Source organism: Thalassoroseus sp. (assembly GCF_984380535.1).
The window spans coordinates 1-57,671 of the sequence record NZ_CFHRBF010000012.1; the positions used below are offsets into that span (position 1 = coordinate 1).

General features: G+C 53.1%; 44 protein-coding genes (1 of these 44 running past the window's edge). 21 read left to right on the plus strand and 23 right to left on the minus strand.

Features of this window, described 5'->3' with window-relative positions:
* The 3 genes from AC5DDB_RS17075 to AC5DDB_RS17085 all read left to right on the plus strand — a co-directional run.
* Positions 1-217 (plus strand): hypothetical protein (locus tag AC5DDB_RS17075; protein WP_491740957.1); only part of this gene is annotated, 217 nt, incomplete at its 5' end.
* Positions 218-1,178: 961 nt separating this feature from the next.
* Positions 1,179-2,090 carry a metallophosphoesterase family protein gene (locus AC5DDB_RS17080; protein ID WP_491740958.1) on the plus strand — a complete coding sequence of 304 codons (912 nt, stop codon included), beginning with the start codon at positions 1,179-1,181 and terminating at the stop codon, positions 2,088-2,090.
* Positions 2,091-2,107: 17 nt separating this feature from the next.
* Positions 2,108-3,634: a sialate O-acetylesterase gene (locus AC5DDB_RS17085; RefSeq protein WP_491740959.1), complete on the plus strand. Its 1,527-nt coding sequence runs from the start codon at positions 2,108-2,110 to the stop codon at positions 3,632-3,634.
* A gap of 189 nt (positions 3,635-3,823) precedes the next feature.
* Here AC5DDB_RS17085 and AC5DDB_RS17090 read toward each other — a convergent pair whose 3' ends face one another.
* The 5 genes from AC5DDB_RS17090 to AC5DDB_RS17110 form a co-directional block, all read right to left on the minus strand.
* The gene (locus tag AC5DDB_RS17090; RefSeq protein ID WP_491740960.1) at positions 3,824-6,076 is read right to left on the minus strand and encodes an alpha/beta fold hydrolase; all 2,253 of its coding nucleotides are present in this window, start codon (positions 6,074-6,076) and stop codon (positions 3,824-3,826) included.
* A 44-nt stretch (positions 6,077-6,120) separates the two neighbouring features.
* On the minus strand, positions 6,121-6,249 hold the full coding sequence (locus AC5DDB_RS17095; RefSeq protein ID WP_491740961.1) for a hypothetical protein: 129 nt from the start codon (positions 6,247-6,249) through the stop codon (positions 6,121-6,123).
* Positions 6,250-6,400: 151 nt separating this feature from the next.
* Positions 6,401-7,165 (minus strand): 3-keto-disaccharide hydrolase, encoded by a 765-nt coding sequence (locus AC5DDB_RS17100; RefSeq protein ID WP_491740962.1) that lies wholly within the window; start codon positions 7,163-7,165, stop codon positions 6,401-6,403.
* Positions 7,166-7,209: 44 nt separating this feature from the next.
* Complete coding sequence (locus tag AC5DDB_RS17105; protein WP_491740963.1) at positions 7,210-9,342, minus strand: alpha-L-fucosidase; 2,133 nt, start codon at positions 9,340-9,342, stop codon at positions 7,210-7,212.
* Positions 9,343-9,354: 12 nt separating this feature from the next.
* A complete protein-coding gene (locus AC5DDB_RS17110; RefSeq protein ID WP_491740964.1) occupies positions 9,355-10,344 on the minus strand; it encodes an alpha/beta hydrolase fold domain-containing protein in 990 nt (329 codons plus the stop codon).
* A 579-nt stretch (positions 10,345-10,923) separates the two neighbouring features.
* On the opposite strand from AC5DDB_RS17110, the gene AC5DDB_RS17115 reads away from it, so the two are divergent.
* The 3 genes from AC5DDB_RS17115 (at position 10,924) to AC5DDB_RS17125 (ending at position 14,048) form a co-directional block, all read left to right on the plus strand.
* Positions 10,924-11,904 (plus strand): DUF1559 domain-containing protein, encoded by a 981-nt coding sequence (locus tag AC5DDB_RS17115; RefSeq protein ID WP_491741160.1) that lies wholly within the window; start codon positions 10,924-10,926, stop codon positions 11,902-11,904.
* Positions 11,905-12,129: 225 nt separating this feature from the next.
* Complete coding sequence (locus AC5DDB_RS17120) at positions 12,130-12,597, plus strand: hypothetical protein (RefSeq protein ID WP_491740965.1); 468 nt, start codon at positions 12,130-12,132, stop codon at positions 12,595-12,597.
* A gap of 98 nt (positions 12,598-12,695) precedes the next feature.
* A complete protein-coding gene (locus tag AC5DDB_RS17125; RefSeq protein WP_491740966.1) occupies positions 12,696-14,048 on the plus strand; it encodes a PhoPQ-activated pathogenicity-related family protein in 1,353 nt (450 codons plus the stop codon).
* Positions 14,049-14,149: 101 nt separating this feature from the next.
* On the opposite strand, the gene AC5DDB_RS17130 is transcribed toward AC5DDB_RS17125, so the two are convergent.
* The 6 genes from AC5DDB_RS17130 to AC5DDB_RS17155 all read right to left on the minus strand — a co-directional run bounded on the left by AC5DDB_RS17130 (position 14,150) and on the right by AC5DDB_RS17155 (position 26,865).
* On the minus strand, positions 14,150-15,214 hold the full coding sequence (locus AC5DDB_RS17130; RefSeq protein WP_491740967.1) for a mandelate racemase/muconate lactonizing enzyme family protein: 1,065 nt from the start codon (positions 15,212-15,214) through the stop codon (positions 14,150-14,152).
* Positions 15,215-15,229: 15 nt separating this feature from the next.
* A complete protein-coding gene (locus AC5DDB_RS17135; RefSeq protein WP_491740968.1) occupies positions 15,230-16,315 on the minus strand; it encodes an N-acetyltransferase DgcN family protein in 1,086 nt (361 codons plus the stop codon).
* Positions 16,312-17,451: a pyridoxal-phosphate dependent enzyme gene (locus AC5DDB_RS17140; protein WP_491740969.1), complete on the minus strand. Its 1,140-nt coding sequence runs from the start codon at positions 17,449-17,451 to the stop codon at positions 16,312-16,314. The genes AC5DDB_RS17135 and AC5DDB_RS17140 overlap by 4 nt, the downstream gene beginning before the upstream one ends.
* Before the next feature lie 429 nt (positions 17,452-17,880).
* Positions 17,881-23,664, minus strand: a complete 5,784-nt coding sequence (locus AC5DDB_RS17145; RefSeq protein ID WP_491740970.1) for a beta strand repeat-containing protein — start codon at positions 23,662-23,664, stop codon at positions 17,881-17,883.
* A 252-nt stretch (positions 23,665-23,916) separates the two neighbouring features.
* The gene (locus AC5DDB_RS17150) at positions 23,917-26,163 is read right to left on the minus strand and encodes a serine/threonine protein kinase (protein WP_491740971.1); all 2,247 of its coding nucleotides are present in this window, start codon (positions 26,161-26,163) and stop codon (positions 23,917-23,919) included.
* Positions 26,164-26,274: 111 nt separating this feature from the next.
* A complete protein-coding gene (locus AC5DDB_RS17155) occupies positions 26,275-26,865 on the minus strand; it encodes an RNA polymerase sigma factor (protein ID WP_491740972.1) in 591 nt (196 codons plus the stop codon).
* 392 nt (positions 26,866-27,257) lie between these two features.
* Between AC5DDB_RS17155 and AC5DDB_RS17160 the strand changes: the two genes are divergently transcribed.
* Both AC5DDB_RS17160 and AC5DDB_RS17165 read left to right on the plus strand, forming a co-directional pair.
* On the plus strand, positions 27,258-28,208 hold the full coding sequence (locus AC5DDB_RS17160; protein ID WP_491740973.1) for an alpha/beta hydrolase: 951 nt from the start codon (positions 27,258-27,260) through the stop codon (positions 28,206-28,208).
* A 253-nt stretch (positions 28,209-28,461) separates the two neighbouring features.
* Positions 28,462-29,271 carry an SDR family NAD(P)-dependent oxidoreductase gene (locus AC5DDB_RS17165; RefSeq protein ID WP_491740974.1) on the plus strand — a complete coding sequence of 270 codons (810 nt, stop codon included), beginning with the start codon at positions 28,462-28,464 and terminating at the stop codon, positions 29,269-29,271.
* Positions 29,272-29,291: 20 nt separating this feature from the next.
* Here AC5DDB_RS17165 and AC5DDB_RS17170 read toward each other — a convergent pair whose 3' ends face one another.
* Positions 29,292-30,413 (minus strand): aminotransferase class V-fold PLP-dependent enzyme, encoded by a 1,122-nt coding sequence (locus AC5DDB_RS17170; protein WP_491740975.1) that lies wholly within the window; start codon positions 30,411-30,413, stop codon positions 29,292-29,294.
* Between the two features lie 723 nt (positions 30,414-31,136).
* Here AC5DDB_RS17170 and AC5DDB_RS17175 point away from each other — a divergent pair.
* The 3 genes from AC5DDB_RS17175 to AC5DDB_RS17185 are packed head-to-tail and all read left to right on the plus strand — an operon-like array spanning position 31,137 to position 34,099.
* Positions 31,137-31,874 carry a methyltransferase domain-containing protein gene (locus AC5DDB_RS17175; RefSeq protein ID WP_491740976.1) on the plus strand — a complete coding sequence of 246 codons (738 nt, stop codon included), beginning with the start codon at positions 31,137-31,139 and terminating at the stop codon, positions 31,872-31,874.
* A complete protein-coding gene (locus AC5DDB_RS17180) occupies positions 31,849-33,105 on the plus strand; it encodes an NAD(P)/FAD-dependent oxidoreductase (protein ID WP_491740977.1) in 1,257 nt (418 codons plus the stop codon). The genes AC5DDB_RS17175 and AC5DDB_RS17180 overlap by 26 nt, the downstream gene beginning before the upstream one ends.
* Positions 33,005-34,099: a type III polyketide synthase gene (locus AC5DDB_RS17185; protein ID WP_491740978.1), complete on the plus strand. Its 1,095-nt coding sequence runs from the start codon at positions 33,005-33,007 to the stop codon at positions 34,097-34,099. Before AC5DDB_RS17180 ends, AC5DDB_RS17185 begins: the two co-directional genes overlap by 101 nt.
* Positions 34,100-34,220: 121 nt before the next feature.
* Here AC5DDB_RS17185 and AC5DDB_RS17190 read toward each other — a convergent pair whose 3' ends face one another.
* The 10 genes from AC5DDB_RS17190 to AC5DDB_RS17235 all read right to left on the minus strand — a co-directional run bounded on the left by AC5DDB_RS17190 (position 34,221) and on the right by AC5DDB_RS17235 (position 43,145).
* The gene (locus tag AC5DDB_RS17190; protein ID WP_491740979.1) at positions 34,221-34,820 is read right to left on the minus strand and encodes a hypothetical protein; all 600 of its coding nucleotides are present in this window, start codon (positions 34,818-34,820) and stop codon (positions 34,221-34,223) included.
* Between the two features lie 135 nt (positions 34,821-34,955).
* Entirely contained in the window at positions 34,956-35,537 is a 582-nt protein-coding gene (locus tag AC5DDB_RS17195) for a hypothetical protein (RefSeq protein WP_491740980.1), read from the minus strand.
* A 52-nt stretch (positions 35,538-35,589) separates the two neighbouring features.
* Positions 35,590-36,312 (minus strand): PilN domain-containing protein, encoded by a 723-nt coding sequence (locus AC5DDB_RS17200; protein ID WP_491740981.1) that lies wholly within the window; start codon positions 36,310-36,312, stop codon positions 35,590-35,592.
* A gap of 111 nt (positions 36,313-36,423) precedes the next feature.
* Entirely contained in the window at positions 36,424-37,419 is a 996-nt protein-coding gene (gene pilM / locus AC5DDB_RS17205; protein ID WP_491740982.1) for a pilus assembly protein PilM, read from the minus strand.
* Positions 37,419-38,660 (minus strand): type II secretion system F family protein, encoded by a 1,242-nt coding sequence (locus AC5DDB_RS17210; RefSeq protein WP_491740983.1) that lies wholly within the window; start codon positions 38,658-38,660, stop codon positions 37,419-37,421. Before AC5DDB_RS17210 ends, pilM begins: the two co-directional genes overlap by 1 nt.
* Positions 38,661-38,678: 18 nt before the next feature.
* Complete coding sequence (locus tag AC5DDB_RS17215) at positions 38,679-40,442, minus strand: GspE/PulE family protein (RefSeq protein WP_491740984.1); 1,764 nt, start codon at positions 40,440-40,442, stop codon at positions 38,679-38,681.
* A complete protein-coding gene (locus AC5DDB_RS17220; RefSeq protein WP_491740985.1) occupies positions 40,439-40,774 on the minus strand; it encodes an STAS domain-containing protein in 336 nt (111 codons plus the stop codon). The genes AC5DDB_RS17215 and AC5DDB_RS17220 overlap by 4 nt, the downstream gene beginning before the upstream one ends.
* Before the next feature lies 1 nt (position 40,775).
* The gene (locus AC5DDB_RS17225) at positions 40,776-42,191 is read right to left on the minus strand and encodes an ATP-binding protein (RefSeq protein ID WP_491740986.1); all 1,416 of its coding nucleotides are present in this window, start codon (positions 42,189-42,191) and stop codon (positions 40,776-40,778) included.
* Positions 42,192-42,242: 51 nt separating this feature from the next.
* The gene (locus AC5DDB_RS17230; protein WP_491740987.1) at positions 42,243-42,665 is read right to left on the minus strand and encodes a response regulator; all 423 of its coding nucleotides are present in this window, start codon (positions 42,663-42,665) and stop codon (positions 42,243-42,245) included.
* Positions 42,666-42,716: 51 nt separating this feature from the next.
* On the minus strand, positions 42,717-43,145 hold the full coding sequence (locus tag AC5DDB_RS17235) for a prepilin-type N-terminal cleavage/methylation domain-containing protein (RefSeq protein ID WP_491740988.1): 429 nt from the start codon (positions 43,143-43,145) through the stop codon (positions 42,717-42,719).
* A gap of 578 nt (positions 43,146-43,723) precedes the next feature.
* On the opposite strand from AC5DDB_RS17235, the gene AC5DDB_RS17240 reads away from it, so the two are divergent.
* The 6 genes from AC5DDB_RS17240 (at position 43,724) to AC5DDB_RS17265 (ending at position 50,098) form a co-directional block, all read left to right on the plus strand.
* The gene (locus AC5DDB_RS17240) at positions 43,724-45,397 is read left to right on the plus strand and encodes an HD-GYP domain-containing protein (protein WP_491740989.1); all 1,674 of its coding nucleotides are present in this window, start codon (positions 43,724-43,726) and stop codon (positions 45,395-45,397) included.
* 153 nt (positions 45,398-45,550) lie between these two features.
* Positions 45,551-46,096: a prepilin-type N-terminal cleavage/methylation domain-containing protein gene (locus AC5DDB_RS17245; protein WP_491740990.1), complete on the plus strand. Its 546-nt coding sequence runs from the start codon at positions 45,551-45,553 to the stop codon at positions 46,094-46,096.
* Positions 46,093-47,031, plus strand: coding sequence for a hypothetical protein (locus tag AC5DDB_RS17250; protein WP_491740991.1), 939 nt, complete (start codon positions 46,093-46,095; stop codon positions 47,029-47,031). The genes AC5DDB_RS17245 and AC5DDB_RS17250 overlap by 4 nt, the downstream gene beginning before the upstream one ends.
* Positions 47,015-47,689, plus strand: coding sequence for a PulJ/GspJ family protein (locus AC5DDB_RS17255; protein WP_491740992.1), 675 nt, complete (start codon positions 47,015-47,017; stop codon positions 47,687-47,689). Before AC5DDB_RS17250 ends, AC5DDB_RS17255 begins: the two co-directional genes overlap by 17 nt.
* Positions 47,673-48,983 (plus strand): hypothetical protein, encoded by a 1,311-nt coding sequence (locus tag AC5DDB_RS17260; protein ID WP_491740993.1) that lies wholly within the window; start codon positions 47,673-47,675, stop codon positions 48,981-48,983. Before AC5DDB_RS17255 ends, AC5DDB_RS17260 begins: the two co-directional genes overlap by 17 nt.
* 371 nt (positions 48,984-49,354) lie before the next feature.
* Complete coding sequence (locus tag AC5DDB_RS17265; RefSeq protein WP_491740994.1) at positions 49,355-50,098, plus strand: hypothetical protein; 744 nt, start codon at positions 49,355-49,357, stop codon at positions 50,096-50,098.
* A gap of 7 nt (positions 50,099-50,105) precedes the next feature.
* Here AC5DDB_RS17265 and AC5DDB_RS17270 read toward each other — a convergent pair whose 3' ends face one another.
* Entirely contained in the window at positions 50,106-52,172 is a 2,067-nt protein-coding gene (locus AC5DDB_RS17270; RefSeq protein ID WP_491740995.1) for a secretin GspD/PilQ domain-containing protein, read from the minus strand.
* 860 nt (positions 52,173-53,032) lie between these two features.
* Here AC5DDB_RS17270 and AC5DDB_RS17275 point away from each other — a divergent pair.
* From AC5DDB_RS17275 to AC5DDB_RS17290, 4 genes are all read left to right on the plus strand, one after another.
* Positions 53,033-54,160, plus strand: a complete 1,128-nt coding sequence (locus AC5DDB_RS17275) for a glycosyltransferase family 4 protein (protein ID WP_491740996.1) — start codon at positions 53,033-53,035, stop codon at positions 54,158-54,160.
* On the plus strand, positions 54,157-55,230 hold the full coding sequence (locus tag AC5DDB_RS17280; protein WP_491740997.1) for a glycosyltransferase: 1,074 nt from the start codon (positions 54,157-54,159) through the stop codon (positions 55,228-55,230). The genes AC5DDB_RS17275 and AC5DDB_RS17280 overlap by 4 nt, the downstream gene beginning before the upstream one ends.
* Before the next feature lie 34 nt (positions 55,231-55,264).
* The gene (locus AC5DDB_RS17285; RefSeq protein ID WP_491740998.1) at positions 55,265-56,149 is read left to right on the plus strand and encodes a glycosyltransferase family 2 protein; all 885 of its coding nucleotides are present in this window, start codon (positions 55,265-55,267) and stop codon (positions 56,147-56,149) included.
* A 248-nt stretch (positions 56,150-56,397) separates the two neighbouring features.
* Positions 56,398-57,671, plus strand: partial view of an MATE family efflux transporter gene (locus AC5DDB_RS17290; protein ID WP_491741161.1) — the 5' portion only. It continues 37 nt past the right edge of the window; 1,274 of the gene's 1,311 nt are visible here — the first part of the coding sequence; its start codon is at positions 56,398-56,400; its stop codon lies off the right edge, out of view.

The window sequence follows — 57,671 nt, forward strand, 5'->3', positions numbered from 1 at the left end:
CAACGAGATCGTACTGGCGGGTCGCAACCTTATCACAAAGCTCGATGAACTCCGCGCGGTCCAACCATTCGCCTCGCCCGGAGCTAGCGAAAACTTCGATTTCGCATGGCTCCGGAATGTTTTGATCAATCCAACTTCGAATCAAATCATCTTGATCGGTTACCGACCGTTCATCCTGTTTTCCCGGACGCGGATCACTTACCCGTGCGGGGATTAGGACGCGTAAAGGGCTGCTTTGGTTTGTGGATTGAACGTCTGACGAATTCGTCATCGAGATACCTCCAGAAGGAGATATCTGCCGCAATGATCGTTCGTCCCATTGGGACAAAACAAATGACAAAGGGCGAGAAAGCAAGACCACAAACGAAAACAGACGGTTGATTGCAAGTCCGAGCTGTGTAACAGCTTGTCGTCATAACCCGCTTGCACGCTGGACCTTACGCAACCCCCTCAGGTGAATCCCCCTCTCTCCGCTTTAGATGTTGATTTCAAAGGCTTTACGTCTAACGTTTCACGGAAAACCGTGAGGCGTTTTTTCGTTGAGACTCTTAGCCGGACAGTGTTTCCTGCGGCCAGCCGTGCAAATATTGTGCGGACAAAATCGCTTCACGTTCTGTCGCCCTGGCGGACGAACGGAGGGCCGACGAAGTGGAAGGGGCGGAAACCGCAACCGCTTTCGGCTGCCCGGTCCAACGTCTACGCCAGAGCAATCAAGGGCTTCCCCGGTTGGATCATGGAAGGCAACACCTGCGGGAAGATCAGGGAACAACACAACCACATTTCTACCCACCGCAACCGCTAATATTCTCCAAACGGAGTTTAATATTCTCCAAACGGAGTTTAATATTCTCCAAACGGAGTTGGCCAGCATCGGTGCCAGGAAGGGAGGCCAATCAGATCGCCGATGCCAAGTATGGTATGACGTATCTCGATCCTGGCGGCGGAGAATACATCTACGATGAGGCGAGCGGCTGCTGAGCCAAGCGTTAATCCAATGCACGCAGTGTGACTCTTGGATTGTTGAATCCGTCGAGACCGATCGCGTTCGGTGTTCTCGTTGTGAATTTGCGGTTAAGGCCAATCCGCCTTGCTGGCCAATCACTTTGAGAATGCGACAGGCATGATGTTATGATAACGGCGCCAATAATCCTGAGACATTCCCACGAAAGTCGTTAATCATGCCAATCCATCTGGCCACGTTGAATCGCAGGCGTTTCCTGCAAGCTGCTGGCGCGAGCGTGTTGTTGTACGGACGCGACGCGAACGCTGCCAAGACTCCGGAAGTCGAGTCCGATCTGGTTTATCTGCTGAACGACACGCATATTGGCGAGAAGCACCCGCCAAATTCACCTGTCCCGAGCCACCTGCGTCAGATCGTCACGGAATTGGTGAATCGACCGACGAAACCGGCGTGTGTGCTTATCAATGGCGATCTGGCCCTCAAGGATGGCCGACCAGGAGACTATCAGCATTTTGGCAAACTGATTCGTCCGCTTCAGGATGCGGGGATCGAGACTCATCTTACGCTCGGCAACCACGATCATCGGGAAGTGTTCTACGAAATCCTGCGCGAGCAACGACCGAAGACCCCGCCTGTTGAGTCACGACATATTGCCGTCGTCGAAACGCAACACGCCAACTTCTTCTTGCTCGATTCTTTGCAAAAGACGATGGTCACACCAGGCACAATTGGGGAATCGCAACTGAAATGGCTGGCTGCTGCCCTCGACAGGCTGAAGACGAAGCCAGCGATTATCATGACGCACCACAATCCGCGTCTTGGCGGTGATCCACTGCACTTTCCCGGCGGGCTGATCGACTCGCAAGAACTCTGGAAAATCATCGGACCACGCAAGTGGGTCAAGGCCTACATTCACGGACACATCCATGACCGCAGTTACGCGGAGCATCAGGGTATTCACATCCTCAACACGCCCGCGACGTCATATGTCGCCGATCCCAAGCAGTCGACGACCGGGTGGACGACGGCGAGACTCACTGCGAACGGCGTTACTCTCACAACTCACACCACCGATCCTCAACATCCATGGAATGGTGAATCCAAGACCCTGAAGTGGCGGTCGACATGATTGGGAGCAATCATTCAATGAACCGAATGACACGCTGTCTCTACCTGATCACCGCGATCGCTTTTCTCGCTGTGGGAGTTCGTGAAGCGTCGGCCGAGCTTCGTTTGGCTGGCATTTTCTCGGACCACATGGTTCTGCAACGGGATCAGCCGATTCAGGTTTGGGGCTGGGCGGACGCGGACAACATAGTGAAAGTCTCGTTCGCTGATCAAAGAGTGGCAGCAGTAGCCAGTGAGAATGGCGTATGGTCCGTCAGCTTCAAGCCCTTGAAAGCCAATGCCGAAGGAAGGCCCTTGCATGTCAAGTGCGGCGACCAGCACATTGTTATCAACGATGTCCTCGTGGGAGAGGTCTGGCATGCGAGCGGTCAGTCAAACATGGCGATGACCGTTGGGGCGATGGCGAAGCAGCTCGATACCGTTGCGATGGATATTGCGGCTGCTGAACTGCCTCAATTGCGATTCTGCCGCATCAATGAACCCGAGAGTCGTGAACCGCTGAAAGATCTGCGGCAGAAAGCAAACTGGAACGTATGCAGTCCGAGAACAGTCTCAGGCTTTTCGGGTGTGGCGTTCTATTTTGCGCGACGACTGCATGCCGAGTTGAACATTCCCATTGGCGTAATCGATTCCTCACGCGGCGGAACTCCGATCGAACCGTTTATTCCGCGGTCCGCTTTTGCTTCCCATCCGACTCTTAAGAAGGAGCTGGAACTCGGTGACCGGGAGTACCTCGAAGGAATCTGGAAGTTACCCGGCGGAGTTCGCGCCCGCGATGCCAACTGGTTACCGGGACGGCTATTCCATTCTCGTCTCGAGCCAATCAGCCGGTTCGCAGTCCGAGGAGCAATCTGGTATCAGGGGGAATCCAACAGTGGCGTGCAAGAAGATCCCCGCGACTACCAGCACAAGATGCGAGCGATGATCAATGGCTGGCGTCAGGCATTTGGGAACGAGAAGTTGCGGGTCTATTTTGTGCAACTTCCTGGCAGCGGTGCTGGGGAAGGCTGGCCTTATCTGCGGGAACAGCAGCGACTCGCCACCGATCTTCCGCATACGGGCATGGTGGTGACTGTGGACCTCGATGGTGCCGGGATTCATCCACCGAACAAAATTGATGTCGGCGAGCGACTGACTAGTTGGGCCTTGGCGAAGGACTATGGTCGGGCAATCCCGTTCAGTGGTCCGATGTTTGAACGACAGGAGGTCCAAGGAGGCAAGGTCATTCTGCACTTCAGGCATGCCGAGAGCGGTTTGATGGTCGCTGAGAAAGACGGCCTTGCGAAACCGTACGAGACTCCGGAAGCAGAACTGGCGTATTCTGAGATCCTGGATTCATCCGGTAACTGGCATCCAGCGAAAGCCAAGATCGATGGCAAGAAAGTTGTCGTCACTTCCGACGAAGTCGCATCACCGATCGCAGTTCGTTATGCCTACACCGTCAATCCGGAGAACTGCAATCTCTATAACCGCGAAGGTCTGCCGGCATCACCGTTCTGTTCGCGACCGGAGCTACTGATCTACGATCCCAAACTTCCCGAATAAGCCAACGTTTGTAGGGAGTAGGGATCACTGTTAGATGCGTTTTTCGTACCTCTCGAGTCCCGGTAGATGACCGCGTTGTGATTCGAGTTTCACTTCAGGATGCAGGCATCCGCTTTGTCGAAATAACCTTTCATTTCGTTTTGATAGGTTATTGTAGCCTGGTCTCCACGATAACGAGGCGAATCACACCTATTTCAATGTGTTCGTGAAAAACGTATCAGCGATTTGCATCGCCTCGTCAAACCAGGCTTGGTTTGTCAGAAACGCATGCGGAGCATCCTTGATCACAGTCAGCTCCGATTGAATGCCCAGCAGTTTCAGACGTGCACGAAACTGATCAGCGTGGGTACTGGGATCGTCGTTTTCACCCGTGATGATCCAGCAGGGCGGGTCCGTCTTATCGACGTGGACCAGCGGAGATGCGAGTCGATAAGTCTCGGGTATTTCTTGCTGTGAACCGCCGAGGAACTGTTGCCAAATCTCCTTTTCGCTTGAGATCTTTCGATTGCGATCGGACAGGAAATCCGTTTGTCCGCCCATCGGGATGACCGCTTGAATGACGCTGCTCACTTCTGCATTGCCGCCATCGCCTTCGAGTTCCTGCACGCCTGCCGACGTTGCCAGCAAAGCAGCCAGGTGACCGCCGGCGGAATGGCCAATCGCGCCGATCCTGTCCGGGGCGATGCCGTACTCCAGGGCATTCGCTCGCAGGAATCTTACGGCGGCCTTGCAGTCGTGAATGTGTGCCGGGAACGGAGCCTCGCCGCTGAGGCGATAGTCAATCGAGGCCGTCACGAAACCTCTCGCGGCCAGGGCCTGTGCGACATTGCGGAAGTGCAGCTTCTGGCCTTTACGCCAACCGCCACCGTGAATGCACACGATGGCTGGCAGAGTTCCCCAATTGTCCTTTGGGCGGTAGATATCCATCTCGAGTGTGCGATCGCCATAGCGGGCGAAGGTCACATCCAGCTTGCTGTGCAGCCGATCAATGATCTCCCCTGGAATCTCGGTTTTGCCATCAGTTCGACGGGGCGTCGCCTGTCCTGCCGCTCGGGCATCAAGCCGCATCTCTTCCTGAAACAGAATCGCCATGCCACGCAATTTGCGAATCACGGCGCCATTGCGGATAAGAGTCGATTCGCCTGGGTCTTTCGACAGGTCGTAAAGTTGAAGACTGGGATTCAAGTAAAGCTTCCAGTTCTGCCAACGCACCGCCGCCAGCGCACCTTGGCTGCCATGATAGAAGAACGCGTCGTTGTACTCCCAGCGTTTGATCAGCGGTTCCCATTCTCCAGGCGGATCCCAGCGACGACGCAAAGGCACTTCCGCATTCAGCGATTTTTTCAGGCCCGGAGCTGGAACAACTGCGGATTCCCCCTTCAGTAAAGGACTGACGTCGCGACCGTCGATGACGCGACCTTCGGGAATCTTGATCCCGGCCAGCGTTGCGAGCGATGGGTACCAGTCCATCGCGCGAATCACCGCCGCTGACTCCAAGCCCGTCTGCAGCCCGATACCTGGTCCCCATGCGATGGCCGGTACACGAATGCCGCCTTCGTACGTCGAGAGCTTACGTCCACGAATTTTCTGTTGCGGCGTACGACCAGGGCCTCGGCCGTTATCGGACGCATAAACAACGATGGTATTGTCTTGGATGTCGAGCCGCTTCAGTGAGTCAAACAGGCGACCAACATTGTGATCGAGTTCCTGGATCGCGTCGCCATATTCTCCCCAATTCGAAGTCCCTCGGAATTCTTCACTGACGCCAAGCGGATTGTGCAACATCGTGTGCGGCAGATAGAGGAAGAACGGCTTCCTCGCGTTCTTCTCCATAAAGGCGATGGCTTCGTCGGTGTAGAGCTTCGTCAATTCCGCCGGGTCGGCGGGACGCTTAACAATCGTGTCATTTCGCATCAAAGGAACACCCTTGTCGCCGAAATACACGACCTCAACCGGGTCCAGATTGTGCAGCAAACCGAAGTAGTGATCGAATCCCTGGTTGCGTGGCAGGAACGGCTCTTGGAATCCTAAATGCCATTTGCCGATGCAGGCAGTGGCGTAGCCGTTCTGTTGGAACAACTCCGCGAGAGTCAGTTCGCTAGGATGAATTCCTGACGCCGAGTCAGCGCGATGCACCCAGATATGATTGCCAACTCGCCTTGGATAACACCCCGTCAACAGTCCAGCCCGCGACGGACTGCAAATGGGAGCAGCCGCGTAGTAATCCGTGAACCGGATCCCCTCATCGGCCATTGCATCAATCCGCGGTGTCTTGACTTCAGTCGCGCCATAGCACCCGAGATCGTAGTAGCCTTGGTCGTCAACGAAGATAAAGACGATATTGGGTTTGGTGGTTGCCAGCGCGTCGGTAGCAACTACAGGAGGTGCGGTGACAAGAACGATGCCCATCACAGATGCGATGCTGGGTTTGAGTGATTGCATATCTACTGTCGATTCCTGTGCTTTCGGCTCAGTTGTTCGTCGGCCTAATAGGCTCGTATCGTGTCGGCCATCGCCTCTTCCTGGTCGTTCGAAATCGACCCCCATGCTGGGAACACTCCACCGGTGATCTCTTTACCTTTGCTATAGACACTGACCGGAAAAGGCTGAGGCACGGGAGTATCGCTGCTCCACGATTCCAAAGGCCAGCCGTGCTCGTCGATCGCTCCGACTGGACGATGAAACAACTTGCCAGCGTCTAGCGTCGAGTAGTAAGCCCAGAACCCGTTCGGACAGTTAAGTGAGTGTCTTGAGTATCGACGATGCCTACTTCTTCTGCTTGTCTTCAGTTGGTTTCTCAAGTATCCAGATGTTTCGAAACTGCACTTTCGAACCGTGCTCCTGCAGGACGATGGGTGAGGTCGGCTCTTCAGGGAACGCGGCGTACTTATTCCGACGTAATGACAGTTTGAAGTCATCATGAATCAGTTTGCCGTTGAGTCGAACCGTGACGCGGGCGGCTCCCTGCTCAGTCATAAACCCGTTCCGACCGATCTTTGCAGCTTGATACTCAAGGTCGACCGTTTGCCAGACTTCCGGACCGAGGGCAGCATTCACATCAGGAACACGAATCTGATAGATCGCACCGCAGTCGCCCATGCCTGGGCTTTTCTTGTCTTCGCTGTTGAGAATCTGCAGTTCATAAAGCGGGCCGAAGAAGACACCGCTGTTGCCGTCGTTTCCCTGGGGACAGCGAAATTCTAAGTGCAGTCGATAACTGCCGAACTTTTGCTTTGTGCATAGAAACTGTTTCCGTCGCTTCCCCTCGAACTCAAAAGCGATCTCCATCGCATCATCATCGACCAGCTTCCACTGAATTTCTTTTTGGTCATTGTTTGGATTGATCCACTGCCACGAGAACGGCGTCCAGGCGTCGAAGTTTGAGCCATCAAACAGAACGACCGCTCCTTTCGGTGGGGCAAGTCCGAGTGTTGATGTAGCGGAATCCTTGGCCATGACAGTTGTCGTTGCGGTCAGAAATGCCACGATCAATAACGCATCAATACGACTCACAACCTTTTGTTCTGACATGCCTCGGTTTCCGCGATAACTTGGAATGGATGTTGTAACCGCTTTCATGGGGAAGGCTCTCCGACTTCAACGGCTAGTTCCTGAAAGGCCGTGTTCTCGGCGATACCGTTTCGGACCACCGGCGAAACCGCCCAGACGATCCAACGAAATTTCCCCAATGACTTCCCATCGTCCGCGCGGAGGGATGCCGCTGTGAATTTTGCCTGAGGCTTACTGACCGTGTCGATAGTGCCGAGCGTAACATACTTCTTCAGATTCCAGCCCGGGTCTTTCTTGGCATCGCTGCCATACAGAACAATTTGTTGAGAGCCGCGAATCCCCTTCCAATTGTGTGACCAACTGGTGATCGCCGAGACAGGACGTACAACGCCCAGGTCCATTTTGTAGATGCCATTGCGAACATCATTCGAGAAGACCGGGCCGATTCCTTCCATGAGTTGCCCATCTGTCAGTAGCGCAATCGGATCATTGTTCGTCCTGCGATTTGCGATCACCGTGTAATCCGATTTTCGCGGAACCAGCCGCCGGAAGCCATTCGCTTCGTCCGTGGTTTCGATCACGACCGATGAACCCAGTAGATTTGATATCGCTCCCGGATCATGACCTTCGAGATCAACTTCTTTCGTCCCGCTGAGTGCCTTCGAAGCGTCCGTCTGGATCACATTGGGAACATGCTGATCACGATTGGTGACAACCTTAAAGACCCATGCGTATTGACTTTTCCCGAGTTTCCGTGGAGGTTGGATGTCGAGTCCGTTGGGGCCGATCGACCAATCCACTGCGGCGTGATACGGGTGGCCCAACAATTGCACGGATTTGATCCCTGACTTCCAGAAGTGAGCCGCGTCTTCGATCGTAAACGGGGACGTCGGTTCCTTGAGTTTGATCGCGTACAGCGTCTTGCCTTTCGTTGTGAACGCGAGATGTTCATTCTTCTGCTCGCTCACTTTCCAGTACCGAGTGCCGTAGATGGCTTCTCCATTGATTTCCAACCACTCCTTCATTGCCATCAGACGTTCCATCTGAGGCTCGGGAATCGTCCCGTCCGACTTCGGCCCGATGTTCACGAGGAAGTTCCCGTTGCGGCTGATGACTTCGATCATCTCGTGAATCACGCTTTCAATACTCTTATAGCGATCACCTTCGAGATAACCGAAGGACGTTCCAAACGTCGTGCAACTCTCCCACTTCGGACCGATCACTTTGAGTTTGAGATTATCTTTTTCGAGACAGCCGACTCCATCCGGCCAATTGCGGTTGCCGCCCTTATTGTTGACATAGACTTTCGCCCCGCGTGCAGCTCCGTCATTCATAAAGTCGGTGATCATGAGGCGACATTGATCATAGAAGTATTGAACTTCCGGCTTCGCCTGACCTGCTAGCACCTGGTTGCCGTCTCGCGTCCAGATCGGGATATCGTCAATCCACAAGAAGTCCGGCTGATACTTCGTCTGAATCTCTTTCCAGCGAGCCACATAGTCGTCGACAAACTCTTTTGACAGTCCAAACGGACCATACAACGATGCCGCTTCCGGCACTCGGCGAATCTCTTCGGCGATATCATCTTGAGGTTCGGCGTCGATGACATAAAGCTTCTTTGCAAAGAAGGTATCATGTCGCTCGCGGTGATACGACGGTGCGAACTTCAGTCCGTGTTTCTTCAAGGCTTTTCCAAGATCGCCGACCAAGTCCCGTTTGGGACCTTTATCCATCGCATTCCACGGCGTGAGATCGGAGTCCCAGTTCGCCCAACCGTCGTGATGTTCCGCAGTCATCACGCAATACTTGAAACCGACGTCCGCGAAAAGTTTCGCCCACGCTTCAGGGTCCCATTTCTCGGCTTTGAACTCAGAGACAATGTCTTTGTAGCCGAACTCCGGCGGGGTCGCTCCCCAGCGTTCTTTCATCCACGGATAGTAGTGCGTGGGATCCGCATAGATCATTTTCGGGACATGCTCGGAATAGCCACGGCCCCCCTTGCGGTAGCCGATAACGCTGTACGGTCCCCAGTGAATAAAGATGCCGACCTTGCCATCATCAAACCACGCGGGGACTGGCATCTTCTGAAGTGATTCCCAGCTGCCATCATACGGCGGTTCTGTCGCTATCGCGGTTTGCGACTGCAAACAGGCTAATGCCAGCAGGATACGTAAGAGCGGTTGGATAATCGGATTCATAACAGCGATCACTTAGTGTTGTAGCGAGTTCTGATCGACGAAGAATTGCACCGTGCGTTCGATGATTGTCTCACGAGGCGGTTCGATATCCGCATCGACTCGACGCCAATTGTGGCCGGAGTTTTTGACGATCATGACTTCGACCGGTGCCCCGACCGCGTCGGCTTTCTTCTTCATGTGATAGGCGTGCTTGACGGGAATGGTCGTATCTTTGTCTCCCTGAATCATCAGCAGTGGCGGGCTGTCTTTGCTGAGATAGTTGATCGGACTGATTTCCCGGTACCGAGTTTGCTTATCCTTGACGCCGGAATCGGATCCCATAATTCGAGCTTCGAACCGGTCACGAAAATTGGCTTGGTCGTCATGGTTGAACAAGTCGATCTTTTCGAAATCGCACGGGCCATACCACGAGACGCCAGCCGCCATGCGGTAGGAGACTTTGGAAAGAGCAGCATCGCCGGGTAATTGATCTGGTGATGCCAACAAAAGCATTTGAGCGATGTGGCCGCCTGCAGAGTCACCCATCACAAACATACGCATTGGGTCGATCCCGAGCGATTCGCTGTTCTTCGCAAGGTAGCGGACGGCGTCTTTACAGTCGATGACGCAATCCCGTATCGCGACGTTGCTGCCCTTCTTCGCTAAACGATAGGAGACTGGCGCCACGGCGAAGCCTTGTTGAATCAATTGCTCGAACACAATCCCAAAGGATCCGCTCGCTGCCTTGTATCGACTGCCGGCCGCCCATCCCCCTCCGTGTGTGAAGACGATCACGGGACACTTTTCGGAGCGATTGGTGGTCGGATAGTACAAGTCCAGCTTCAAGTCTCGTCCGGCGATGCTCTTGTAGGCGATTTCGAGTTTACGCTCGCCCCCGGTTTCCAGGTATTTCGTCTGTTGAGATCGACGTGCGACCTTCTTCTTGGTCCCAGTATCCTGTGCGGTTGCACTGCCGACCGTCAGGTTGGTCGTCAATGCGACAATCAATATTGTGATGGCCATGTTCGATTTCATCAGGGTATCACTCATCGTTATTTACTGACCGCAACATGGACCGGGCGAAAGAAACGAATTCCATCATCATCGCCGGTGATTCGAGCGTCAATCGAACGTCGCAGTTCCATACTGACAACTTTTCAGGAGAATAACAAAACGCAACGCGAGTTCTGCTTTCCTGGAGAACGTCTCAGCATTTCGAAACCTTCGTTGAGACGTCCGGTGACTACCGCGAGAGCGGATCGCGATCATTCAATTGGCCGGGCACATGTCATGCAGGAAGGCGGATCAATGCCTAAGCTTATGGGGCTCAATCGCGTGAAGGATCGATGAAATCCCTCGCGACTATAAAGAATTCGCGAACACGCAGAGGTTTTTCTTGATGAACCACGTACAGATTGGTACTTTCGAAGTGCATTCGCAACCAAACAATCAGTTCTTGAAGGACTTCCGCGGAACGTCATCGTGAAGGCCAATCGCAACATGTTCGGTGGCGATGAAACCATGCGTTCCGCTGAATCTCATTGCAAATTTTGACGTAGTCTCGGAGTAATCATGATGGGTCGCCAAAAGACACCTTGTGGGATGGTCCGTAGAGGATTCACGTTGATTGAGCTCCTGGTGGTGATCGCCATCATTGCCATTCTGATTGCCCTTTTATTGCCTGCTGTCCAGCAAGCACGAGAGGCTGCCCGACGAACCCAATGCAAAAACAATCTCAAGCAACTCGGACTGGCGTTGCATCAATATCATGACACCTATAACAGGTTTCCCTTCCCCTACATGTTGGGGAACGATTTAAACGTTTCGAGTTGGGGCACACAAATTCTTCCCTTTATCGAACAGGGCAATTTGTGGAATCAGTGGGATTCCAAGGTCCCGGCATTCAATGAAGCATCAGCCGCCGGTTTTCCTCCGGCTGCGGTTGCCCAGAACTTGCAAGTCATCGCGACACCGCTTCCCGCTTTCATGTGTCCATCGACGCCCGGCGATGCCGTCCATGACTACTCCCTGCCAGCAAATGCCGGTGGACCTGGTATTCCGCCTTTCGATCTCACTTGGACAGCGGCTCGTTCGGACTACTGTGCATCCAGTGGGGTTCGCGGGACTTTCGCTAGTATTGCGTATGCCGGAAACGCCGGAGGTCAACGGGGTGGTGTCCTCTCGGAACCTAACGAGTGTAACCGATTCGGTGATGTGAAGGATGGCACGTCGAATACCATTCTGCTCGGTGAACGCGTTGGCGGGAATCAAGTCTACCGAGGTAAACAAGTCGACCAAGCTCTCACATCTTCATTCGGACCGTCGCAAGGCGGAGCCTGGGGCGACTTCTTACTTGGCGAACATTGGCCCGAAGGTTCGCTGACCGACGGCAGCCCTGGTGGTGGCCCTTGCATCATCAATTGCACGAACATGCGTAGCACGGGCTTCATGAGTTTTCACCCCGGCGGAGCTCAGTTCCTCATGACTGACGGCTCCGCACGGTTTATCTCTCAAAATGTCGCATCGTCGACATTCGCCGGTCTGATCACCCGAGCCAAGGGAGAAGTCGTCGGAGACTATTAATTTAGGCTGTCACACGTCACTCTTGTTTCAACAGTTTGCGTGAGACAATGAGTTCTGACGACAATTACATGTCTCGGCTCGCGTGAGTGAAAACTTCATTGTCATCAGAAAAATTCTAACGCATCATCGGCGACGGAAGTGCTTGCACAACCATATCTCGGTTGGCTTGAAATTGATCGTTTCGCCTTCGTGGAATGGTTATTATTGAAAGACAAGGACCACAGGATGACGTTACTGGGTGTGAGACTTGAAAGAAGCATAACAAGCCTGGCTGTCGGGACTTGTTTGCTGCTGGGCATCGGTTGTGGAGGCGATGACGAGCCCTATCGCAAACCGACAGCACCGGTGTCGGGGGTTGTCACCATCGACGGGAAGGTGCCCGCGAACCCCGTCAAAATCGCGACACATCCGGTCGGGGGAATGGATCAGGAACACCCTTCCGTTTCTCATTGCATGACCGGTGAAGGTGGTAAGTTCCAAATCTCGACGTACGAGACCGGCGACGGCGTTCCCGAAGGCGAATACCGATTGACCTTTCAGGCCGGTCAAATGAATTTGGTCTCGAGAAGTTATACAGGCGACCTGTTGAACGGTCGCTACTCCGACCCGCAGAAATCCGAGTTCACATTAACCGTTGCCGGCACCGATCCGATCGACTTGGGAACGATCGATCTCAAAACCACGGCAAAATGAGCCAAGCTTTCTTGTGACATCCTCTTTGAAACTGACAATTCCATTTTCCCAAGCATCGACCATAGTTCTATTTTGCAGGAAAGTATTTCGGACTCGATATGCCAGCAAAATCCTTAGCCGTAATCACGATCGTTTTCTTGTGGTGTATTTGTTGCCGGACGGGCGACCTCCTTTCGGAAGATCAGGGCATAGCGACGGCACTCCACACATATGTCAACGCCGAAGACAAGAGCTATCGTTGGAATCTCGTGAAGTCGGAGACACTCGAGAACGGCGGTGGCCAGCTTCACACGTTGAATCTCGTTTCTCAAACTTGGCAAGGTATCGTCTGGAATCATGTCCTCGCGGTGTTTGAACCGGCCGAACTCAAATTCCCCGAGCATGCGATCCTCTTTATCACAGGGGGCCGCACAGGGAGTGAACTGCGTGACGGCGACAGGCTCATCGGTGCTCAGTTGGCGCAACTGACCGGGGCTCGTTGCTTAATGCTGCTACAAGTCCCCAATCAGCCATTATTAGGGGATCACTTTGAAGATGACTTGATCACAGAAACGTTCTTGAAATATCTCGACACCCACGACGCGAGTTGGCCGCTATTGTTTCCCATGGTGAAAAGTGCCGTTCGTGCTCTTGACGCCGCCGCCGAGTTTTCGAAGGAAAGCAGCGGGCATACGTTAAACAAGTTCGTCGTCACAGGAGCTTCAAAACGGGGGTGGACAACCTGGCTCACTGCTGTTGTCGAACCCCGTGTTATTGGCATCGCTCCGATGGTCATCGACACACTGAATTTTTCGCGACAAACCAAGTACCAGATCAAGGTTTGGGGGAAATATAGTGAGCAAATCAAAGACTATACCAGCAAAGGGCTTGTCAAACTGATCGAAGAAGAGCCTCAGAATCCTTTGTTCGGCTGGGTCGACCCCTATACCTATCGCAAGCAGTTAACGCGACCGAAGTTGTTGATCAATGGCACGAACGATCCTTATTGGGTTGTCGATGCACTCAACAATTACTGGGACGATCTTCAAGGCGACAAATGGATTCTTTACATCCCGAATGCCGGGCATGGGCTGAAGGGTGGTCACGAGAAAGTTGTTCGCACAGTTGCGGCCTTCACATTGCACCAGATGACGCAAACTCCGTTGCCGAAACTTAGTTGGGATTTTTCCGAAACCAACGATAGTCTTAACCTTCAGATCCAAAGTTCCTCACCGGCAAAAAACATTGCTTTGTGGACATCAGAATCGGAAGACCGAGACTTTCGAGATGCTCAGTGGTCTCAGGTAACCACGCAACCAGATAAAACTGGCAAGTATCACTTCTCGACAGCGCTTCCGACCAAGGGATATAAGGCGGCCTATGGAGAACTCGAGTTCACGATTCATGGCGTCCCGTATTCCCTCTGCACGCAGATTCTTCGCACCCCCTCCATCGATTCACCTGAAGAATAGCAGCGAGGTTTGTCGAATCCTCATGCCTAAGTGTCTGCATTGTGAACACAGAAGGAACGTCTCGATTCATCGCGACGTCAGCACGCAAACTTGCTGCGAACTTATGGGAGTTGAACGCCGAAACCAGGACGGTCTTGCGGAAAGAGTTGCCCATCTCGGAGTATGATGGCCGAGGCGGCGGGATCACCAATGAGACCGAGGTGGCCATCGAGGTCGGCGTATTTCACATTGGGGCGAGCCAGTGCGAAATGTAGACCAGCCGTGATGGCGAGTGCGGACTCATCCATGCAGCCGACCATAACGTCCAGACGGGCCGCACGAGCAACGGCGTTGACCTGCAAAGCCTCAGAAATCCCACCGACTTTCATCAGTTTGATATTCACCATATTCACAAGTCCGTCACGTGCTAGACGAAATGCGTCTCGTAGCGTCAGCAAACTCTCGTCAGCCATCACAGGCAGCGGTGTTTGCCGAGTCACTTGGCCCAATAAACTCGGCTGGTCGCAAGGCGTTGGTTGCTCGATTAACTCAAGACCGCAAGATCGGGTTTGATGGATGAACTCGATCGTCTCGTCAACGGAGTATCCTTGGTTGGCATCGTAACGCAGCTCGATCTCTGGCCCGACCGCTTCCCGAACTTTGATCAGGCGGGCCGCATCCGAAGACACATCAAGTCCCCCCTTCACCTTCAGACAACGGAATCCCCGCGAAACCCAATCGCGGGCACGTTCCACGGTCTCTCGTTCCGAGAGAATGCCGATGGTCACGCTCGTGGGAATGCTTTCTCGGTAGCCGCCGAGCAGTTGCCAGACAGGCACGCCCGCCGTCTTTCCGAGCAGATCGTACAACGCCATGTCTAACGCGGCCTTGGCCGACGGGTGCAACCGCAACTCATCACGCAATTCTTCCAGAATGCGTACTAGCCACAAGGGGTTTGCATTTTGTAACGCCGGTTCAATGATGTCCTTGAACGTATTCAAGACGCTGTCAGCGGTTTCGTTCGTAACACTCTCGGCCGGGGCGGCGCAGCCGAATCCGACGATCCCGCCGTCCGTCACGAGTTGCACGAACACATTGTCAACGGTATCGATCGACTCGTAAGTGATCGTGTACGGTTCAGTAAGCCGCATCGTCACCGGCCAGGCTTCCACACGAGCGATTTTCATCGAGACTCACCCACTTCAGGTGTTAGAGTTCCGTTGAAATTCGTCCGTCTGCATGATTGCAGCGACTAACTCGTCGATACCGTCGCGGAGGACATCAACGGTGGGCAGTCCCGTCTTCTGTCGAATCTCATCGCAGGCCGGAGCAATTTCTTCAGGAGCGAGACCTTCATGGTTGACGGTGATTGCAACAACAGGTCGGCCCGAAAGCAACTCGATCGCTTCGATCTGCCGCTCCACCGGATGCATCGTGTAGCCCGGGAATCCATCGTACTCTTTCCGGGTCGGTGCATGCTGAAGAACAACCACGTCCGGTCGACCGGCTGCGAGGATTTCGAATCCACCGGGGTAGGCCGGGTTCATCAAGCTGCCTTGGCCTTCAATCACCAGCACATCCGGTTTCTGATCGTTCCAGGCACTCCAGACAGCGTGCTCGATTTCCCCCGCGACGAAATCGTTGATCAGAGAATCCATAATTACGCCGTAACGGGCGCCTTGCATCCAAGCGGTTTGTCCGGTGCCGATGAGTTCGGCTGTCCGTCCCGCTTTCCGAAAACCGTCGACGAGAACCCACGCCGTCGTGCGTTTGCCGATCGCCGAATCGGTCCCCAGCACGGCCACGCGAAACGATGTCACGTCTTCAATCTTACCGCTGAAAAAGTGAAGCGTGTCACGCGACGGCGGCTTACGAATATCGCGAATCGTGACGCCCTGTTGAGTTGCCAGCTCGGCCAACTGCACATCGTCCGACAGGAAATCGTGTAACCCGCTGTCAACATGCAAACCCCGGCGGACGGCTTCCAAGACCGCTCCCTTCGACTCCGGTGGTAATCGCCCGCCGTCTGGGGCTAAGCCGATCACCAGGTGAGTCGGGACGATTCCCTGAGATTCCGCAGTCTCGAAAGCGGCCGATAGGTCCGCGACGATGGGGATCCCATTGGGGCGACCATTGAGCAGTTCGCCGGCATCGTTGCCTGCACAGGTTGAATCAACAACACAGATGACGTGATAGCGTTCGGTTCTGCGAACGAGTCCGTGAGCTGTCTTGCCGTTGGTCGTTTGGAACGCACCTTCACAATAGACGATGGCTTCTTGTCGGGTCATACTTTTCTCCCAGTCAGGACGGCGACATATCGATCACCGGCCAAAGGCTCGTTGCGATGCCGTTCGATCAACGCCAAAAGTCCCGCGGACGAGGCCGGCAATACGCTGAGACCTTCCTGTTCGCGTAGCAGTCGGGCATATAAACGTAGATTTTTGTCAGTGACATACGACGCCTGACCGTTCGTTTTATAAACGGCTTCCAACGCGTGATCGCCATCGATCGAGTGCCAGTTGATCAACGGCTCGTTGACTTCGGTCTGGCGGATTCGATCGGGCGGCAGATCCTCACAGTGGGGACTTCCTTTGAGAAAGGCCTGCACAATCGGGTTCTTGCGAAACGAAGAGCCCGCGATGATCTTCGGCAGCCGAGATGTTTTTCCGCGTCGATACAAACTTAAAAAGCCCCGATAGATGCCCGCCAGTGTCGTCCCGTTTGAGACAGGAACCGCGACCGCCGCCGGTGCATCGCGAAGTTCGTCATAGATTTCATAGGCAATCTCACCATACGCCCGCAGCTGAAGCGCGACATTTGCACCGCCGGGATTGGCGTCGTACAGATCGTCGGAAAGTGCTCGCTGCTGCGAGGCCACGACGGCGGCTTCATAATCGCCCGGCGTGCGAACGATTTCTGCCCCGAACTCACGCATTTCGTCGATGCGTTTGGTGTGATAGTCGGCCGGGATGAAAACGAGACAGCGAAGGCCCGCAAGTGACGCCGCCAACGAGACAGCCGCCCCGTAGTTTCCGCAAGTGGCGACCGTCACCGTGTCGTAGCCCCGGCGGAGAGCGTCCATCGCCTGAGCAAACGCAATACGGTCTTTCTGAGTTCCAGTGGGATTACCTCCCTCGAACTTGAGAAAGATCTGCCGAAGCCCGACATGTCGTTCAATATTGCGGGCTCTGACAAGCTGCGTATCGCCGACTTCCGAATCGACAATGTCCTCAAAGGCTTCTAGCCGAGTTTCCAGTAACTGGCTTTGATCGGCGGCGACGCGACGCTGCTGTTCGATCTCGTGGATCACCGTCTGCTGATCGCCAGAGGCCTCGTCCAGAAGAGAAAAGCGGTTAGACGACGCCGGTCGACTCTCAGACCCCTGCGTCCCCGTCGGTGACGTTTCCGGTAACTCCGAATCCATTCCTGATTCCTACAGTTGCAACGCATCGGTTCCCACGACAGACATCCCTGATCGTCGAGTTGGATGGTGCACTGCGGCACATTCTAGGATCAATGACCACGCGAGAAAAGGATCACAAGGCTCGAATATTTCCTGAACTCGGCCCTCGTCTCACAAAGCTCTTAACCGACAGAGTTCAAAGTGCATGCCGGTGTTGCGAACGGTCTTGCATCCCTCGTGATTGATCGACGCGTTGTAGTCGTCTCGGCTGATCGCCCCAAGAATGCGAAGCGGCCGGGGTTAATGTCGAAGCGAAGTTCGACACACCCCGGCTTGCTCGCCAGACCGAACGAGCACGACTGTTTCTGGCGAAACGACTTCGTGCCTGCTCGGCGACAGATTCGACGGACGCACCCCGATGAGCGCGCCCTTATGATTAACAGAGTTCTATCATGCTTGGGCTTGACGGTTTCGTCCGGTGACAGGGTTCCAGAAGAAGAGTTCGTCGTCGCCGATAGATTGCCCCTCGCCGGCACTCCGCGAAATCAGCACGCTGAAGTCGTTGCCATTAATCTGGCTTGGGTCAACCAAACTCGAAAAGACTTCCGATAGCTGACTGGGATCCACGTTCGTCAAGCCAACGCGGTTTGAACCAGTTAGGGGGTCCCATGCAAAGACGTCGTCCAGACCGTCATTGTTGTAGTCGCCAACCGCCACTCGACTGAAGGCGTTTCCGTTGAGTTGCGTGCCTTCGATCTGATTCGTCTGACTGCCTGCAAAACTGCTATTACTACCCGGCACATCAACCGAGAAACTTACAGTCCGGTTGCGACCGCTGCTGAGGTTGAGGAAGAACAACTCGTCCGGACCACCAGCGACAAATTGACCGACGTCGATCCGTTGGAAATCATTTCCGTTGATCTGGTTGGCGGGAATGACTTCCGTTTGGAATGTGCTTTGTGTCATTCCCATTGTTGCCGGCATTGTGTGAATCATTCGGTTCCGACCGGTGACCGGATTCCAGAAGAATATGTCGGCCGCTCCGCCTTCATCGAAGTTACCAGCAACGAACTGGGTGAAATCATTGCCATTGATTGCGATTGGATTAACGATATCGTTTTCGAAATCCGCTGAGACCATTTGGGTCGTGCCACTGAGTCGTACCAGACGATTGCGACCGGTGACCGGGTTCCAGAAGAAAAGGTCTTCGCCATCGACGTTGTCGAAATCTCCCGAGATGACTTTCGTGAAATCCCCACCGTTGATAAATGACGGCGGGATGGAATTGGTTTGGAATGTGCCGTCCCCGAAGACGATTCGGTTTACACCGGAAACCGGGTCCCAGAAGAACAGGTCATCGGCATCGGCTTCAGGACCGGCTGTGCTGAAGGCGTCAAAGTTACCCGCGTGGAGTTCGGTAAATGTTCCATTGATCAAACTCGCATCGAACGCGGATGGAACGACGGTCGAGATCGGCGCGACTAGGTTTGTGGAATCACTGGCAGAATTGTTGCCCGGAGTGATATCCATGCCGTTGGCACCGTCATCGGTCACGCTAACGGTATTGGTAGTCTGTGCGGTGCCGGAATTCATCGTTTCTACGTTCACGGCGAACAACACTTGTGTCTGGGCGTTCTCGGCGAGATTACCCACGCTGAACGTAAATGTGCCGGAACCCGGAGCGGTTTCGGTCCAGCCTGCCGTACTCGACGCGGCATTGAACTGCACGTTACTTGCGAGGGTTTCCGTCAGCGTTACACCGTTCGCGTTGCTGCCGGCGTTGCTCACAGTGATCGTGTAGACGATCAGTGAACCGAACACATTTGCGGCGTCGCCATCGGTCATCGTCACGCTGAGATCACTTAAAGTTGTGTCCTGCAACTCGACGGCCCCGATGTCGACTGTGGTATCGAAGATGCGTGGGAAACTAGCACCACGTTGATCCGTAGCAAGTGCGGTGCCGCCCGTGCTTCCATCATTCGTTGCCCGGGAATTGTCCCCCGCGTTCACAGCCGGCCCCGGAAGCTGGATCAGGTGGGTTTGTGTTGCTCCACCGTTGTTCTGGAGCGTTGTGTCGATGACGGTACTGACATCGGCGACGACTTGGTTTCCGTTGTTATCGGGTAGCTGGTTATCAGCGTCTTCGCTAACGATATTATTCGAACTGCCGGCTTCCGCAGCTTTCCCTGCCAGATCATCGGCGGTATCGCTGCCTGTCGCTCCGGTCACGTTACCGACGACAAGCGTATTGTACAACGTTGTGGAAGTTCCGTTGTCGTCGAACGTGGCAATCCCACCGCCAGTCCCCATGCTATCGCCATCGCTGTCGGCACGGTTCAGTGCGATCGTGCTGTTGACGACGGTCACCGTTCCATCGGCATTGCGGATGGCTCCACCTTCGCTTCCCGCCGAGTTGCCAGAAAGCGTGGAGTTCGTCACGGTCAACGTACCATCATGGTAAATGGCACCGCCTAGCACGGCGGCTGAATTGCCACTGATGGTCGAACTCAAGATGGTTGTCGTGCCAAAGGAGTCGATCGCACCGCTATCTCTACCAGCAGTGTTGTTCATGATCGTGGTATTCGACACGGTCAGCGTATTTGCCGAATCAATGGCTCCTCCGTCTTGTTGTGCCGTGTTGTTCATCAGCACGGAATCGGTCACGGTCAGTGTTCCGAAGTTGCGGATGGCTCCACCGTCGCCCTCGGCTAAACTTCCAATTGCGTTGCCGTTGACGAAAGTGATACCGGAAATACTCGCGGTCGTGCCCATTGCGACGTCAAAGATGCGGGAGGCGTTGTTGGCGTCGATCGTCAGTTGAGTGGCTCCCAAACCGGTGATTGTCACGTTTTGCGTGATATCAAGCTGCGTTCCGCCGAGTGTGATCGTGCTGTCAGCCAAAGTCTGGGCGAAAGTGATCATGTTGGTATCGGTTTGCAGATTGGCCAATTGAACTGCTTCGCGGAGCGTCAACTGATTGGCGGAAAAATCACCATCGACTTCGTCGCCGATGTTGTCGACCTCGAGATCCACTGGAGGTGCTGCAATGACCGACAACACCACGTCATTGCCGTCACCGCCGTCGTATTGCACGAGGTAATTGACACCGTCGACACCGATGAGGCTTTGGGCGAAGGTACCGGTCACCGCATCAGTACCGTCGTTGTCGATCAGAATGAAGGAGTCGCCGATACTCGGATTGAAGGACATCAACCGTTGCACATCGAGCGCGGCTCCGCCGAGGGTGACCGTGCCCGTGACGGTCACTCGGTCAAATTCGGTAATGGCGGTTGATCCGTCGAGGTCGACCTGAAGGGTAACGTCTGTCGAAAGCGTGAAGTTCCCATTGATGCTGAGTTCACCTGGATCATCGCTACCGGGAGCCACGGTTCCGTTTAGTGTGACAGTGGCACCAGCAAATTGCGGCGTCGACGCGGGACTACTACTCGTTATGATCGCAGAGTCCAAACCGGTGATCGAGACGGCACCATTCGCGGTATCTTCAATCGCGGTGCCATTGGCGACGCGAACGCCATGATTGTCCGTTGTGTCGGCGATTCCGTTTCCACTTTTCCCACTACCGACCACCGTCGTGCCACCGCCAGCGGACCGGATTACCCCATTTGATCCAAGCCGAACGCCATAGTTGAAGGCCTCACCGGCTCCCCCGGTTCCAGTAACGCTGACAGCCCCCATCCCGGTACTATCGATGACGCCATTGTCCACGATAAGTACGCCTACGTTAAAATCATTGCCAGCCAGCCCGTCACTGCCTCCAGTGCCAACGATGCTGATGCGACCATCAACCGCTGTAACTCTAGAACCGGTGTCTTTGACTTGGACCCCGATATTACTGTCGGTCCCACTACCGCCGGTACCGGTGATTGTGATCGTCGCCGCATCGGGACCTGTTCCAGTGGAGCCTACAACTCCCCCATTTTGAACGAGGACACCTTGATTGCTGACTGTAGACCCACCGCCACCATTGCCTGTGATCGTAATATCACCGTCGACAGCATTCACTTGGGAATCAGTCCCTTCAACGAGGACCCCCAAATTGTCTAATGTTGAATCTCCACCGGTGCCCGTGATCGTGATCTTTGCCGCATTGGCCCCCGATTCGGTCGACTGGACGACGGCCTCGGCCGAGACGACGACACCGTGGTTGAATCCCGCAGACCCGTCACCGCCGGTGCCCATGAGCGTAATGTCACCTTCTCTAGATGTGACATTCGAACCGGTACCTTGGATACGGACACCGTTGTTGTCGAATGTCCCATTTCCACCTGTGCCGGTCATCGAGATCGTCGCCGCGTCCGCACCCGTCCCGGTCGACTCCACGCCGCCCCCAGACAGGAGATAGACGCCATGGTTGGTTTCCGCGGACCCGTTGCCGCCGGTGCCTGTGATGTTGATATCCCCCGCAACCGATGTCACTTTCGAATCAGCGATTTGGACGAACACACCAAAATTATTTTCCGTGCCATCGCCACCAGTACCGGTGATGGTGATCGTGGCGGCGTTGGCATCTGTGCCAGTAGACTCCACGACTCCACCAGTCGTGACCTGAACGCCGGTATTTTGACTTGAGGACCCGGTTCCACCGACGCCGGTGATGTTGATATTGCCGTCTACAGATGTGACTTTCGCGTCGGCGTTTGCAATCAGGACACCTCGGTGATCGGCCGTCCCGCCGCCACCAGTGCCGTTGATAAGGATTTGAGCGGCGTCCGTCGCTGTCCCTGTGGATTGCACGAGGCCTGTAATTAAGATGCCTCCATTATTTGTTGCCGATCCGTTTCCGCCGGTGCCGATGATTGCGATGTCACCGTCAACCGACGTGACGATCGTATTGGCTTCTCCAACAGTGACACCGAGATTCCCGAGCGTACCACCTCCGCCAGTCCCCATGATGGTGATCGTGGCCGCGTTCGCGCCAGTACCTGTGGATTCCACCATGGCAGCTGCTCGAACGACCGTACCACTATTGACGTCGCCAGATCCGTTTCCGCCGGTGCCATTGATCGTAACGTTGCCGTCAACTGATGTGACTTTCGTTCCCATATCTCGTATTGTGACACCGGTATTGCCTTGTGACCCATCGCCACCAATGCCAGTGATGCCAATCGTCGCTGCGTCCGCACCCGATCCAGTAGACTCGACCACGCCCCCATCAGAAATGAAAACGCCGTGGTTGAAGATCCCGGAACCATCACCCCCGTTACCGGTAATGCTAATGTTTCCGATGGCTGACGAGATTCTTGTCCCGGAATTCTCGACCAGGACTCCAATGTTGTCCGTGGTTCCGTCTGCTCCGGTTCCGGTAATTGTAATGGTGGCTGCGTTCGCATCGGTACCGGTGGATTCGATGACGCTACCATCGTTCACATAGACGCCGTTGTTCCCGTTAAGCACACCGTTGCCAGTGCCAGTCAGGATGATATCCCCATTGACCGAGCTGATCCGGGAACCGGTGTCGGTAAGTCGCACGCCGTCGTTCCCGGTCATGGTTTGGCCACCCGTGCCTGTGATGATGATCGAACCGGCACCGGCTCCGAGTCCGGTCGATTGAACGACGGAACCGCTCTGAATTCGAACGCCGTCAAAACCTCCAGTGCCCGTACCGGATTGGTTGGCCGTGATCGTCAAGTCGCCGTCTCGAACGCTCAGGTTGCCGTCGTCGAGCAACACGTTCCGGGAAGCGTTCAACGTGATGGTTCCATCCCCTTCCGTAACCAACGTGGCGTCGTTGCCGACCGTAATTGTGGTAGCTGAGATGTCCGCATTGCTGGCGACCAGTCCGATGTCCGCGTTGATGGTAACGGTCTCGACATCCTCCGAATTCAGTCCACCTTCTAAGCTGAACGCACTACCAATGATTGACAACGACTGATTGTTGCTCCCGCCCGAATCCGTCACCTCAATTCGCTGAACGGCTTGTTGAAACAGTGAGGTATCTCCGCTGACATCGCCGGCCACAGTTAATGTGCCTGAACTATTGCTGATCGTCACGAACTCCCCCGATGTACCGTTGGCTGTGAATTCGATCGTGAGCACGAACGTATTCGGGTTGAAAGACGCTGCCGCGAGCAGCACACGGTCTTCGAGCACTTCGGCGACAGTGGGAACGTTGAGACGGCGTCGGCGGGAACGCACTGTCGATTTGCGTTTTGCAGGACGAACAACGTTGAAGCAACGAAGAGCAATCTGTTCCAACCAGTGGCCCATTAGCATGACGGCAACTCTCTTTCAAAAGGCGGATTCAAATGTTCGGCAACGAAAAACCGTCAGGGTGCGAAACGATCGCGACCAGTTCATCGTGCGGGTGCGTCGAGAACGTGAAGACGCCTCCCAAAGAGATATCGCGGGAGTCTCACAGCTTTTTGGGATTTCTTCGAAATACTGAAGCCATCGAGGAATGGCAACTTCCTCGGACGTCGTTCGGGAGAGCGAAGAATCACGCGGAGAAAAGAATTTGGAGGGGAACTAACGGGATTCCGATTGGTGGGGAACGATTTTGCCCGCAAGTAGCCACGTTCCTTTACAATTGATTCGGCATTTCGGAATTTTTTGCGAGAGGGGCATCATGCGTTCGGTCAATTGCGTGGTGTGAATGGAACGCAAAGAGGGCATCTCGGCGAGACTTGGTATAAACGAATCGTGAAAAGTCGAATTATACATGTTGATTTCGCGGAGTGTGGTCATGCCGGTTAAGGCTTCCATCGCATCCGGCTCCAGTCCGCAATTGAACACACCCAGTTGCCATAAGACCGGCAGATTTTCCAAGGGCTTCAAGATTTCGCCACTAATTTTCTGCCCCATTAGACTCAGTCGTTCCAGCTTTTTGAATTGCACGATGGCCGCGATGTCTTCGGGACGAATCACGCCCGTGTCGCCCTGCCACCAGGAGATGTTATCGAGCGGCAATTCGCGTAAAGTCCTCAACCCTGCTGCCGTGACGTGACTTTCGGAAAGCAGAAGAGCCTTGAGTTGCTTGAGTGCCCGCAGTCGCCAAAGATCGGCATCTTCAACCTTCGTGCCATAAAACAGTATGGTGACTAGCTCGAACGGTTCATCTGGTATCGGTGTGTTGGACTTACGATTGATGATTTCGAACCGGACCTTGACTCCCGATTCGATAACAATATCAGCTACGATACGGCCTTCTTTGAAGCTGAACATCCACAATAATGCCGAACGATCGGGATCCGCTTTCGCTGCAATGGCTGGAGGGATGCTATCAGTTTCAGAGTTCCCCATCTGCGGTTCCGCAGGCCTCGTCGGTTCAGACGGCATCGACACGTTCGGTTCAGCCGGTGGCAGACCTGATGGAACTCGTTTCTTGGGATTGTCGAGAGTCGACGTGATCACCGTAACTTCGGTGCCATCAGGGAATTCTTGCCGATCCTCCTTGCCGTCAGGTGTTCGAATCACAAGCACGATTCCGAGCACAAGCAATCCCAGAACGAGTTCCAGAGCGAGCTTTGTTCGGACAGTGTTCCAAAATCTTAGATGACGTCCGAGCGGATCAGGGTCGGTCGATGCGACATCAACTTCTGTCGCATCCAACGCAAGTTCCGCGGTTTCTTGTACCGTCGGAGAATTCAGCAAAGACGCCAAATTGTGTCCCTCGGTAAACGGGACAAGTTGTTCTGCGAGTTCCTCAGCCGTAGGGCGGGACGCAGGAGACATGCTCAACAATTGATCGACAATGTCGGCCAGCCCCTTGGGAATTTCGGCCCTTAATGACTGCACGGGTTGAGGAGTATCGGAAATCTTGGCCTGGAAGAGTTTCCCAAAGCTGTCGTACTCGTCGCGAGAATACGGTGCCTGCCCGGTCAACAGCTTATAGAGAGTTGCCCCCAGCGAGTAGAGGTCTGCCTGGGGTGTAATATCACGACTATCCTTGCACTGTTCTGGAGCCATGTACTCCAAGGTGCCCATGATTTGGCCGGTGTCGGTTAACGCTCCGGTAATTTTGTCACCGGGTGATACAACCATCTGCGAGAGTCCGTAGTCCAGAATCTTGACGGTCGCGGCCAACTCCTTGGAATCAACACTCGGACGAACGAGCATTAAATTGGAGGGTTTGAGATCTCGATGAACCAACCCTTTCTCATGGGCATATTGCACGCCTAAAGCGGTTTGGCGAATAATTTCGCTCGCATTGGCAATACTGATCGGCCCATACTCAGTCGCAATTTCCGAGATGTTTTTGCCGTCGAGATATTCCAAGACGAGGAAATGACGATGGTACACTTCGCCAGCATCAAATGCCCGCACGATATGAGGATGATCTAATAACCCAGCTGTTCGCGTTTCACGTTCAAATCGGGCAATAGCTTGCGGATCACGTAGAAAATTCCGCGAAAGGAGTTTGATCGCCACCAAGCGATCCATCTTCGTGTGTCTCGCCTTATAAGCGACGCCCATCCCCCCTTGTCCAACTCTCTCCAAGAGTTGGTAGTCCCGAACCGCCACAATTCTGTCGCTGCTCGGCTCGTCACGAAGCCCTAGAAGCCATTCTTCGAGTTGCTGATACTCCGATTCCTGATCGAAGCAAAATGTGTGATTGAGAGCGGCCAGCCACGAACTTCCATAACTAGCGAGCAACTCTTGGCAGTCCGGGCAGTCATCGAGATGAGCAGTGACTTCGTCGATACTAGCTTCCGGAAACGTGCCCGCATGCAGTTGTTGCAGTTCTTCCGGACTAGGACAGGGTGCACGGTTCATGAGAAATAGGAGCCCATACGAACCATCGTTCCATGAGAATCAAAACTACGTTCCCTCTAGATATCGCAATCATCTCACAGAATAAATTTCTGCCGAAAGTTCGTACCGCTGTCAAAGCAGGTCGGAAAATTCCTCCCGTAATCGTTTGAGCACCTTATATCGAGCGTTGTAAACGGCTCCAACGGTCATTCCCAACTCGTTCGCGACCTCGGCAGCGCTGACATCGTCGACGGCAACACGCCAAAACGCCTGCCAGGTTTGCGGCTGGAAATCCGTTTGAATCAGTGCCAACGCTCTGCGAGAAACGGCACTTTGGTCGTTTTCGGCCTCGACTTTGCTCCATTCCTGCGGAACATCAATCGGCACCTGGCTAAACATCATATGCGCCGTTGTGCCTCCACGCACCGCAGGACGACGTGCAAGGGTGCCGAAGTGATCATAAACCTTGTGCCGCGTAATGCCCCAAAGCCAACGGTGAAACGGCGAGGACACAGACTCCCGTTGAAAACTTTCGATCCGTTCAGCCACGACCCGGAACACTTCCTGGGTGATGTCCGCGGCATCTTGCGATTGAATGCGGCTGCGACGACACCATTCGTAAATCAATGGCGCAAACAATTTCGCGAATCGTTTCCATTGGTCTGGATCATCCGCCCGTATACCGTCCAGCATACTTAATGACGTTTGGAAGGACTCGGGCATTATTTTGAACCCCTTCGGGTCGAGCAAAGCAATCCAGGCTCGATGCATTGGAACACGTCGAATTGGGCTGTGTCAATCTTGGTTCCATAGTGTGACCTACAGTCAAATAATAACACGAAATGTTCACCACTTTGCAGCACATAACCGGGGGTGACCTTGGTGTTTCCAATGCCATCAAGTCCATGAAAACCTATGGAACCCCCCCTTACCCTCGGCCAACTCACACCACATCGCCTAAGTAGAGGTGTCTACCCTCAAGGGAAAGATACTGACCACAAGCTTCGTGATTGTAAGACAGACTCAATTGGTCGTCGGCACTCCTTAGCTTGGTTTCAAAAGGTCGTCTTCGTTAGTATCCATCGGAGGTTAACCACGAACCACCGGAGATCACCATGCTGTCCAACACCTGTGACATCACGTCAATAAAGCGAATAATTCTGACTTCGTTTGTTTTGCTCTTTATGACACACCCGGCGTTGGCTTGGCAGACGCCTGAGACCAACAACCAACGTCAAGCCAAGCCGAAAAAGCCTCAGCCGTTCCGTTGGGTCAATCCCTTGAAGCAGGAGCTTGCCGGTGTAAAGCATGCCAAGTTTCGCAGTCCCTCGATGAGAATCAATGTTGGATACTGCATCTTTCTACCACCGGGCTACGACGACGACTCGGACCAACGCTACCCCGTGGTTTATTATCTTCATGGTGGACGCCCTGGGAGCGAGACCAAAAGTGTCAAGCTGGCAACGTTCTTGCAGAAGCATATGCAATCCCAAGCGGTTCCGCCGATGATTTACGTATTCGTCAATGGCGGCCCCGTGAGTCATTACAACATGACTGATCGTGAGAATGCGAAGGGCGAAGATGTTTTCGTCAAGGAGCTGATCCCCCACATCGACGCCACTTATCGCACGATCGCCGAACGCGACGGACGCGGAATCGAAGGTTTCTCCCAAGGCGGGCGTGGCACAACGCGAATTATGTTCAAACATCCCCACCTGTTTTGTTCCGCCGCTCCTGGTGGTGCGGGGTACGCTACCGAAAAACGCATCTCTGAGGAGAACGGTCGCGAAAACGCCAATTTGGTGTTCGCCCCTGGCGACAACACTTGGGATCTCGCCCGCAAGTACGCTCAGGCCCCACAACCACCACTGAGGATTCTAATCCATGTGGGGACTAAGGGATTCAACTATAAGAACAACTTGGAGTATATGAAGTTCTTACAGTCCTTGAACATTCCGTTCGAGAAAATCATTGTGCTTGATGCACCACACAGTGCTTTCAAAATCTATGAAGAGCGAGGCTTAGATCTCATGAAATTCCACGCCGCAAACTTCCAGACAAGATGAGTTGATAACCCTAAAGTCTACCAAGAGTACATAATCAAAGACTCCAAACCACAGTTATACAATTGAAAGGTACTCGCCAAACTAAGACGTCAATTCGATGGTGGCAGAATCAGAATGACTTACCTGCATCTCTTGCGAACATAGAGGATCGCTAAACTGTCTAGCTCTTTCACCATCACCGAATCCACGCAAATCACAAACGTCTAGTCTGCTTGAACCTACGACTATTAAACTAGAGAAATTGATATTGCCGATGAATCTGAATCTTTCGAATGATACTGCGGTCATTACAGGCGGAGCTAGCGGAATTGGAAAATCCATCGCGAAGCTGTTTGCCACCAACGGATCATCCGTAGTGTTAGTCGATCGAGATCCTAAGGTCAAAGAGACAGCCATCGAGATCGAAACGGAATTGAACAGTCGAGTCGTTCCATACACTATCGACGTGACAAACTATTCCGAGTTGCAACGAGTCGCTGACTTCACGATTCAGACTTTTGGGAAGTGTGATCATCTGGTCTGTGCAGCGGGGGCAGGCTCCGGCAAATATGGTTTCCCCTTTTGGAACCTAGAACCGAGTGACTGGGAGAAAGTCATTCAAGTCAATCTCATGGGAACGGTCAATGCTGTCCATGCCTTTGTGCCGTCAATGACGGAAGCTAAGCGTGGGACGATCCTAGTACTATCGTCGGTTGCAGGGCAAATCGGTTCTCAAACGGATCCGCCCTATAGTGCTGCGAAAGCTGCAGTCATCAACTTTGCACAATGTGCCGCAAAAGATCTTGCGTCCTACGATATTCGTGTCAACACGATTTGTCCGGGTATGATCAAAACCCCTTTGAACCAGTCTGTTTGGGACGCGTGGAATTCACGCCAGCCTGATTCCGCGAAAAAGTCCTACGAAGACTGGGCTGCAGAGAAAATCAAAGCCAACGTTCCTTTGAATCGTTGGCAGGCCCCAGAAGATGTGGCCGCAATGGCCGTCTTTCTTGCGTCGCCGTTAGCGAAAAATGTTACTGGGCAAACCATCAATGTCGACGGCGGGCAAGTCATGCATTCTTGACGGTTTCACAAACTCGCAGATCAGTCCATTTCTTCAAGGATTGTCTTTAGACTTGCCAGCGTATTCTTCATTTCCCACGCCTGAGTTTGCGGCCCAAAACTAAACCGAACGACGCCATCCGACGCTGTCCCAAGAGCGGAATGTGCTTCCGGTGCACATTGAAACCCCGCCGAAGTTACGATTCCGAGGTCTTTCAATCTGGCTGCGATTTTCGCCGTCGACAGTTTGTCCGAGGTGATCGCTACAGTCGGGACCTTCATATGAACTGGGACGTCACCCACAATGTTGACGCCGGAGAGATCCCTCAGGCCATCCGCAAACTCTTGCGTTAGCTTTCTGGCTTGATTCAATCGATCGGCTTGCCTGGCTTCTTCCAACCATTTAACCGCGGCATCCAATCCGACGAGGGCGGAGATATTGACAGATCCTGTGTCGCAGTAGCCCGGCATTGGGGCACACTTCGACCGCTGTTGGGACTTTGTTATATCACAAGCTGCTGAAGGCGATTTCATTTCCACATCTGCAGAAACATACAAACCGCCAATCCCCCACGGTGCTTGAAGTCCTTTGTGTCCCGCGAAAGTGAACAGATCGACTTTCATGTCTAGCAAGTCCAAGTCTAGCCACCCAGCAACCTGTGCTCCGTCTAACAAAACAAGTACTCCATACTGGTGGGCTAATTCAATAACTTCACTAAAAGGAAGCAATTGGCCCGTCACATTGCAGGCGGCAGTCAAAGCCACCAACCGAACCCGTCCCGCTCGCAACTGAGATTCCAGAATCTCGAGATCAATCAACTCTTCCCCGTTTGCAGGAACTTGAAAGACCTGAACTCCCATCTCTCCGAGTTTCGTCAGCCCACGGTGTAACGCATGATGTTCGTATTGGCTTGTCAGAACCCGATCGCCAGTGTTCCAGTCGAGGTCACTAACTGCCACCGAAAGCGCTCCGGTACAACTTGGAGTTAAGAGCAACCGGGATGGTTCGACATGAAAATAGTTTGAAATCGTCTGATGTGACGATTCAAAAACCGCGGGCCAGTCCCGTGGATCAAGATGAGTTGCCCCTTCAGTTGCCTCTAGGACAGCCGGTGGCTTCGGCCAGCTGGTGCCAGCGTGATTGAGGTAAACGGTATCCTGCATCTGTATTCTTCTATTCAGTAAAAAGAAATCGAAGACCTAATCGACGAGTACCAAGACCGGCGTGGCACAGGCCGAAACAGATCTTCGAGCGTCCTCAAGTCGGAAAGATTCACGAACTCAGTGAATCATCGCTTCACACTCCACCATGAAGCATACGTTATCGAGTCAGTTCTTGCGAATGTAGGTACAAAGTCGAGCGATTTCCCTCGTCTGAACTGCAACCAAGTCTTAACAAGTGTGCTACGTTCGCAATCGGTATTGTCAATCACTGAAAGACCGGAAACGAAAATGCATCTATGCTTCCGTATCGTCTGTTGGGAGCTTCTTTGCAGCGAGTCCTAGCTTCACTAATGACCAACCGTTGACGATCATACCAATTCCCGCAAACAAACCGATGACCCACAGACCGGAGATCGGCCATTGACGCCAGATCAGGATGCCTAGTAGAAGGTTGACGGTGCCGTGAAGCAAAAGCCAAACCAAATGACTGTCTAGCTGCTAAGTATCAATTAGACACTTAACGCGGACTGGACTCAGATTCTTGAGTTCAAAATGACAGAGATGATTAAAACATTTCCTCACGTGTGCAGAACAAGCTCGTTCGTTTGGCCAACTGGCTCCCGCACGCTGATTCGGGAGCCTGTCGTTTGTTACACTTGTTGACTTACGAACGCTAGATTGTTACAGCTTCGTACTTCCACCCTAGACCAACGAGACGGTGCCATGGCTTTTCCTGTCAACCTAGAATCTCGCTCACTGCAAGGTGAGCTGATGGATGACCCACAACTGCAGCGTGAGCCGCATCATCAGGCATTACAGGGATTAGCTCGCATCAATCGTGTTTGTCGGACCACCCAGGTTATTTGGCGATCGATCGAAAAGACAATTCAAAAGTCACCGTCGTCGCCTTTGACTGTCCTCGACATCGCTTGTGGTGGTGGCGATTTGGCCATCAACTTGGCTCGTCTGGCTAAGAAGGCGTCCTACCCACTTGTGCTTAAAGGTTGCGACATTAGTCCGCAGGCAATCGAATTTGCACGGAAACGCGCAGTTGCTTCTGGCACCAACGTCGACTTTTTTGTTCAAGACGTTTTTAAGTTCCCTGATACAATGCAAGCAGACATCGTCTACAGTTCCCTGTTCTTGCACCATCTGACCGACGATGCCGCGGTTCAACTTTTGACGAAAATGTCCACTGTCGCTCGAAAACTCGTGCTCGTACAGGATCTTGTTCGCAGCCGACTTGGTTACACTTGTGCTTGGCTTGGGGTGCGACTCTTGACGCGATCTCGAATTTGTCATGTCGATGGCCCACTCTCTGTAAGGTCGGCATTCCGTCCATCGGAACTGCAAGAGTTGGCAGAACGCAGCGGTATGCCGACCGCAGAAATCACGCGTCATTGGCCGCAACGTATGCTTTTGACTTGGAGCCCTGATGGATACAACTCGGACCCACCATGAGATCGACTGGTCGTGTTTGTGGGACGTGCTTGTCATTGGTGCGGGACCTGCGGGCTCTGTCGCGGCTTTCGAATTCGCCAAGCAAGGACTTCGCGTTCTAGTCGTCGATCAATCGCAGTTTCCTCGTCACAAAGTCTGCGGCGGCTGTCTCAATCATGTTGCTATCCAGAATTTGCAAGACATGGGGCTAAGCTCGGTTTTGTCGAGTCTTTCAGGCCGAGTTACGAGACAATTAGTCCTTGCTTCAAATCAACACCGACTATCGTTGGACATTCCTCACGGGGTTGCAGTATCACGATTTCAACTCGATCAGGCTCTGACCATCGCCGCAGAGAACGCTGGCGTACTTTTTGTCTCTAACGTTCGAGCGAAGCCGAATCAAAGTATTGTCCAGGCGGATCACCTTGAAGTCCCCTGCGAAACAAGTACTGGACCCAAACGGATCCTGACCCGACTAGTTGTCCTTGCCAACGGTCTTCCGAATGACTCCTGGGACGACCCGAAGCTTCAAACGAAAGTCGCCCGAAAGTCGCGTATGGGACTCGGAACTGTCGCGTTCGATTTTCCGAAGGAATACCAGGAAGGTCACATTTACATGGCTGTAGGGCGAAGCGGCTATGTGGGGCTGACTCGGATTGAAGGAAACCGACTCAGCATCGCAGCGGCAGTCGATCCGATGCGTCTCAAAGCAGCAGAATCACCTGGCAAACTCTGCCGGGAGATTGTTGCAGACGCCGGTTTGACCGTAGCAGAATCGATGTTCCAGGGCGATTGGCGTGGGACTGTTGCGCTAACACGATGGAGGCGACAGCCAGCGTCCCATCGGATTTTCGCGATCGGAGATGCAGCCGGCTACATCGAACCTTTTACCGGTGCAGGAATGTCATGGGCGATTATTGCAGCGCGAGCGGTCGTACCATTTGCTGTTGCAGGAGTGGAAAACTGGCAGCCCTCGCTAGCAGCGAATTGGTCGTCGCAGCATCGCAAATTGCTTGTCTCAGAGCAGCGAAAATGCCGTTGGCTTACGCGTTGTCTTAGGTCGCCTCTTCTTTTGAAGTCGAGCATGCAGGCAATTGATATTTTTCCAAGCTTAGGCCGTCAAGCGGTCAAGTTTCTCACAGGAAGTACGAATGACGTTTTCAGTCTGGGGAATTGGAACAGCAGTCCCACCGCATCAGGTGAAGCAAGAGGACGCATTGAAAATGTCCACCGAACTGCTGTGCGAGAATGATCGACAGCGGCGGTTCTTGAAAATCCTATTCCAGAATGCGGGTGTGGAAACTCGACAAACGGTCGTTCCTTGGCAAGCTGCGTACCAGTGGAAAAACACCGAATTACCAATTGGTTTACAATCAGGCCCGACAACAGCCCAGCGTATGAAGATGTACCGCGAACACGCTGGGCCATTAGCCATCGAAGCCGCAAAGCAAGCATTTAACGATTCTGGTATCGAGCCTTCCGAAATTACACACCTGGTCACAGTCTCCTGTACCGGGTTTTCAGCTCCCGGATTGGACTATGAGTTGATTCGCTCTCTCGAACTTCGCCGAACGACTGAAAGAGTGCATGTCGGTTTCATGGGTTGCCACGGAGCCATCAATGGACTGCGAACCGCAGACGCAATCGCCGCTCGACACCCACAAGCCAAGGTCCTTGTATGTGCCGTCGAACTATGTAGCTTGCACTATCGACTGGCTTGGGACACTGAAGGCGTTAAAGGAAACGCGCTGTTCTCTGATGGAGCTGCAGCAGTGATTGGCGGCACAGATCTTTCTGCGAGTCGTACTCGGTGTACGCTTCGAGAGACCGCATCCTGTGTCATTCCCGATAGCTATCCGGAGATGTCATGGGATATCGGTGACAATGGATTCGAGATGCGAATGACCAGCCAGGTGCCAGTTGCAATTCGCCAGCATCTGAAGAGTTGGCTGACAAATTGGCTTAGAAGACTTGACTATAGTATTGACGATGTCGCCGACTGGTGTGTTCATCCGGGTGGACCACGCATTCTAGATGCTGTCGAGGAATCTCTAACAATTCCAACCGCAGCCTGCAACACATCACGAGAGATACTCCGCCGCTACGGAAACATGTCATCTCCGACCGTCATCTTCATTCTTCACGAAATTCTGCAGAGACGATCCCAGTTCCCAATCGTGTCACTAGCATTTGGCCCCGGCCTAACAGCCGAAGCCGCACTTTGGGAGCCCGGTAAGAAAGTGTGAGACCGTTTGCAAGTCATAGCGGAATTCGTCTTGGCGCTGCCCTAATGAGACAACGCTTCTGTCAATCCGTAATTGTCCGCAGGAAAACTTACACTTAGAAAAGCTAGTCCCTCTGTTGTGATCATTGCGAATCCGTCTGCGACCCGCTTGGATCATATGTATTCAACACTTCAACACGATCACGATGGATGGCAACGATACGAAACGTACTATTGACATAATCGCCGGGGCGGCGGATCTCGCTACCGATGATCGCCGCTCTTTCATGTCCATTGTCGAAAATTGCTGACACTCGCATTTCGCCTTCACCGCTTCGGACTGGAATCTCGATCGTCGAAGGATCGTTTGAGTTCTTTGAGGCGTCTTCAGTCAAATCGCGTGACCCATCTGTTGCCGCTGTGCCCGTTCGTGTCGGACTGACCTTGTCTTGAGCGGGCACTCGATGAAATGGGTTAGCTGCCCAGAGATAGTTGAAGTCGATAGCTAAAGATTGGGGATCAAACGCAATTGCCGCCGTTGACTTTGATTGCGAGTTCGCCAAAGTCTGACCTGGCGAATCCGACTGTAGAGGCGGTGCGGTCGAAGAAACATCGGCGCTACTTCGTGTTGACGATTGAAGCCGAAACACTAACACACCACCGAGTATCACAGCGAGTATCATGACAAGCTGGATTTGCCGCTTCGAGTTGCGTTCTGGCGATTGGATCGAGGTGGTATTCATAAAGCATCAGATTGAAAAGGAGTTCGAGAGCAGCTCTTAAGTCGACACAGAACGCTCTGCTATCGCGTTTGATCAAGGATCGCCGAACGCTTCTCGTTCTTGAGACTGGATGTGATAGACAATCTGGATCAATGCCTACTCGACGCGAGACGTAACAAGAGTTGGTGGTAGATTAAAATAGAGGTTCAAAGTCAAATCTAACTTATACCGTTCGCGTGGGTCACCCATGGGCGAGAGATCAAACTGAACAATGCGGTTCATGCGAGGAGATAGACGAAGCTGATTCAAGAACCCGATGATGTCGCCATAGGAGCCGTTCCCGCTGATACGAACTTGACTAATACCGATATCCTTGCCAGTTTGACTCGATTGCGGACGGAAGTTGGTAATCGTAACATTTGTCTGACTCGCTATTTCACTGATCAGCCCCATGAAGTCGGACTCGCGAGCAGTTGCAGGCACACGCGACGCCAGGCTGACCGCTATAGATTGCTGATGTTCGAGGTCTGCAAGTCGTTCTTGGTACTTGGAATGTAGAACGGTTTGATTGCTCAATCCCCGTTCAAGTGTCTTTTGCTGATTGGTCAACTCTCTCATGCTTGAAAAGTGCGGATAGAGGCCAACTAGCCAAATCGCTGCAAGAAGTACAGTCACACTGAGAAAGCCGGTTATCGTAAGATTGCGTTTGAGGCTCCTCAACTCGTGATGATGAAACATGGCATGTCGCCTGGCAGCTGAAATAAGTGAATTGAATTTGGCTAACTAAGTCTTAGCGGGGCGGTGTAATGTGATGCTGACCGGAGGCCGTCGAAATGACACTTGTCCCGTTGAGCGTTCCAGCCAGTTCCTCGAGTTGCTCAACCTCCGCTTGAACGCGACAACGAATCTGAAAGTCTCGTCGAAGTTCTCCTTGTCCCTGGATACCAATGAGTTCGACTTTGGCGAACAAACCGGTGCCTTCAAGGTGGCTAATCAGTTCACTAACGGCATCATCGTCGATCGCGTAACCGTACAACTCAATTTGATTGTTCACAGGGATTGTCAAAAGTTTGACAGATTGCGGTTGACTGGCGTTCGCGACTTGTGGAGTGTTCGGTCGCAGTGACGCTGGTGCGTCTAGTCCTTCGAATCGCAGACGTTCTAGCTGCACGCGTCCATACAGAGAGTCGACACTTTGATGTATTGCAGCTAGCGTGATCAGCGGGACGTCAGCCTGCTCAAGGGAACGAAGCCACTGCACCTGTGTGCGTTGGGACTGGATTTCATTCAACGCGAGTTCGCTTTTCTTGCCGATTTCTCGTATTGGCTCATACTGCCGGTCGAGTTGTAAGACCTGCTGATGAAGTGCGTGATAGTTAGACTGCTGTTGACTACACAACATGCAGCCGATAGCTAATGTGCAGCCCCAAGTAACGGCCCAAAACCGAAGCTGTTTGACCGTGAGTTGATGCTTGCGAGAGGCAATAGGGATGAGATTGACATAACGCTTCATGACTCATAACCCAATCCGGAAAGTGCAGCGGCGTGGGCAAAGATTGGAGCGGGTAATAGGTTCTGCCGACTCGCTTCGTTACAGCTGTTTGGCAGTACCCATTGGGTGACCTCAAGTCCCATCTGCGATGACAGCCAATAGTCTAGGTTGCGAATCGCTGCCCCCCCCGCCGCTGAGAATGATTCGGTCAATGGGTTGGCGGGGGTAACGGGACTTGAGGTATGTGAGTGTGCAGTCGATTTCCTCGAGCAGAACATCCAGTGAATCGGCTGCAGCTTTTTCGATCATTCTATTGAAGCCGCTGGTATTCTGACCTGGCAGACCATATCGGGCTAGTAGCAACTCCGCTTCTTCCGGGGAAAAGCGGTGAGAATCACAAACCGATTGCACGAGTTCCTCGCCCCCTCCCCGAATCGAGAAGCGAGTGAACCGAGGTTGACCATCAAGAATCCATGTCAACGTCAGGCGATTCGATCCCCAGTCGATCATGAGTTCTGAATCACACGAACCGGTTAACATTTCGCTGGCACGTGCGGTAGTTAAAGGCGCAACGTCGAGTACCTCTGCTGTCAGTCGACAATTTCGGAAGGCTTGCATGCAACTTTTCACGACTTCTGGTTCGGCCCAGAGCAATTGAGCAGCCGGTGGATCGGCAAAACTGCCTTCGACCGGAACCGGATTCCAGACATCAAAAGCGAGTTTGTCGGGGCGACCTCCGTAGAGTTGTCGTATCGTCTGATCGGCAGCGGTTTGAACAGTTGCAAGGTCTTCTGTCTCGATAGCCAAATCTTCCGAACTAACGGCAGTTTCCGGAAGCGAGAACGCGGCTTGAGTTAGTCCTCTCGCTCGCCATCCCGATTGTGATTGACGTAGCACTTCGTACAACGCTTTACCAAAGTGTTCCGCCGACGCAAACGGTTCGGCATCCTTCTGCCAAGGAATTCGTTGCGTATAATCTAAACACCAGAACCCACGCTGATCGAGTTTAGCTACGGCGAGTTTGACCGAATGAGGGCCAACATCGACCCCGAGCCACGGTGTTCTCCGACTGCTCCTTCGCTCAGGTCGTTTGTAGTGAGGCGTTCGCGTGGAACTAAGGAGAGACATTAGCGGCCTCCCATCGATGTTAGTTTGATCAAAGGCAACATGATCGAAAGAACAACCCCAGCGACCACAACTCCCATTGATACAATGATGGCTGGCTCTAAGACCTTTACGAGATCACGCAAACGTTGTTCACCCTCGTCTTGGTAGAACTCTCCGATGGACTGTAACACTGGCCCTAGTTCTCCCGAAGACTCTGCGGTCGAAACGAGATCTGCAGTGCCATCGGGGACACAGACCGATCGTTCCAAGATGGGGGCCATTTTGCGTCCCGCCAAGATCTCTCCTTGAAGTGTTTCGAAGAGCTCTTGGAACACCACGTTACGGACGGTATTCGAGGCAAGACGAATGACTTCTAGCAAAGGAACTCCGCTTTGCAACAGTGTGCCCATGAGCGTAAATGTTCGTCCTGTGATCAAGTTCTGAATGACACGCGCGGTCAATTGGAACGTGAGCAATTTTCTGTCTCGCCACCGAATGGCTGAGGGACGTTGCATCAATCGCCAAAGGACGATCGCTCCTAAGCCCGACAACGGCAGCAAGGCCCACCACCAAGTGCGACAGAACGCTCCTAGATCTAAAAGGATCTGTGTAAACATAGGAGCCGGTCGCTCCATCACCTGGTAAACCTTCGTAAACTGAGGCAGAACGAAGAACACCATCGCACCGATCACCATCACCCCAACGACTACTAAAACGGCCGGGTAGATGAGGATTGACTTGACGGCATTCCGGAGTTTGAGTTCGTTCCTAAGTAGGTCCCTAAGACGGTTCAAGACCGTTGACAATTGGCCCGAGGCTTCGCCTGCAGAAACAGTGGCGGCAAATGTCGGACCGAAAACGTCCGCCTTTTGATTGAGGGCTTCCGAGAACGACAGACCACTCTCGATTTCTTTCCAGAGATCGTTCAATGCGGCCCGGGTCCGGGGATCTCGGACCCGACGGGAAACCGAACGAATCGATTCCGCGAGATCGACTCCGGATCGGACGAGAATACACAACTGAGTCGTTACGAGGACGAGTTCCCGAGTCGGCAACTGTTGATGCGAACGTCCTGTTTTCCGTATTGAACCCTGGTTCTTCGGTACAGATGCGGAAGGAGTGTCTTGGTTGGTGGAACTTGCTTCGTTGGATTCGGTCGGAATCGGTTTCCGAACGGAAGTTGGAGCCGGCCGGAATGCCCCTGTGGAACGCGGCGTCAGCCCGTTCAATGAATGTCCCTGTGTAGTGAGTGTATCTGACATAGGATTCGTGGCAATCAATTACTCAAAATGGGCGGCCCGTGCAACTTCGTCCAACGATGTCACTCCTTCTTCCGCACGAAGAATTCCTTCTTCCAGAAGACTTCTTCCTCCATGTTTCACATGCCAATCTCGCAGAGCATCCACTCGCGGGTTCTCTGCAATCAGATCGCGCAATTCCCGTTTGCCCGAGAGGACTTCATATAGCCCAATCCGCCCGCGGAAACCGGTGTCGTAACAGGTTTGGCAGCCTTCACCACGGACAAATTGTCTTTCTCGATCGCCTCGATAGTCGAGCTCATCCAGAATGACTTTCTCGGGATAGTAGAGCGTGCGACACTCCTGACAGACGGTACGAACAAGTCGCTGGGCAATTACACCGACGAAAGCTGCAGCGATCTTGTACGGAGCAACGCCCATATCGACCAATCGCATCACCGCACTCGCGGCATCGTTTGTGTGAAGCGTGCTCAGAACGAGGTGGCCGGTGAGGGCCGCTTGAATTGCAATTTCAGCGGTCTCTTCATCACGGATCTCACCGATCATGATGACATCCGGGTCCTGTCGTAATATCGAACGGAGCGCGCGGGCAAATGTCAGACTAGTTCCTGTATTGGCATGAACCTGATTGATGCGTTTAAGTTGATATTCGACGGGGTCTTCCACAGTGACGATGTTGCGTTTGACGGACTTGATTAGTTCGATCGCTGAATACAACGTGGTGGTTTTTCCCGACCCGGTTGGACCAGTAACTAGTACTAGACCATAAGGCTTGGCGAGCATTTGTCGCACTTCAGCAAGTTGCTGTTCCCGGAAGCCGAGTTGGCTCAATTCAAACGTAACACTCTCACGATCGAGGACCCGCAGCACTGCTTTTTCACCAAGAACAGTCGGGAGTGTAGAAACTCGCAAATCAATCTGACGCCCATCGACCACAACACAGATGCGTCCGTCTTGTGGTAGTCGATGTTCGGCAATGTCCATGCGGGCCATCACCTTGATTCGCGAAATGATCGCGGGGTGAAACTCTTGTCGAGGACGAAGCACCTCCCGCAACTCGCCGTCAATTCGGAACCGCACGGAAGAGAAATGCTCATCGGGTTCGATGTGCAGATCGCTTGCCCCCTGCCGTACGGCATGCAAGATCATAAAGTTGACAAGGTTGATAATCGGCGTGCCGTCGTCGACCGTGCCGATCTTTTGAACTTTGATCTGAAACGCATCGGCGCTGACGCTAACATCAGCGGAATCCATGTCCGCTGTGACACTATCGACTTCGAACCCTTCCTCGTAGCAGCGATTCAACAGGTTCTCAATCGCCGAGCCAAGAGCAAGGATCGGTCGTACTTGCAGGCCCGACACCTGAGCGATCTGATCGATTTTGGAAAGATCCGTCGGATCGGTCATCGCAACGGCGAGTCGGTTTCGCACGCGACACATCGCCAGACAACCGATTGATTCCGCCATCGCTTGGGGAATCAACTTCACCACTTTGGGATCGACGAGTCCATCTCGCAGCAGAACATACGGCACCTCCATTTGATCAGCGAGGTACGGTAACAATTCCGCTTCGTCGATCAATCCAGTTGCGATCAGCGTCTCTCCGAGACGGAGACCGCGGTTCGACTGTTCTCGCAGTCCCGACTCGAGTTCCTCGCGTGTAATGACGCCGGCACTAACGAGTCGCTCCCCTAACGGAAGCGACTTGGCGACGTTGGAGCGTCGATGCGGCTTGCCGGAACGACTCTTGGTCACCTGAGCGGGGCGTATTGTCGCTGTGTTCATCTTGCGAAACTCCCTGCCGCCGCGACCACGTCTTCCCGCAAGTCCATCTCCTCGTCGAGGCCGGCCACGCGTAGAATATCGCAGCACAATGTGCTAGCTCCCGCTAGCTTGCATTCTCCGCCGCGTCGCAGGCATAAATCTCGCGTATCGAGAAGAAATTCCAGCCCGTCACTATCGATCAATGGCACATCTGACAGATCAATGACAAGTTTCGGTTGTCCGTGCTTGACCAAAGCTTCGACGGCAGGCCGTAGATTTTCGACTTGCGGCTTGTTGAGTCGTTCCGCGGGACGAACAACGTCAACGGCTCCTTGTCGATAGGTTTCCACCATGTCAACCTCCTGCACTAATTGGCAAAGTCAAACAGAAGGTGGAGCCCTTGTGGAGTTCGCTTTCGACTTTGACATCGCCGCCATGTAAACGGGCGACTTCTTGAGTGAAAGTCAAACCGAGACCACTCCCGGAAATATCCCGAACTCGTTCGTCTTCGCTCCGGAAGAAGCGACCGAAAATACTCGGAAGCTCAGCTTCGGAGATCCCGATTCCCGTATCCGTGACAGCGAGCTCGATACGTTGAGCACTACACGAGACCCGTAAACTAACGCGACCTGAGTCCGGAGTGTACTTCGCAGCGTTCCCCAGTAGGTTCACAAGTGCTGCGCTAATCTTGCCTTTATCGACTATGATCGTGGGAAGTTTCGCAGGCAGTTCAACACGGAAGTCCAACTGCTTCGCGTCCATCGTGGGGCGAATTTTCTCCACGGTTTCGTTGATCAACCGGCTAAGATCGGTCTCGTGACAATCCAATGAAAGCGATCCGGCTTGCATCCGACTCACATCTAAAAGATCGTCGATGAAGCGTCCCAAGCGTGAAGCTTCGCTTTGAATCGTATTAAAGAAACGTTTCTGCTGTTCTCGATTGATGTTCTCTCGTGTCGCTAGTGTTTCCGCATATGCCCGGATGCTCGCCAACGGCGTTCGCAATTCGTGAGTAGCGGCGGCGACGAACTGTTCACGGGCTTCCTCTGCAAGATGTTGCTGCGTCACATCACGCAACAGCCAGACGAGTCCCTCGATCTCTCCGTCCGAACTCAACTGTGGCCGACGACATAGCTGGAGAAATTGCTGTCGGCCTTCGTCTTGATGCTCGTAATCTTCCATCATCGGACGCGTGCTACCATGAAAATCCGATAGGTCGATGAAAGCCGGCAAGACTTCGTCGAGCGCAAGACCAACCAGTTCATCGGGATCACGATCACAGATTGATGCGAACGCGCAATTGACCGAAAGAATCTCGTGGTCCCGGTCGGTCACAGCGAGTCCTTCGGATAACGCGTTTAGCACACCGGAGAAACTATTGGCCGTCCCCCCAAGCAAAGCCTGATCGAGCCGCTGTTCCATTTGCGATAACAGTCGCCAACACTGTGCTGTCTCAACGAGGCGATTCCATCCGAGTTCCGTCGGCGTACTGCCTGAGACTGGTTCTGGATTCCAGACCGCATCCTCTTGCACAGGAAATGCTGACAGCTGGTTGCGAATCAGTTGGTGGTGTTTGAGAGAAGCCGGCAACGCGACATAGCACAAGCAGATCGAACTCAATAGAGTGATACTTGCAACAACGGCCTGTACCAGTACGCTGTCTGTGAGATAGAACGTCCCGATCACGACTCCAAACGCGACAAACAACACGATCGAGAAGTTAAAGGCGATCTGCCGGGAAACACTTTCGGATGTAGGAAACAAGGCCATGACTTAGTCCGTGCATTTGAGAGGGCGTATCCATTCCAAATCGAACCCAGCTTATATTTTCACTGCTTCATCACTGCAGGACTGACTTCGCGCAGCAGTAATGGCTTGGGCATCGTACGCAAATTCGACGAGTTGGTTCGGACTAAACGGTTTGAGGACGACTTGCATCAGCTGTAATTCGTTCGTCAGGCTTTCGACATCAAGTTCATAGCCTTTGGCGGAACAGAGTACGCAGACGGCATTTTGACTCATCGACTCCGCTCGAACTTCACGAAGCAATTCTTCGCCTGATAGACCAGGCATCTGATAGTCGCAGATAATGAGATCGTAAGTATGTTTCCGCGTCAGATTCAACGCTTTGAGTCCGTCGTGGGCTACAGTCACATCGAACCCTTCGTCCTCGAGATTAAACTGAATCACATCTGCCAACACACGGTTGTCTTCTGCGACAAGAATCTGGAGTTTTGAAGACATTCTACGGGCCTCAATCAAATGCGAGAATAATCCGACGACAGTTTCCGAGTTTTACAGTGCGGAATAGGAGGCGTGATTGATAATGATCTCGCCAGATACGTTGTCGTAAGCCCAGCTTTCCGTGCCACTAACCGTTAGGGGAGCACCGGTTTGCTGAATGCGAACAGTGTTGCCGCTGTTGCCAACTTCAATCGTCGGAAACGGCCCGCTGATGTAGGGATCCAGATCAGCCTTGAGATCCGCTTCTGTTCCCGCGTCGCCGGGAAATGCTCCGATTTGCGCACGGTGGAGTTGAATCGTTTCTCGCAAGATCGACAGCGACGAGTGTGCGGCATTGTCACGTGCATCGCCGGCTGCATCGAACATGCTTGGTGATGCTACCGCTGCCACAATACCCAAAATCAGAACGACAACGACGAGCTCGATCAAAGTAAAGCCACGTTGTCTCGCAACACTGCTTATTGAATTGAATGATTTCATAATGATGTTCCTAATGTAGCTGGTAACGCCTTAACAATCTCATTTTTGACGGCATTGCATCGCTATTGCGTCGTGTAAAAGCTCTGCACTCGTTTTCGTCCACTCGAAGAAACCTAGCTTTCCCGGTGATCAAAAATGCGAAAAACTCACACTATCCTGGTCAGAATTCAAGGACAATCCGCCGCGTTCTAACGATTCGATTGGTTGTGAGGATTTGATGGAGATCGGAAGCGTTCCTTACGAGAAGGCCATACAAGTCACTATCTGTTTTCGGTCGGTACAGTCGATCGCAGCTTCCAACCACTTGCCGTCGAAACACCAGTCCCATTGGCGGAATTTAATTCGTAGCCTTATGTTTTCTTCGGCCTCACTTAAGTATTTGACCTATAAATACATGTAGGAACCGCTCGGTCCCATGCAATGCAAAGTCAACATGGTGTCACAATGACAGTCTCTCAGAAATGGCATAAATGCCTGAAACATAGGGGCATCGAGCAAGAGTGTTCAGACACAGAACGAGGATTCATTGGTAAGGCGTGTTAAGGACTCGCGGCGTCCTGTATGTAGAGAGAAAATCAATGTCTGCACTCGAATGTATTGGGGGCTTAGAAACCCTCTGTGAAAAACTGAAACAGAGCCTCCAGTCTGATTTCTATATTTGGGAAGAGAACGCCGATCAGTGGCAAGTGCCCGTTGGCATGGAGAACCGCTCGCTGCCCCAAGAGATCCAGAACTGGCTGAATTCGGAACGGGACAGGCTTCGAAGTGGACAGCCGGCAACCTGTCAATCTCCCGAGAGTGGTACTGTTTTCGCAGTCCCTTTGACTGGCGAAGATGATGAATCCATCGTAGCTGCGATCGGGTTTGCAGCAGCCGACTCAGATTGTCTAGCCTCGATTATTGGCGACTTATCTCAATCTTCGCTGCGACACATGGCTGAGATTGACAATCTCAAGTCGATGGTGGCCGAGTACCGGCGACAGGTGACCGACGATTTCGAAGAGCGAACTTTTCTTCGGCATGTGGCTCGCTACGTCGAACATTGTAGTCTGACGACAAGTATTCAAGGCGTCGCCAGCGAAATCCTTCCACGACTGCAAAAGCTAGCAGGGTTTCATTCGCTTCAGTTGGTGATTCCGTCTGAGGGTGATCACGACTCCGCAAACGAGCAAGCAACGAAGTATTTACAGTTCGGTCACCAGGAGATGTCTGAAGCGGATGGTTGGCGTCTCGTCGAGGAGTTCGCTGCCAAGAACGACACCCGCCCCGTGGTGTTAGCAACAGAACGTTGTGCACAGTTGCAAGTGATCTGTCCAACGGCGAAATCTGTCGTATTGACAACATTGGTGCGTGGAGACGAGCACTTTGGTTGGCTAATTGCAGTGAATTTCGAAGCGACAGAACCCGAATTGCCTCGCCGACGAAAATCGTCGATGACCAATGAGCTTGGCTCTGTCGAGGCGTCGCTGTTAGAAGCGACTGGTATCCTCATTGCTTCTCATGCACACAACCGACGTTTATATGCCGCCAAGGAAGAACTCACAATCGAACTTGTTCGAACGCTTGTTGCCGCCTTAGATGCGCGTGATGAGTACACTTGTGGTCATAGCGACCGCGTTGCATGTATGTCCCGACATTTGGCGAAAAGTTTGGGACTGCCCGAGACCGAATGTCAGATGATCTATCTGTCGGGTTTGCTTCATGACCTAGGAAAGATCGGCATCAGTGATAGCATCCTATTAAAGAACGGGCGTTTGACGGACGAAGAATTCGAGAAGATCAAAGAACATCCGCAACGCGGCTATGACTTGCTCAAGAGACTAAAACCTCTTCAACCAATGTTACCTGGTGTTCTGCATCATCATGAATCCTGGGATGGGTCAGGTTATCCTCATGGCTTGGCAGGCGAAGATATTCCTTTGATTGGACGAATTCTAGCAGTCGCCGATGCCTTCGATGCGATGACAAGCAACCGGCCCTACCGAAACGGAATGCCAGTTGCAAAAGCGGAGTCCATCCTGCGGGACGGAGCCGGTTCGCAGTGGCAGCCCGAACTGATTGAGGTCTTTCTTGATCAAATATCGGAGATGACAGCCATCTGCACAGACTCGCGGGATCGGACGAATCGTTTGTTAGGCCGCTCCGAGATCACAATGAATGATCAGACCGATAATCTAGACGACGACGGTGAGTTAACTCGGGTGTTTCGGACGGGAACGCACTCGCAATTATGTCTCGATCCAACAACGTAGGACCAATTGCCGAAACCACGAAGGTTCTCATAGAACATCAGAGTCGATCAGCCACCCGTTTCCCAAGCTCTAATGATGAATTGATCCTTCGTCCTCATCAGGTTCTGTGAGGTCTTTCTTTCGAACACACCTTTTATCGAGGTCTTTAGTGCGATGTTGACTTTCCGCCGACCTCATTCGCGTTTCCTGACTCAGCGGGATCGAATCCGGTCGTCTTGCATCGTGATGCGGCAAGGATTCACACTCTCCGAGCTAGTAATTGCGGTACTCGTGATGGGTATTCTCGCGGCAACAGCGGTGCCTCAGTACTCGGTGATGTTGAACCATTACCGGGTCGAAGGTGCGGCGGCGCAACTGGCCGCGGATCTCAATTGGGCCAGACGACACGCACGTCAGAAGGGGGCGAATCAGCCGGTCAACTTCACCCTGCCGTTTCAATATGCGATGCCAGGCATGAGTGACCCGGACCACCCATCGCAAGGGTTTGTAGTGGATTTCACGCAGAGTCATCCGGGAGTTTCGATTCTATCAGTCGATTTCGATTCCAACACCACCGCAACGTTCGATCTCTATGGCCGACCGTGCACCGGTTCGCCGTTAGTGCCGTTGGCTGCGAACGGCATCGTGACTCTCGCAGCCGGTGGGGAAACACGAACCGTGACCCTTCACGCCGTTTCTGGGCGAGTGAGCAGTCCATGAGAATTCCACGGAATACTAGTCATCCGAACCGATCTCGATTTGCCTACACTTTGGTCGAGTTGTTGATCAGTGCCGGAGCGGCAACGGTCCTCATGCTGGGACTGAGTGCCTCCCTGTTTCTCAGCGACGAAGCGTTGAGTGGCATTGGGATTGTTGAAGAGCGGGCCGCAGCCGCAGACGTGCAGGCGGCGATGTTAAATGATCTCGCGCAAGCTCGCTTGTTTACCCAACGATCAGCGACGGCTGCCACGTTTCAGGTTCCCGATCGCGATGCGGATGGGAATAGCGAAACGATCACCTATTCTTGGACGGGTGCTCCGACTAATGAATTGCAGTATTCGATCAACGGTGGAGCGACCGTGCCGTTGTTGTCAGACGTTCAAGCTTTCAATTTCGGCTGGGCGAGTCGTTCGATGACCGGAGGCGCGTCCGGTCCGCCGGCGATGGACCCGAATTCGTGGGGGAATCGTTGGGAAACCGGTGGAAACTTTGGATATGAGGATGTCTTCGATGGAATTCACACCGAGCGTCGAAAGATCATCGCGACCCGTGTAACGCTGAGTTCAGAACAAAAAATCGTTAGCATTTCTGTGTATCTTAATTTCTCTCTTCTCGCTAGCTCTGATGTGACTGTGGCTTTGTATGGAATCGATAACAATGTGAACCCTAAAGATCTCATCACGAATAGCGGGACGGAAAAAATCTCAGCGAACGGCTGGACTACTTTCAGTGTGGCACCGGTTACAATACCTGCCGGTGAGTATTATCTTGCATTGAGCTATAAGGATAGCGATGCTTTCTATCGCTACAGCGGTAGTGGTGGGGAAACTCATGTGGGAAATTATGATGCCACAAAGCATGGTTGGCCTTCAACCTTCCCAAATTCGTCGTCCGAAGACCATCGAAGGATCTCGATCTATGGGACCTATGAGTAAGCCATCTTCGGCTCGGCAACAGTCGTCGAAAAGACAAGCACGTCTTCGTTGGCGTCGAAGCGGTTTGACGTTGGTTGAAGTCGCCGTATCGACTTTGCTAGTCGGCCTAGTGTTAGTGGGGTCGTTGAAGGTGGTGGGAGGCGTTCTCCGCACACGGATGGCCGCTGAGCAGATCCACGATGGAACCGCGTTGGCTCAGGACCTGATGAACGAGATTCTGAGTCAGGAATATGAGGAACCCACGGAGTTACTCGGATTTGGAGTCGAGCTTTCCGAATCGTCGAGCAACCGGAGTTCTTGGGATGATGTCGATGACTATCACGGTTGGAGCGCGTCCCCTCCGAGGCTGAAAGATAATACGGTGCTATCTGAGTACACCGGATGGAATCGAAGCGTCCAAGTGCGACGCGTTAAGGTCGACAACCCTCATGCGAATTCGTTTCTCGATGAAGGACTCAAGCGGATCGAGGTGACCGTGACCGCACCTGATGGAGCTCAGACAAAGTTGATCGCGTGGCGGTCACAATGGGGTTCTTTGGAACAACCGCCAGCGGCCGATGCCACTGTGCAGACTCGCGTCACCAATCAACTTCAATTATCCGGTGGTCGCACACACTACTCGGCCACGGCGTTATCGAACCATGCACAAGATCAATAAACGACCGCAGTTTTTGCATCCGTCACCGTCCAAACGCGCGGGCTATCTCTATATTGCCGTGCTGTTGGTGACCGTTATGGTCTCGATGATCAGCTTGGCGGCAATGAGCGTCGCTCAGTCCCAATTGCGTGTTGCAACTGGCGGTACTGACGGTGAACAGGTCCGCGTGCTTGCTCAATCCGGGATCGAGTTAGGGATCATCAATATTCAGAACGATTCCAGCTGGCAGACGAACATTGTCCATGGCACAGAGCACCCTAGCCCTGCCGTTGGAGCGAACGGGGGAACCATGACTTGGCAGCTCGATAATGATCCTAGCGGAGACGGAAAGTTACTCACCGGGATTGGTCGTAAGAACGGTGCGGAATGCCGGTTGCAAGCCCGTGTTGGCACCGGTGGCACGAACACGGTCAGTGCCCCGTTGCTCGTCGGCGGAACCCTTTGGGTGGGTAACTACACAACTGCGGAATCGCTAGTCGCTAACGGCGGACCCATCCGATGCAATTCCACTGTAACGAACTGGGGAAATCTCAATGGAAACTTGGAAGCCCAAGGATTCACGAATTCCGGCAGTTACTCAGGAACCGCCACCATCCCGAGTGGCATTCACAATCTGCCCGATCCCACGACAGTCTTTGACTATTACGTTAGTGAAGGTACATCGATCCCGACTGCTCCCCTAGATAACGGCTTAGGAGGCCTGAGCATGGATGGGAAACTCCTGAGTCCATCCAATAATCCCTACGGAACTCCGAACCCCCACGGGATCTATATTATCGATTGCGGCGGAATGAGTCTCACATTGAAACATTTGCGGGTGGTGGGCACGTTAGTGATTCTTAATGGTGGGACGGGCTTTCTGAGTACGGATTTGAAGAAGGAAGTCAACTTCGAACCAGCCTATAACAACTTTCCTTCTTTGATGGTCCAAGGCGATCTTGAAATTACAATCACATCGACGACATTTAGCGAAAGTGCGGCTGGGACAAACTTCAACCCATCGGGAACCCCCTGGCAAACTGTCAGTGATAGCGATCAGAGTGATTCTTATCCGTCGCGGGTGGCTGGAATCGTCTATTGTAGCCGGGACGTCACATTGAACGGTGGAAATAAGAGTGAAAGCTTTTTGTTGAATGGCGTTCTGATCTGCGATCGCAACCTGCTTATCGAAAAAGAGTGTCAAGCTTCGGTCGACTTTGATTCCAGTCCGTCGAATAACCCTCCACCGGGTTTTGGCTCCTCGGACAACGGAGTTATCGTCCCCGGCACTTGGACACGGGTCCCCACACCCTAATGTCTGGTCGAAACATGAGCGTCGCGTTTTCAGGTGGTTGAAGATCGACCAACTTCCACGGGCTAGTTCTGCGGGCGTGTGGTGTTTCTTCACGACTGGTGTTGCCGAATTGAAACACGAAAGGTCGATTGTCAAACAAATGCGGCAATTTTCATAGGGTATTTCTAACTTCTTGAACATGACCATCGAGCGGCATCGACTTTGCTTGGTTTTAACATCGAACACATTTCACGATGTTGACACCAGGTTTCTCTATGCGTCGAATTCGTCTTGTTCAGTCTAGCTGCGTTTTCTTGCTGCTTCTCTCGGTGGCCTCTGTAGAGTCTGCCGAAGAACCTCGGACGTCAGACTCTGAAACTGAGTCATCATTAATGGCAATTGAAACCATTGATGGTCGGACGCTTATCGGGCATATCGACTCACAGAACGATGCCAAGACGATTCACTTATGGACGGAACGCCCTGGCATCGTTCTCCGGTCTCATATTCCTCGAGATCGCATTCGAACGATCCGGCCCTATGATGACTCGCATGTCATTCGGATTGAAGGGCAAGAATCACGGTCATCGTTCTTGCCGCCGGAACCGTCACCGCAATTCATTCAACCCGCGGCGGCAGTGCATGTTCCGGTTTCGGAAACCGTGGCGGTGTTGCGGGTTCGAGCCTGGGTCGCGAATTGGGACCGTGATTCGGAGCCCGATGGATTGCGTGTGGTAGTGCTGCCAATCTCTAAGTCCGGCCGACTTGTGCCGGTGAATGGGTCGTTATCGGCCGAGTTGGTGGCAAGACGGTTCGACTATATCCGGGAACGGGATCGTCTTGGCATCGTCGAACGCTGGTCTCGACAACTCACACCACGCGACTTCGGACCACAAGGAGCTATCGTGGACTTGCCATTTGATCGGATCGAGCCCAATCGTGACTTCGACTTGATCCCGGTTGGGCTGCTCAGTGTGCGGCTTGGTGTTCCTGGCGAAGGCCTGTTCGAGGCGGCCGAATTCGATGTGCCATTGCGGCGTCCCAGTTACATCCGGGATGAACTGCAACTTCACACGGGCAGTCGCCAGTTTCGGAACTTACCCACAATACCGCACCGTCTCCTCGATCATCCTTAGACGCCTTCTATTGTGCGTCATACGCGTTCCCAAAGTGCGGTATTTCTTCTTCGAAGTAGACCGGCTCGTGATAGGTTTCTACCGCACCATACGACATTGGCGAGCGGTGGACATCGTAGCGAGCGTTGGGATCGTAGCCTCCAAGCTCCGAGTTGGCTGGGACATAGTATTCTGGTGGCAACGGATACGGATCGTGCAAGTTTGGAACGGCATTGGGTAGTCGACGGAGTTGAATCTTCCGCGGGTCTTTCATCGCATCGGGGAGTGTGCCTTCCGACGGACGGACATACCGTTTGAGATTCTGATCGAGCAACGGCGTCGTGGCCCGTTCGTACTGATGTTGTTCCTCGATACCCGGAGCACAACCATGAGGTACGACACGCGGCACCAACGCCACAACGATTTCTCGTCGCTCTCTCGCAGCCTGCCGCCGTCCGAACAACCGACCGATGGCCCATAGATCACCGACGATCGGCAACTTCGATTGACGGTCCGTATCGGCTTCTTGAATCAATCCCCCGATGATGATTCCGCGTCCATCATTGAGGATCACCGAGGTTGCAACTTCGGTGGTGGCCTTATCCGGCAGACCGGTGGTTTCATTCACCTGCCCGGTCGAGATTTCCGGTGCAACCGTCATGATGACACGATGATCGGCGGTGATCTGCGGAGTGACTCGTAAGAGCACGCCGACATCGACAAATTCCACTTGTTGCAAAGTTGAGGTCTGCGTCGTCGTCGTCACAAAGAAGCCGAGTCGCTCACCAATCTGGATTTTCGCTTCCTGACCGTTAAGGACCATCACCTTGGGCGAAGCGAGCGTTTTGGCGTTGTTCGTGACTTGTAAGGCCTCAATGAGCGACGTCAGATGTGTTCCTTCAATGCTGAATAACATCCCCGAAGCCGCTAACGGATTCGCTCCCGAGGTTTCTAGTTTGAGTTTCGTATCACAGAGACTCGCTAGATATTCGAAATTGACGCCATGGGTCGTATCGTCAGACAGTCGAACTTCCAGAATGTGCGCTTCGATCAGAACCTGTCGTGGAGCTTGATCGATCTGAGCAATATATTGCTCGATGCGTCGCATGTAATGAGGAAGGTCTTCGACGACAATCGAGTCACCAGTTCGGCGACTATTATGAGCATCAGACTCAGTCGCGAAGATATGTCCCACGGGCGAAAGGAGTCCTTGCACAACCTTCTCGATATCAGTTGCTGACACAAAGTCGAGACGGAATACACGAACTTCACGGCCCTGAATCGCCGGGTTGATGTGATTTTCTTGATTGATGCTCGAAACGTAGATGATGTCGTTTTCCAGATGCCATGTGCAGCCGGAACTACGAAGGATGGCGTTCAAGGCTTCCTCGACCGAGACTTCATGCAGCGTCACAGTCACCGGATGGTTGAGGTCGTTGCCTGTGACCACATTCAAACCTTGTTGTTCCGCGAGAAGCGAAAGGACCGTGCTCAACGGAGCATCTCGAACGGACAACGAGATTCGTTCTCCTGTCGAACTCACACGGATTCTGTCTTCGCCCGACTGACTTCGCAGCGGAAGTGGAATGGTCGCCGGTGCTGGCGGTGGTGCTAGTACCGTTGTCGCGACCGGAGCAGACGTCGCCGGCGGTGAGGAATCCGCTGACACATCGGTTGCCGGGAGAGGGAGTCCCGGAATCACATCTTGGAGCCACTGGGCCGTTTGAATCGGCTTCGCCTCAACTTGCCGCTGACCAGCAAGCTGTTTCAAACTCTGCGATTCGGCATCCGAACTTGGGATATCCGGTGTCGCGGACTGCGAGTGTTGCTCCTGAACAGACGGGGATGAGACGCTTTCAATACTTAGCAGTCTCAAAGACGATTGTGGATCGAGTGGTGACGTTTCGGAAGTTGCTTGAATTTGTGGCTGAGAGTCCTTTGCCGGTGACACACGCGTCTCATCCGGTTGCCTGGATGACACCAACCATGTCAACAATCCAGGACTCAGCCGCTCGCGATTCGCACATCCCGCGAGGAATATGCCGAATAGCAAAACGAGAAAAGGTACTCGACTGGGCGACAGGATTCGCGACATAACCAACTCGACATTAATAAAGTTTGCTTCCCGTGATGAAAGACGAGCAAGCTTTATTAGTTATCGAATTCGCAAGTTCGCTACGTTGTGGATAATCATATCAGTCCAGACATCCGGCATAACCCGTACAGATTCACATAGCTCAGGAACTATAGGAAAGACAGGCAACTCGATCTCGGGATTCCGTACGGTGGCCTCCCTTCCGACGACTATTCACTAAACTCACCTATTGCCCCCAGTCCCCCGAACTCTCCAGTTCCAAATATATTGGTGGGTTCCATGTTCATTCTAGAAGCGGACGCCACTCTTCGGTCGGTCTGCATCAGCCAATGGTGCGTTGATTTTGTTCCGTATCCTACTGCTGCGTGACGCACCCCGCTGCCGGGCGGAACATCAAAAAAGAAGTGTCCGGGCTGTCGACTCACGAAGCTGGCGGAACTTTGCCCCCTAAAACTGCCAGGGGCTCTGAACTTGTCGCGATATGTTGCTTTCGATCAAGCGGTTTCGAACGCAGTCATGCCCAACTCGCAGCATTTCCCCGTTCTTTTTATGGGTAGTTGGGTGCGTATGGAACACGCGATTCGGCAAGCGAAAAGATCGAACGGCCGGCAGATATTCGGTCGGACGGAGACCCTCGCAAAGAAGAGTCAACCGCTCGCAAACGCATCGCACCAAACACTGAACTGACAACCAGTAAATCTATCCCCTCGGAAGGAACAGGAATTTCCCGTCTGAAAACGCGACAACCGCAGGTCTATAAGTGGCTGTACGACCTAACGGAGTATTTTGACCCAGCGGTTTGAGGATATCTCTGACGACCGCTGCTAGGACCCGTCAAAACTTTTCAATCTGAACCTGCCATGAAAATCGCCATAATATCTCATTTGAAATATCCGATTTGCCCTCCATTTGCCGGGGGTTTAGAGATGTTTACCTATGCGTTGGTTCTCGGACTCGTCAACCGGGGTCATGACGTCACATGTTTTGCTTCGGCCGATAGCGACCCGAATCTGCCAATTCAAGCGGTTTGCGAACGTGGGACCGTTGCCTGGGGACAGGAACACAATTTTGCCACGAACGAAAGAGACAGACAGGTCGAACGTTTCGAAGACGGGATGTACGATCGGCTGATGAGCAACGTCGATTGGGACGATTTCGATGTGATCCATAACAACAGTCTTCATCCATCACCATTAAGATGGGGTGGTCATCTGGACACACCGATGATCACGACGTTGCATACGCCTCCGCTGCCGCGAATGTGTCAGGTACTTGTCGAATGCTGGGAGTCCACAGAATTTCGCTTCGTCAATGTTTCCCGAGCGAATGCTACGCCTTGGTCGGAGTATCTCACCGAGCAGACGATCATCCATAATGGCGTTGACACCAAGCAATGGGTTTTCAATCACCGACCACGCCGGCAAGCTGTTTGGTTCGGACGGATCACACCGGAAAAAGGCACTCATCTGGCGATTGCAGCCGCCAAAAAAGCCAAGTTGCCGTTAGTATTGGTGGGGCCAAAGTACGATGTCGAGTACTTCGACACCCAGATCGCTCCGCTGCTTTGCGATGACATCCGCTATCTCGGGCATGCCGACCATAAGCGTCTTGCAACGATCGTGCAGGACTCTGCCGTGACGGTTTTGACGCCCTGTTGGGACGAACCATTCGGGTTGGTCGCTGCGGAAAGTTTGTCCTGTGGCACACCGGTCGCTGCGTTCGCCCGCGGCGGTCTTACCGAAATCGTCGACGAACAGACTGGGCGTTTGTGCGAACCGGACAACGTTAGTGACCTGGCCCGGGGCATGCGAGAATGTCTCGAACTCGACCGTTATGTCTGCCGGGATCATGTCGTTTCCCAATTCGGGATTGAAGCAAATTTGACCGCCTACGAAGAACTCTACACGAAAGTCGCCGGACGTACCGAGCTTCCTCAACCTGCGATTGTGGAACCATATGTCGACGATCTCGCTGAGGTCGCGATATGAAATCGTCCCATGTCGGCATTTATGTTCACGATCACGGTAATGGGCATCGACAGCGAACCCTTGCGATTCTGCGACACTTGCAATCGGCAGCAACCATTCTGACGAGTGGCTTCGCAGAGCGAGAATGGGACGGGCCCACCGTACGCGGCGTTGTTCAGTTGGAGTCTGATGCTCACTTATCGGCCGACGCAATGGCTCGATCCGGCGAAGTCAGTGGACTTCATTACGCTCCACTGGCGGATCGCCGGCTGACTCGACGAATGTCACAACTTGCGAACTTCTTCGCCACCGAGCACCCCGATGTCGTTCTTGTCGATGTTTCGGTGGAGACCACGTTGTTCGCGCGTTTGATGTCGATCCCGACGGTCGTCATGCGACAACACGGACGAAGAGATGATCTACCGCATCGGCTAGCGTATGAAGCGGCGGACCGCCTGTTTGCGCCGTTCCCGAAACGCATGGAGGATGACATCACCCCGAAATGGGTCCAAGAGAAAACCATTTACGCGGATGGTTTTTGCCGATTCGACGACCGTGTTCCCAACCGAACCGAAGCCCGTCGCAGACTTGGTTGGCCCCTTGACGAACAGATCGTCGTCGTGATGAGCGGACTTGGTGGCGTGGGGCATACGGCAGAGAAGCTGAATGCCGCTGCTCGGGCGACACCGCTATGGAATTGGTTCGCATTGGGACATTCCGATTCCTATGACAACAGTCCATCAAATTTGACTCATCTTGGCTGGGTCGAACGACCACTCCAAATCTTAGCGGCTGCGGACGTTGTGATTTCTGCGGCCGGTCATAATAGCGTGATGGAATGCGGCTATGTTCAGAGCAAACTCATCGCCATCGCGGAACCGCGACCGTTCGAAGAGCAACTCCGGAAAGTCGCTATCCTCAATCGCGAAGGTCTGGCTTTGGGGCTAACGGAATGGCCGAGTCACCCCGAACGGTGGCCGGATTTGCTCTCGGCCGCTTCCCAACTCAACCCCGACCGTTGGCATGGAGTCGTCACTGCCGACGGAAGTCGGGTGTTGGCCAAGGCTCTGGACGAGTTAGCTAATCGGTAATCGTTCTTACTTACTTATTTCACATTGCAGATTGATGTCTGATACTCAACTTCCCATCTCCGTAGTGACGATCGTCCGTGGACGGGAACTCCATTTACGCAACCAAGCGTTAGGCCTCTCTCGGTTGTCTACGGTTCCGAAGGAGTGGATCATCATCGGCATGGACCAAGAAGTCCCCATCGATGCTCTGCCCTGCCCTTCGGGCATGAAACTTAAGACCGCCGTGGTTCATGGAAAAGATGGACACCTACCGCTTGCGAAAGCTCGCAATCGGGGAGCAACACTCGCCACACAACCGAATCTGTTGTTTCTGGATGTGGACTGCATTCCGGGTGAGGATCTCTTATCGACAATGAACGATGCCGTCAAAGAGCAAGATACGCTCTGGATGGGCAGCATTGGCTACCTGGATTCCGACTTCCCGAAGGACCAGTGGACCGTCGACGACCTACGAAAACATTCACATTCCCATCCGGCATTGCCCAAACTTGCCCCAGGAGAACGTCGGCTATCGAACCGATATGAACTTTTCTGGTCGCTTTGTTTCACAATCCGCCGAACAACGTTTCACCAAATCGGCGGATTCGATACGCAGTTTTGCGGGTACGGAGGTGAAGATACGGACTTTGCGTTCATGACTCGCGAAGCAAACGTCGCTTTCGGACACGTTGGCTCTTATGCATATCACCAACACCACCCGGTGTGTCGTCCTCCGGTTCAGCATGTCGCGGATGTCGTGGTCAACGCTCGTCGGTTCCACGAAAAATGGGGTCAATGGCCGATGACAGGGTGGCTGAACGAGTTAGATCAGGCTGGTTACATCCAATTCGAGCAGAACTGCGGCAAGTTGGAACTACTACGAAAACCTTCGTCAGCGGAAATCGAGAAGGCCACCGTCAGTACGCCAGCAGGATTTTAGTCGGTGGCGGTAGTTTCGAATCCTAGGCAACAAAATCCGGCGAGGTCGGAAAATCGTCTTGTCGTATACCTGGGAAACGACGTACTAATACATGCGATATGATCATTTTGTGATATTCGTATGCATTAGGCCGTCCTTTGACCAACCTTACGCCACGCCTGAAACTCTGGAAACCCTTCGGCTCTTCGGACTCCGCATGTCATAAGTCAAATTATTGGCAGCTTTTGCGAATTGCAGGTCCGCTTAGCTTGTCGGTGGGTTGTTTCTCGTTGGCGATGTTCATCGACCGCCTGATGCTATTCCGTTACGACCCGCAGTCGGCCGCTGCAAGTCTCGCTGCGGGAAACGTATACTGGACGATTGCATGCCTGCCGGTAGCGACCGTCGGTTTCGCGAACACGTTGGTCGCCCAGCGGTTCGGTGCCAATCGTCCTCAAGAAATCGGGCCAATCATTTGGCAGACGTTCTGGATGATGGTTGGCTGTCTACCGTTGTTTTTGATGTCGATCTTGATCGCGACACCGTTATTCCAATGGCTAGGTCACAGCGAAGAATTGGTTGTCCAAGAAGCCCGTTACTTTCGGATTCTAATGACCGTTCCCCCGGCCTTGATGATAGAAGGGGGACTCTTTGCGTTCTTTGCCGGACGGGGACGAACTGGCCCTGTCTTGGCGATCAATATTTGTGCATGTCTGACGAATGTGCTTCTCGACTGGCTGCTGATTTTCGGTCCCGGCATCTTTCCTGAACTTGGAGTTGAAGGAGCAGCCTGGGCCACCTCTTTGTCGATGTGGCTTAGGACCACTCTCTTTGCTTGGGCCGTCTGGAGAGTTGCACCGGGCGAACACTTTGGGGTCAAAAATTTTCGCCCACAGCGTTCGGTTCTCCGTCAATTGACTGTGCAGGGAACATCACTCGGATTGAATCAGGTGATTCGTTCCGTTGTAATGAGCACCTTTGTCATTCAAATTGGTCGTACAGGCGAACAAGCTTTACAAGCAACAACCGTCGTGCTGAGCTGGTTTCAACTAGCGGCGATGCCTTTAATCGGACTAGGAACCGCGACGGCGATTTTAGTCGGTCAGGCAACAACTGGTAACCGAAAGACGCAACTCAGAATCACTGGCTCGTCTATTCAGCTAGGTTTAGTCTATACAATCAGCATTGGAATCCTGCTAACCATTTTTCCAAGTCTTGTACTGAGTCTTTTTACAGACCTCGATAAAACTAGCTCGAGTCTCATTGAGATTTTTCAGCGACTAGCATGGTTCGGAGCCGCCTACCTGATTCTGGATGCGATGAATCAAGTTATATCTGGTAGTCTCAAAGGAAGGTCCAAAGTTCATATTCAACTGACAGCAGTTCTCGTAGCGACCGGACTAGCAATACTGCCAGTTCTCTGGTTTGAGAACTTTCGAAGTCAAGCCAGTTGGATTTGGGGGCTACTTTTGTGTTGGTCATTCATTCAAACTGGAATTGCCTCGTCCCATCTATTACTAGATTCTGAACAGCACGAAAACGA

What these genes read in the sequence shown, in the direction of transcription:
- AC5DDB_RS17080 (WP_491740958.1), top strand. Translation starts at nt 1,179, where the DNA reads ATGCCAATCCATCTGGCCACGTTGAATCGCAGGCGTTTCCTGCAAGCT.
- AC5DDB_RS17085 (WP_491740959.1), top strand. Translation starts at nt 2,108, where the DNA reads ATGAACCGAATGACACGCTGTCTCTACCTGATCACCGCGATCGCTTTT.
- AC5DDB_RS17090 (WP_491740960.1), bottom strand. Translation starts at nt 6,076, where the DNA reads ATGCAATCACTCAAACCCAGCATCGCATCTGTGATGGGCATCGTTCTT.
- AC5DDB_RS17100 (WP_491740962.1), bottom strand. Translation starts at nt 7,165, where the DNA reads ATGTCAGAACAAAAGGTTGTGAGTCGTATTGATGCGTTATTGATCGTG.
- AC5DDB_RS17105 (WP_491740963.1), bottom strand. Translation starts at nt 9,342, where the DNA reads ATGAATCCGATTATCCAACCGCTCTTACGTATCCTGCTGGCATTAGCC.
- AC5DDB_RS17110 (WP_491740964.1), bottom strand. Translation starts at nt 10,344, where the DNA reads ATGGCCATCACAATATTGATTGTCGCATTGACGACCAACCTGACGGTC.
- AC5DDB_RS17115 (WP_491741160.1), top strand. Translation starts at nt 10,924, where the DNA reads ATGGTCCGTAGAGGATTCACGTTGATTGAGCTCCTGGTGGTGATCGCC.
- AC5DDB_RS17120 (WP_491740965.1), top strand. Translation starts at nt 12,130, where the DNA reads ATGACGTTACTGGGTGTGAGACTTGAAAGAAGCATAACAAGCCTGGCT.
- AC5DDB_RS17125 (WP_491740966.1), top strand. Translation starts at nt 12,696, where the DNA reads ATGCCAGCAAAATCCTTAGCCGTAATCACGATCGTTTTCTTGTGGTGT.
- AC5DDB_RS17130 (WP_491740967.1), bottom strand. Translation starts at nt 15,214, where the DNA reads ATGAAAATCGCTCGTGTGGAAGCCTGGCCGGTGACGATGCGGCTTACT.
- AC5DDB_RS17135 (WP_491740968.1), bottom strand. Translation starts at nt 16,315, where the DNA reads ATGACCCGACAAGAAGCCATCGTCTATTGTGAAGGTGCGTTCCAAACG.
- AC5DDB_RS17140 (WP_491740969.1), bottom strand. Translation starts at nt 17,451, where the DNA reads ATGGATTCGGAGTTACCGGAAACGTCACCGACGGGGACGCAGGGGTCT.
- AC5DDB_RS17145 (WP_491740970.1), bottom strand. Translation starts at nt 23,664, where the DNA reads ATGCTAATGGGCCACTGGTTGGAACAGATTGCTCTTCGTTGCTTCAAC.
- AC5DDB_RS17150 (WP_491740971.1), bottom strand. Translation starts at nt 26,163, where the DNA reads ATGAACCGTGCACCCTGTCCTAGTCCGGAAGAACTGCAACAACTGCAT.
- AC5DDB_RS17155 (WP_491740972.1), bottom strand. Translation starts at nt 26,865, where the DNA reads ATGCCCGAGTCCTTCCAAACGTCATTAAGTATGCTGGACGGTATACGG.
- AC5DDB_RS17160 (WP_491740973.1), top strand. Translation starts at nt 27,258, where the DNA reads ATGCTGTCCAACACCTGTGACATCACGTCAATAAAGCGAATAATTCTG.
- AC5DDB_RS17165 (WP_491740974.1), top strand. Translation starts at nt 28,462, where the DNA reads ATGAATCTGAATCTTTCGAATGATACTGCGGTCATTACAGGCGGAGCT.
- AC5DDB_RS17170 (WP_491740975.1), bottom strand. Translation starts at nt 30,413, where the DNA reads ATGCAGGATACCGTTTACCTCAATCACGCTGGCACCAGCTGGCCGAAG.
- AC5DDB_RS17175 (WP_491740976.1), top strand. Translation starts at nt 31,137, where the DNA reads ATGGCTTTTCCTGTCAACCTAGAATCTCGCTCACTGCAAGGTGAGCTG.
- AC5DDB_RS17180 (WP_491740977.1), top strand. Translation starts at nt 31,849, where the DNA reads ATGGATACAACTCGGACCCACCATGAGATCGACTGGTCGTGTTTGTGG.
- AC5DDB_RS17185 (WP_491740978.1), top strand. Translation starts at nt 33,005, where the DNA reads ATGACGTTTTCAGTCTGGGGAATTGGAACAGCAGTCCCACCGCATCAG.
- AC5DDB_RS17190 (WP_491740979.1), bottom strand. Translation starts at nt 34,820, where the DNA reads ATGAATACCACCTCGATCCAATCGCCAGAACGCAACTCGAAGCGGCAA.
- AC5DDB_RS17195 (WP_491740980.1), bottom strand. Translation starts at nt 35,537, where the DNA reads ATGTTTCATCATCACGAGTTGAGGAGCCTCAAACGCAATCTTACGATA.
- AC5DDB_RS17200 (WP_491740981.1), bottom strand. Translation starts at nt 36,312, where the DNA reads ATGAAGCGTTATGTCAATCTCATCCCTATTGCCTCTCGCAAGCATCAA.
- pilM (WP_491740982.1), bottom strand. Translation starts at nt 37,419, where the DNA reads ATGTCTCTCCTTAGTTCCACGCGAACGCCTCACTACAAACGACCTGAG.
- AC5DDB_RS17210 (WP_491740983.1), bottom strand. Translation starts at nt 38,660, where the DNA reads ATGTCAGATACACTCACTACACAGGGACATTCATTGAACGGGCTGACG.
- AC5DDB_RS17215 (WP_491740984.1), bottom strand. Translation starts at nt 40,442, where the DNA reads ATGAACACAGCGACAATACGCCCCGCTCAGGTGACCAAGAGTCGTTCC.
- AC5DDB_RS17220 (WP_491740985.1), bottom strand. Translation starts at nt 40,774, where the DNA reads ATGGTGGAAACCTATCGACAAGGAGCCGTTGACGTTGTTCGTCCCGCG.
- AC5DDB_RS17225 (WP_491740986.1), bottom strand. Translation starts at nt 42,191, where the DNA reads ATGGCCTTGTTTCCTACATCCGAAAGTGTTTCCCGGCAGATCGCCTTT.
- AC5DDB_RS17230 (WP_491740987.1), bottom strand. Translation starts at nt 42,665, where the DNA reads ATGTCTTCAAAACTCCAGATTCTTGTCGCAGAAGACAACCGTGTGTTG.
- AC5DDB_RS17235 (WP_491740988.1), bottom strand. Translation starts at nt 43,145, where the DNA reads ATGAAATCATTCAATTCAATAAGCAGTGTTGCGAGACAACGTGGCTTT.
- AC5DDB_RS17240 (WP_491740989.1), top strand. Translation starts at nt 43,724, where the DNA reads ATGTCTGCACTCGAATGTATTGGGGGCTTAGAAACCCTCTGTGAAAAA.
- AC5DDB_RS17245 (WP_491740990.1), top strand. Translation starts at nt 45,551, where the DNA reads ATGTTGACTTTCCGCCGACCTCATTCGCGTTTCCTGACTCAGCGGGAT.
- AC5DDB_RS17250 (WP_491740991.1), top strand. Translation starts at nt 46,093, where the DNA reads ATGAGAATTCCACGGAATACTAGTCATCCGAACCGATCTCGATTTGCC.
- AC5DDB_RS17255 (WP_491740992.1), top strand. Translation starts at nt 47,015, where the DNA reads ATGGGACCTATGAGTAAGCCATCTTCGGCTCGGCAACAGTCGTCGAAA.
- AC5DDB_RS17260 (WP_491740993.1), top strand. Translation starts at nt 47,673, where the DNA reads ATGCACAAGATCAATAAACGACCGCAGTTTTTGCATCCGTCACCGTCC.
- AC5DDB_RS17265 (WP_491740994.1), top strand. Translation starts at nt 49,355, where the DNA reads ATGGCAATTGAAACCATTGATGGTCGGACGCTTATCGGGCATATCGAC.
- AC5DDB_RS17270 (WP_491740995.1), bottom strand. Translation starts at nt 52,172, where the DNA reads ATGTCGCGAATCCTGTCGCCCAGTCGAGTACCTTTTCTCGTTTTGCTA.
- AC5DDB_RS17275 (WP_491740996.1), top strand. Translation starts at nt 53,033, where the DNA reads ATGAAAATCGCCATAATATCTCATTTGAAATATCCGATTTGCCCTCCA.
- AC5DDB_RS17280 (WP_491740997.1), top strand. Translation starts at nt 54,157, where the DNA reads ATGAAATCGTCCCATGTCGGCATTTATGTTCACGATCACGGTAATGGG.
- AC5DDB_RS17285 (WP_491740998.1), top strand. Translation starts at nt 55,265, where the DNA reads ATGTCTGATACTCAACTTCCCATCTCCGTAGTGACGATCGTCCGTGGA.